Genomic DNA, 55,458 nt, shown 5'->3' on the forward strand with positions numbered 1-55,458 from the left:
CTGGAGACTCGCATTCTGGCGATACTCGGCCTATCTGACCCATACGAGGGTCAAGACCTTAAAATGGAACCATGAGCGACTTTACGACGAGACCGGCCACCGAGGCCAAGGACGCCGACCAATCTTCCTCCGACGAAGGTGGCAGTAGTAGCAGGCAGTCCGGACGATCCCAATCCTTCTGGTCGCGCGCAGCACGCATCCTGAGGCCGCAGCAAGGTTCGCGCCTCCGCGAGGATTTTGCCGATGCGCTGATGACCGACGCGGCCGAAGGCGACGTCTTTTCGCCCGATGAGCGGGCGATGCTGCACAACATCCTGCGCTTTCGCGAAGTTCGCGTCGCCGACGTGATGGTGCCGCGCGCCGATATCGAGGCCGTGGACCAGAACATCACCATCGGCGAACTGATGATCCTGTTCGAAGAATCCGGCCGCTCCCGCATGCCTGTCTATGCCGAGACGCTGGATGATCCGCGGGGTATGGTGCACATCCGCGACCTTCTGTCCTATGTCGCCAAGCAGGCGCGCAACAAGCGTCGAGGCAGCGCCAAGCTGACCAAGGCGACACAGCCGATCGTCGAGGTTTCACCGGAGCACCTTCAGAAGATGCCGCGTTCGGCCAAGCCGAACTTCGATCTTGCCCGTGTCGACCTGCGGAAGACGGTCGCCGAGGCCGGGATCATCCGCAAGATCCTGTTCGTACCGCCATCGATGCTCGCCTCCGACCTTTTGCGCCGCATGCAGGTGAACCGGACGCAGATGGCGCTCGTCATCGACGAATATGGCGGCACCGACGGCCTTGCCTCGCACGAGGACATCGTCGAGATGGTCGTCGGCGACATCGACGACGAGCACGATGACGAAGAAGTGATGTTCAAGCGGGTTTCCGAGGATATGTTCGTCGCCGATGCGCGCGTCGAACTCGAGGAGATCGCGGAAGCCATCGGACCGGATTTCGACATTGCCGAGCAGGTCGACGAAGTCGATACGCTGGGTGGGCTGATTTTCTCCGAACTCGGACGCATTCCGGTCCGCGGTGAGGTCGTACAGGCGCTCCCGGGTTTCGAATTCCACATTCTTGACGCCGACCCCCGCCGCATCAAGCGCGTCCGCATTACCCGCAAACGCCAGGCGATCCGCCGCCGCGTCAAGGCGGACGGCGACGGCGCCTCGGGTTCCGACCATGGCGACGACCGGCAAGCCGAAGTCCCCACGACAAACTGATCGCTGCAAACCACGACAAGCGGCGGCTTTTTTGAAAGACTGCGACCTCAGTTGATTCGCGGCTTGATGGAGTGGGCATGGAGCGGCTTGCGGACAGGATTATCCTGGCCTGGGGTTTCAAGAGAGTGCTGCTGGCAGTCCTTGCGGGGGCCTTCGGCGTTCTGGCTCTGCCGCCGATCGGCTTCTTCGCAGCGATGTTCGTGTCGTTCACGCTGCTGGTGTGGCTCGTCGACGGTGCCGCCGCTGCTCCAAACAGCAGCCTTGTCGGGCGCCTCTGGCCCTCCTTCGTCACCGGCTGGCTCTTCGGCTTCGGCTACTTCATTGCCGGACTCTGGTGGCTCGGCCATGCCCTGATGATCGATGCCGAGGAGTTTGCCTGGGCGCTGCCGCTGGCGATCTTCGGCCTGCCGGCCGTTCTGGCGATCTTCTACGGCGCGGCGACCGCGCTCGCGCGCATTCTCTGGTCGGACGGCGTCGGACGGATTGCGGCGCTGGGAGCGAGCTTCGGCCTTTTGGAATGGGCAAGGAGCGTCCTCTTCACCGGCTTCCCCTGGAACGCCATCGGCTACGGAATGACGCCGGTTCCGCTGATGATGCAGTCGGCACATGTCATCGGCATCATGGGGATCACAGCGCTCTCCGTCTTCATTTTTGCGGCGCCCGCGCTGCTCGGTACCAAGCAGGGGGCAAGAGTCGGCGTACCGCTCGCCATGCTGCTTTTCGCGGCCCATCTAGGCTATGGAGCCTACGTGCTTTATGGGAGCCCCGCGCCCCGCGTACCGGCCGCCGACAAGAGCGCGATCGTTCGCCTGGTGCAGCCGATGATCGACCAGACGGCCAAGATGGATACCGACGGCGACCGCGCGGCGATCTTCGAGAAGCACCTCAGACTATCCGCCGAAGCGCCGAAGGAGGGCGGCAGGAAGCCCGACATCATCGTCTGGCCTGAGACCGCCATCCCCTTCATCCTGACGGACAACCAGGATGCCCTCACCCGGATCGCCGATACGCTGGACGACAACCAGGTCCTGATAGCCGGCGCGGTGCGGGCGGAAGACATGGGCCCCGGCAATCCGCCCCGATACTACAATTCGATCTACGTCATCGACGGCCACGGGCAGATCGTGGCTGCGTCCGACAAGGTGCATCTCGTGCCGTTTGGCGAATACATGCCGTTCGAGAGCGTGCTGAACCAGTTCGGCATACAGAATGTGGTCGAGATGCCGGGCGGCTTCTCCGCCGCCGCGACGCGCCAACTGTTGACGCTTCCAAGCGGCCTCAAGCTCTACCCGCTCGTCTGTTACGAAATCATCTTCCCTGACGAGATGACGGGCGATATCGGCGCGGCTTCGGCGATACTGAATATCACAAACGATGCCTGGTTCGGTGCGACGCCCGGCCCTTACCAACATTTCCTGCAGGCGCGCGTTCGCGCCGTCGAAACCGGGATGCCGCTGATTCGCGACGGAAACAGCGGGATTTCAGCACTGGTAAACCCGCGCGGGGAAATTATTGCCGGTCTTGCGCTCAATGAAACCGGCTTTGTCGATGCAACCCTCGATGGATTCCGGCCTGCGGGCAATCCCCCGCGTTCGCGCCAGGCGTACTTCTGGTTGATCGAGATACTTCTGTTTGCAATTGCATCCGGCTCGCGCGCTGGTTTTATTTTCAAGCCGAATTGACCCAAAACCCCTAAAATTGCATAGTGGTTACGATCGGCGTTCTTAACGTAGGGTTCAAGGTGTATGATGGAAACTTTGCAACGTGGCGTTTTGAGGATGGGTTCGGGCATGCCGGTTTGAACCGGCTGAAATTATTGTTAGGGTAGCACCATGATTGAGAACAAGAAAAAGCCGAACCCGATCGACATCCATGTGGGCAGTCGCATTCGCCTTCGACGGACCATGCTTGGGATGAGTCAGGAAAAGCTTGGGGAAAGCCTGGGTATTACCTTCCAGCAGATCCAGAAATACGAAAAGGGCACCAACCGAGTGGGTGCCAGCCGACTTCAGAATATCTCCAGCATTCTGAACGTGCCTGTCTCCTTTTTCTTCGAAGATGCGCCGGGCGACCAGTCCGGCGGGGTCTCCGGCATGGCCGAGGCTTCGAGTTCCAACTACGTGGTGGATTTCCTCTCCTCCTCCGAAGGCCTTCAGCTGAACCGCGCCTTCGTCAAGATCACGGACCCGAAGGTTCGCCGCAAAGTGGTCGAACTCGTGAAGGCCCTGGCTGCCGAAGCCGACAGCGAATAAGCACCCCTCAAAAACTGGCTTTACGGGAAAGCGGTCGCATCGGCCGCTTTTTTGCGTTTTTTGGGCATAATTTGCCACCTTACGGCAGATATAAAGATATATTTATGTCCTTCTGCGCTTGTTTTTCGGACCCGAAATGGGTACCTACTACGCAGCTTTATTCTTTGAGGGGAATCCCGATATGCGCGCCAATTACCTCTTCACCAGCGAGTCAGTTGCCGAAGGTCACCCGGACAAGGTGTGTGACCGTATCTCCGACGAGATTGTGGATCTGGTCTATCGCGAAGCGGCAAAGACCGGGGTGAACCCTTGGGGCGTCCGCATCGCCTGCGAGACTCTCGCGACCACCAACCGCGTGGTGATCGCCGGCGAAGTTCGCCTGCCGCCCAGCCTGATGAAGAAGGACAAGGATGGCCATGACGTCATCAACCCTTCGAAGTTCAAGGCGGCCGCCCGCCGCGCCATCAAGGACATCGGCTACGAGCAGACCGGCTTCCACTGGCGGACCGCCAAGATCGACGTGCTGCTGCATTCGCAGTCCGCCGACATCGCGCAGGGCGTCGACAACGCTGCCGACCAGCAAGGTGACGAAGGCGCGGGCGACCAGGGCATCATGTTCGGCTATGCCTGCACGGAAACGCCGGACCTCATGCCGGCGCCGATTTACTACTCCCACAAGATTCTTCAGCTGCTGGCAACTGCCCGCAAGAAGGGCGACGGCGACGTCGCCAAGCTCGGCCCGGATGCAAAGAGCCAGGTGACCGTCCGCTACGTCGACGGCAAGCCGGCCGAGGTTACCTCTATCGTTCTCTCCACCCAGCATCTCGATGACAGCTGGGACAGCAACAAGGTTCGCGCCGTCGTCGAGCCATATATCCGCGAAGCCCTCGGCGAACTGCCGATCGCTGACGATTGCAACTGGTACATCAACCCGACCGGCAAGTTCGTCATCGGCGGTCCTGACGGCGACGCCGGCCTTACCGGCCGCAAGATCATCGTCGACACCTATGGCGGTGCCGCTCCGCATGGCGGCGGCGCCTTTTCCGGGAAGGACACGACGAAGGTGGACCGTTCGGCTGCCTATGCCGCCCGCTACCTCGCCAAGAACGTCGTGGCTGCCGGTCTCGCCGACCGCTGCACGATCCAGATCTCCTACGCGATCGGCGTCGCGCAGCCGCTGTCGATCTACGTCGATCTGCACGGCACCGGCAAGGTGACCGAGGACCAGGTCGAAACGGCTATCCGCAAGACGATGGATCTGTCGCCGACCGGCATCCGCCGCCATCTGGACCTGAACAAGCCGATCTACGCGAAAACGTCTGCCTATGGCCATTTCGGCCGCAAGGCGGGCCGCGACGGCTCGTTCTCGTGGGAGCGCACGGATCTCGTGAAGGCGCTCAAGGAAGCTGTAAAGGCTTAAGGGCAGAACGATGACGGATATGGAACGTCGCGGCCGCGCGACCGAAGCTTTCTTCGGTCGTCGCAAGGGTAAAGCGCTACGCGGACAACAGGCGGAAAAGCTTAATACCCTGCTGCCGGCGTTCCTCATCGATCTTTCGGCGGCTCCGCCGGAGCCGCTGAACGCGCTGTTTCCAATTCCGACCAACCGTCTGCGGCTGGAAATCGGCTTTGGCGGCGGCGAGCACCTGATCCACCGCGCTGTGGAAACGCCCAGCACCGGCTTCATCGGCGTCGAGCCCTTCGTCAACTCCATGCAGAAGCTGCTCTCGAGCGTCGACAACGCCGGGGCGAAGAATATTCGTGTCTACAACGACGATGCGACGCAATTGCTGGACTGGCTGCCGGATGGATCGATCGACCAGATCGACCTTCTCTATCCCGATCCCTGGCCCAAGCGGAAGCACTGGAAGCGTCGCTTCGTTTCAAAGACCAACCTCGATCGCTTCCATCGCGTCCTGAAGCCCGGCGGCCTGTTCTGCTTCGCGTCCGACATCGACACCTACGTCAACTGGACGCTTCTCAAGTGTCGGGATCATGGTGGCTTCGATTGGATGGCGACCAACGCGGCCGATTGGCTGACGCCTTACGAGGGCTGGCCGAGCACGCGCTACGAGGCGAAAGCCCGGCGCGAGGGACGATCCTCGGCCTATCTGACGTTCGAGCGCATCTAGGACATCTCGACAGCCTGGGATCAGGCGAGATCGGGGCGGAACCCTCCCTCCGCTCCACGACAGCATGCGGTCGCCCAAGCCAGGGCAACCGGTCATCATCCGGGATCAAGGGAGCTGTCGAGGCGTGCCTGCTCTAATGCAGGCTCACCGTCTTCAATTCGTCCTCGGCAGCCTTGAAGAAGGTGCTGGAACGATTGTCGGTCAAGAGGATCGGCGTACCGTCGGCGCCGAACAGCGCCCAGAGATCGACGCTCGGATCGATATCCGGTGCTTCAGGGAAGCACTTGGATACTTCTTCGGACCGTATTTTCCTGATGTACGCAACCTCGCCGTTGCCGATGCCGGCAAGTTCGGTTTTTGTCAGGTGAGAATTGGCTTCTTTCATCAACATTTCCTGTACCTCCGAGAGAAGGGACCAACGGCTCAACGTGAGCTGTTGTCCTACTGTGAGACCGAAATGTTAATTTTCTTCACCATACGAGCCGGCTCGGGCCGAATGAGATCGACGGACAGCAATCCGTTTTTCAATCCGGCGCCAAGGACCTGCATTCCGTCGGCCAGAACAAATGTTCGCTGGAACTGCCGTGCGGCGATCCCGCGATAGAGATATTCACGGTCGCCCGGGTCGACCTGCCGGCCACGGATGACCAACTGGTTCTCTTCGATCGAGACGTCGAGTTCGTCTTCGCCGAAGCCGGCGACCGCCAGCGTAATCCGCAGCCGTTCAGGATCTCCCGAAAGGCTGTCGGGAGCGACGCGCTCGATATTGTAGGGCGGATATCCGTCGCTCGCCTTGGAAATCCGCTCGAGGGTCTTTTCCATGGCGTCGAAGCCCAGAAGAAGCGGGCTGGCGAAAGGCGTAATGCGGCTCATCGTTTTCCAAGTCCTCGATACAAGCGACCTTGCCGGACCTGAATTGCAGCATCCGGTTGACGACAATATGGGAATTTAGAAAGCCCCGCGCAAGGCGCACGGCTTCGATCGCATCACACCGCCTGCCTTGACAAAAATGGCGCCGCCTCGCATCAAAACATGCCCGAGCCGGCTGTGCCGATTTGCGACGGGATTGTGAACAAAACGGTGCATGCCACGACGTCGCGCACCACGAGGATGGAACAGCGGAATGGCAGACCCGAGAAAGATCATTATCGACACCGACCCCGGCCAGGACGACGCTGCCGCAATCATGCTGGCATTCGGCAGCCCGGCGGAACTGGAGGTGCTCGGCATCACCACCGTCGCCGGCAACGTGCCTCTCTCCTACACCAGCCGCAACGCCCGCATCGTTTGCGAACTCTGCGACAAGGCCGAAACCAAGGTCTTCGCCGGCGCCGACAAGCCCATCGCCCGCAAGCTGGTGACTGCGGAGCATGTGCATGGCAAAACCGGCCTCGACGGCCCTGTCCTGCCCGAGCCTGTCATGCCCCTCCAACCGCAGCACTCCGTCGATTTCATCATCGAGACGCTGCGCAGCGAGCCGGCAGGCACCGTGACGCTCTGCACGCTCGGGCCGCTGACAAACATCGGCATCGCCTTCCAGAAGGCACCTGACATCATTGCCCGCATCCGTGAATTGGTGATGATGGGCGGCGGCTTCTTCGAAGGCGGCAACATCACCCCGGCGGCCGAATTCAACATCTACGTCGATCCCGAGGCGGCCGACATCGTCTTCCGCTCAGGCGTGCCGATCGTGATGATGCCGCTCGACGTGACTCACAAGCTCCTCACCCGCAAGGACCGCGTCAAACGCATGGCGGATCTGGGCACGCGCCCGGCCATTGCGATGGCGGAGATGCTGGAATTCTTCGAACGCTTCGATATCGAGAAGTACGGATCCGACGGCGGCCCGCTGCACGATCCGACGGTGGTCGCCTATCTGCTGAAACCCGAACTGTTCGAGGGACGGGACTGCAATGTCGAGATCGAAGTGACGTCGGAACTGACGGTCGGCATGACCGTCGTCGACTGGTGGCATGTGACCGATCGCAAGCGCAATGCGAAGGTCATGCGCGACGTCGATGCGGACGGCTTCTTCGATCTGCTGATCGAGCGCTTCGCCCGCATCTGACAACCGTCCCGGAAGACGCCTGAGAAATCAGGCGTCCTTCTGGTCGAAAATGGAATTGGTTTCGGTTTCGACGATCTTCGGGCCACCCTTGGCAACGCCGACCATGGCAGGGCGCAGAACCCGCTCGCCGATCGTGAAGCCCGCCTGCACGACCTGAACGACCGTGTTGTTCGGCACGTCGGGGTTCGGAACCTCGAACATGGCCTGGTGGAAGTTCGGATCGAACTTCTGGCCGACCGGCTCCAGCTTGCGAACACCGTGGCGCTCGAGAGCGGACAGCATCGAGCGTTCGGTCATCTCAACGCCCTCGATCAACGTGGCAAGCCCCGCATCCGCAGACGCCCGGACATCATCGGGAATGGCATCGATGGCGCGGCGGAGATTGTCCGAAACGGCGAGCATGTCGCGGGCAAAGCCGGCGACCGAATAGGACTTGGCGTCCTTGACTTCGCGCTCGGTGCGACGGCGCAGGTTGTCCATGTCGGCGGCAAGGCGCAGATAGCGATCGCGCAGCTCGGCGTTTTCTGCCTTCAGCAGCTCCAGCGGATCGGGCTGCTGCGCGGCCTCGGCTGCTGCTTCGTTCTCGACGTCTGCCGCAGTATCCGCTGCAGCTTCAGCCGCGGCTGCGTCAGGTCCGTTCTTCGTCGTCTCGTCGGTCATGACGTTCTCCGGTGATTGGTGTCTTTTGGATGAGCCCGATATCGAACTTTGACCGCCAAAAATCAAGTCTGCGTGACGAAGAAGCTATGAATTGCAGGTATCGGCCGGGCGTCGGGTGTGCCAGCACGACGACTGCGGCTTGACTTCGCCACGACAAAGTCCTCTACTTTCAAGACTCCTAATATATGGCGAATTCATCCCGAACAGTCAGGGAGATACCACGATGGCCGACCAGGCGAGCTATGCCGGCAAGTGCTTTTGCGGCGCCGTCGAAATCACCGCATCCGGCGAGCCCGTAGCTATGGGCTATTGTCATTGCTCGTCCTGCAGACAGTGGTCGGCCGGTCCTGTCAACGCCTTCACTCTGTGGCCTCCGCAAAGCGTGCGCGTCACAAAGGGCGGGGAACATGTCGAGGGCTATCAGAAAACGGATACGAGTGTCCGCAAGTTCTGTGAGCTCTGCGGCGGTCATCTCTATACCGAGCACCCCCTATGGGGCGTGACGGACGTCTATGCCGCGATTATCCCAAGTCTTCGCTATCAGCCGTCGCTGCATGTCAACTATGCGGAGACGGTGCTCCCTCTCAAGGATGGGCTGCCGAAATACAAGGACATGCCCGCGGAGATGGGCGGCTCCGGCGACCTGTTGCCCGAGTAGCGTTCGGCGGCTTCACTTCGCGGGGCGCGACAGCCTCGACATCAGCTGCGCGGTATAGTCGACCATCGGCACGATACGGGAATAATTCAGGCGCGTCGGCCCGATGACGCCGACGGCACCGACGATCCGGTCGTCTTCGTCGCGGTAAGGAGCGACGATCAAAGACGAGCCAGACAACGAGAAGAGCTTGTTTTCCGACCCTATGAAGATGCGGACGCCGGAGCCGCTTTCGGCCAGGTTCAACAGCTCGATCAGGCTGTCCTTCTTCTCCAGGTCATCGAACAGCATGCGCAGGCGATCCAGATCGTCCGCACCGGCAAGCCCCTCGAGCAGGTTGGCGCGACCGCGAATGATAAGCTGCGCGGGCTTGCCTTCGTCGGCACTCCCGGACCACACCGCAATGCCGCGCTCGACAAGATCCCGCGACAGCGCATCGAGTTCGTGGCGAACGTTTTCCTTCAGGCGGCCGAGCTGGTTGCGCAGCTCCGGCAGGGTCTGGCCGCTCATGTGCGCGTTGAGAAAATTCGCGGCCTCCGTCAGCTGCGAGGATGTGACGCCGGCCGGCAGCTCGATGATGCGGTTCTCCACCTGATCGTGATCGCCGACGAGGACGGCCAGCGCCTTGGTCGGCTCCAGGCGGATGAACTCGACGTGCTTCAGCACGGGATCGCTCTTGGCGGTAATGACGAGGCCGGCACCGCGCGAGATGCCCGACAGCATCCGGCTTGCCTCGTTCATCATCAGTTCCATCGGATTGTCGCGGTTTTCGGCGCGCACCTGGCGATCTATGTTTGCCCGGTCCTCGGCCGAAAGATCGCCGACCTGCATGAAGGCGTCCACGAAGAAGCGCAGACCGATCTGTGTCGGCAGCCGGCCGGCACTGACATGCGGCGAATAGATGAGACCGAGTTCTTCCAGATCGCTCATCACGTTGCGCACGGACGCCGGGGACAGCGACATGGGGAGAATGCGCGACAGATTGCGGGAGCCGAGCGGTTCGCCGGTCTCCAGATAGCCTTCGACGATGCGGCGAAAGATTTCCTTCGAGCGTTCATCCAGCGCAGCCACGGCATCCGAAATCGACGTCGACCTGAATTCCATTAAGTCTTGCGCACCTGTGCTAATGACGATCCGGCAAAATATAGCCAATCTCCCCGCCGTGGCAAAAGGGAAATTGCAAATGAACGCAGCCAATCGTAGAAGCGGTCAACAACATTGAGCACGCATGGTGTTGCCGGACGCGCTTCCCGTGTTCGGCGCCATGCCCCAGGAGAATAGAATGCGGCCTTCAGGCAGAAAAACCGACCAGATGCGCAAGGTTTCCTTCGAGCGCAATTTTTCCAAGCATGCGGAAGGCTCCTGTCTGGTGAAGTTCGGCGATACGCATGTGCTTTGCACGGCGAGCCTTGAAGAAAAGACGCCGCCGTGGCTGCGCAACACCGGCAAGGGCTGGGTCACCGCCGAGTACGGCATGCTGCCGCGCGCCACGGGCGAGCGCATGAAGCGCGAGGCCGCCGCCGGCAAGCAGGGCGGCCGCACGCAGGAGATTCAGCGGCTGATCGGCCGGTCGCTCCGCGCCGTCGTCGACCTCAAGGAACTCGGCGAGCGCCAGATCACGCTCGACTGCGATGTCATCCAGGCCGATGGCGGTACCCGCACCGCCTCGATCACCGGTGCCTGGATCGCGCTCTACGATTGCCTGAAGTGGATGGAGAGCCGCAACATGATCAAGGTCGAGCGCGTCCTGAAGGATCACATCGCAGCCATCTCGTGCGGCATCTTCGCCAGCCAGCCGGTGATCGACCTCGACTATATCGAGGACTCCTCGGCCGAAACGGACGCCAACTTCGTCATGACGGGTCGCGGCGGCATCGTGGAAATCCAGGGCACCGCGGAAGGCGCGCCCTTCACCGACGAGGAATTCGCCTCCCTGATGGGGCTTGCGAAGACCGGCATTGCCGAACTGGTGGAAATGCAGAAGCAGGCCGTCGCCTGATGGACGACATGCTGGAAGGCATGCTGGAAACGGCGCTCTATGCGGACGATCTCGACAAGGCCGAGGCTTTCTATGAAGGCGTTCTCGGGCTTGCAAAGATCACGCGGGCGGCAAACCGGCATGTCTTCTTCCGCTGCGGCCCAGGCGTCCTGCTGATCTTCAATCCGCATGAAACCACGAAGCCACCGCAACCGCAGGCGCTGCAGGTTCCTCCGCACGGCACGACGGGTGCAGGCCATGCCTGTTTTCGTGTGTCGCCCGAGAACCTCGACGTGGTTGCCCGAAAGCTCCAGGCGGCAAAGGTCGAGATCGAATCCGAGGTAAGCTGGCCGCAGGGCGGCCGGTCGATCTATTTTCGCGATCCGGCCGGCAACAGCCTGGAATGCGCCGAAGCCAGGATCTGGGGCATTGAATAGGACAGCCAATGCGCAAGCTTGAGACCAAGACCATCGTCGTCGCCAGCCACAATGCCGGCAAGATCAAGGAAATCCAGGATCTGATCGGTCCCTTCGGCTTTACCGCCAAGTCGGCCGCCGAGCTGAATTTCGTCGAGCCCGACGAGACGGGAACCACCTTCGAGGAAAACGCCACCATCAAGGCGCTCGCTTCGGCGGAGGCTTCCGGCCTGCCGGCGCTTTCGGACGACTCCGGGCTTGTCATCGATGCCCTGGGGGGCGATCCGGGCGTCTATACGGCCAACTGGGCCGAGACCCCCGACGGCACGCGCGATTTCGCCATGGCGATGGACAAGGTCGAGCGGGCGTTGGAGAAGGCCGGCGCAAGCGAGCCGCGACAGCGTACCTCGCGGTTCGTCAGCGTGCTCTGCCTCGCCTGGCCGGACGGACATACGGAACTCTTCCGAGGCGAAGTCGACGGTACCGTCGTCTGGCCGCCGCGCGGAAGCCAGGGCTTCGGTTACGATCCGGTCTTTCAACCCGAGGGCTATGAGACTACTTTCGGGGAGATGAGTGCAGAGCAGAAGCACGGCTGGAAGCCTGGCGACGCCCAGGCGCTATCGCACCGCGCGCGCGCCTTCAAGATTTTCGTCGAAACCTGCCTGGAAGCATAAGACCGATCGTGGACACTTTGGAACAGCCTAACCTGACGCGCGATGCCGTTCTACTGCCCGATACCGGAGAGCCCGGTTTCGGGGTCTACGTGCATTGGCCGTTCTGTGCGGCCAAGTGCCCCTATTGCGACTTCAACAGCCATGTCCGCCATCAGCCCGTCGACCAGGAGCGCTTCACTGCCGCCTTCCTGAAGGAAATGGCGAGCATGCGGCAACTGAGCGGACCGAAGACGGTAACCAGCGTCTTCCTCGGTGGCGGAACACCGTCCCTGATGAACCCGTCTACCGTCTCCGCCATCCTCGACGGCGTTGCCAAGCATTGGCACATGCCCGATGGCATCGAGATCACCATGGAGGCGAACCCTTCCAGCGTCGAGGCGGAGCGCTTCCGCGGCTATCGCGCCGCCGGCGTCAACCGGGTCTCGCTCGGCGTACAGGCGCTGAACGACCGCGACCTGAAATTTCTGGGGCGCCTGCACGATGTCGCCGATGCGCTGAAGGCAATCAGGCTTGCGCGGGACATCTTCCCGCGCATGTCCTTCGACCTGATCTACGCCCGCCCGAACCAGACTGTGGGGGAATGGGAGCGCGAGCTTAGGGAAGCGATCTCCTACGCCGTCGACCACCTGTCGCTCTACCAGCTGACGATCGAGGAGGGCACGCCCTTCTTCGGCCTGCACAAGGCGGGCAAGCTGATCGTGCCGGATGACGACCAATCGGCGCTGCTCTACGAGGCTACCCAGGAGATCACCGCCAGCGCGGGCATGCCGGCCTACGAAGTGTCCAACCACGCCCGCCCGGGCGCCGAGAGCCGTCACAATCTCACCTACTGGCGCTATGGCGACTATGCCGGCATCGGTCCCGGCGCACATGGACGGCTGACACGCGGATCCGCGAAGATCGCAACGGCGACTGAACGCAAGCCGGAGACCTGGCTGGATCTTGTGGAACGGGACGGCCACGGCGTTCTGGACCAGGAACAGCTCGGCTATGACGAACAGGCCGACGAACTGCTGCTGATGGGGCTTCGGCTGACGGAGGGAGTGGATCTTGCCCGCTGGCAGCAGCTTTCGGGCCGTGATCCCGACCCGAAGCGTGAGGAGTTCCTGCTGGAGCATGGCTTCATCGAGCGGATCGGCAATTCCCGGCTTCGCTGCACGCCTTCCGGCATGCTGGTCCTCGATTCCGTGGTTGCCGATCTCGCCTGCTAGATCAATTTCGCGTTTCTTTGTCCGCCGCGCACCTTCGGTGAAATTGCTCTAGATCAGGCGATTCGCTTTTTCCCTAGGGAGAACAGACGCCCATCGATGGCCGCAAGGCCGATCGCGATCATCGCCATGCCTATCAGATGCTTGACCTGCAACTGCTCGCCGAGAACGGCGGCGCCGAGCAGGATGGCACTGACGGGGATCAGGAAGGTGACGAGCATCAGGTTCGTCGCGCCAGCCGTCGCCAGGATGCGGAAGAACAGGACGTAGGCAATCGCCGTGGAGAGCAACGCGAGACCGAGCAGCGCCATCCAGGTTTCGGCAGAGGGTGCCGCCAGTGTCCATGGGCGATCGATCAGCAGGGCGACCGGCAGCATCAGGATTGTGGACGCAGTGACCTGCCCTGCTGCGGGAATGAGTGGCGCCATCCCCATCTGGCGGAAGCGGCGACCGAAGATGCCGGCAAAGGAGTAGGAAAGCGCAGCGCCCAGCACGGCGAGCTGTGCCAGAACGTTGGCCCCCAGATCCCGCAGGGCATCGAAACCGATCATGTAGGCCACGCCGGCAAAGCCCACGAGCACACCGAGCAGGCGGTTGCCGGTCATCTTCTCATCCGCCGTCAGGAGATGTGCAACGACGACGGCGAAGAGCGGCGTCGTGGCGTTGAGGATGGACGCCAGGCCGCTGGCAATATGCGTCTGGCCCCAAACGATCAGGCAGAAGGGGATCATGTTGTTGAGGATACCCATGCCGAAAAAGGCGGCCCAGGACTTGCCGTCGCGCGGCATGACGTGGCCCGTCGCGCGGACGATGACATTGAGGGCGATCGCCGCGATCAACACCCTTCCCGTCACGATCGTGAACGGCGGCAGGCTCTTCACCAGAATGCCGTTGAACAGGAACGAACCGCCCCACAGCAGGGAGAGCACCAGCAACATTCCCCACTCGGCAAGACCCATCTGTTTCTGCTGCATGACCTTCTCCCTGTTGAACCCGCGAACGGCTTACGTCACGGCAGCGGACGGCGCCACCCGATTGTTGCGCGCCGCGCTTAGCGCAAAATGCCGAATTATTCTCGCTGCATCGCCATTCACGAACCTCTTTTAGGATCGCTTTCATACTGATATTATTTCGATAAGCTGGTCTCGGCAAACGAGTCTTTCTCGACATATGCTTTAGTTGAGCTAAATCATGAGCGATTATCTTCCATCTCTCTCCGCGCTGCGCGCCTTCGAAGCGGCGGCCCGACATCTCAGCATGACGCTGGCGGCCAAGGAGCTCAGCGTGACGCCAGGAGCGGTCAGCCTTCAGATCCGCGATCTCGAGGCGGCGCTCGGGGTGAAGCTGTTCGAGCGCAAGACCCGTGCGCTGGCATTGACAGTCGAAGGCGCCGACTATTTTACGACACTGAGGGCCGCATTCCGTCTGGTCCGGGAAGCGACCGCCGCGATTGCCGCGCGCGCGCGCGGCGCGGTGTTGAATGTTACCTGCACCGCGGGCTTTGCAACATACTGGCTCGTGCCGCGCCTGAGCCGCTTCGAGGCGATCCACCCCGAGATCGATGTTCGCATCAGCGCCTCGCATCGTGTCCTGGACTTTCAGCGCGACGGTATCGACCTGGCCATCCGGCATGGGCTCGGTGGTTATGACGGACTGGTAAGCGAACGTCTCGTGGACGACGAACTCGTGCCCGTCTGCATACCGAAACTTGCCAGCGCACTTGGCGACACGCCGTTGCCGGACGCACTCGCAGACTTCCAGCTCATCCACGATGTCTACCGGCATGATTGGCAGCTCTGGCTGGAAGCTGCCGGTGCAACGAAGGTGGACGCTTCGCGCGGACCGATCTTCATGCACGGCAACGGCGCCTATGAGGCGATGAAAGCCGGCCTGGGCTTCGCCCTGATGCGCCGATCGTTCCTGGCGAATGAACTTCAGGAGGGTGCCGTCATCGCGCCCTTCCCGCTGGGCGTCGCAAGCCGTCTCGCCTTTCACCTCGTCTACCCCGGCCCTGCGCTGGAGCGGCCCGCGACTGCTGCGTTCCGCCGCTGGCTGCTGTCTCAGGCCAGGGACTGAACCCCGTCGTGGCCGATGGACCTCAATAAAAGTGGAGTGTGGTATTCAATATTTGTTTTCCTCGGGCATTTTGTTGATTATTAGACTCATCAAACTTCTGATGTAAGCATGCGGGGGACCCCCTAGTTTGATGAGCATCCGCACCCTCGAAACCAGGGCTCTCGGCGCATCCGCACCGACGAGTACCGCTGCGATCCTTCTCCAGACGGCTGCCGCGGCGGCGGGAGCGTCGACCGGCAAGGACGTCGGGTAACCGCATGGCAAGCACCCAGCGTCAGGAGATCGATCGGTGCGACCGGCTTCAAAACCGTCTGTCGCCTGCATTTGTCGGCGAGCACGCCTGGTGCCGGGAGAGGATGATGCTGGCGACGGACCTCGCGACCGGCGTTTCTTTGACCGACTTCTTCAGCAATGGCGGGTTTCACCGAGCAATCGATCGCTATGCGGAAGCCACAGGCGGCAGCGACCGGCGTGCCGTCGTCTCCATGTGGTCTCTCTACTACTTCTCGTGTCTGATCATTCCCTATCTTCTCGCCCGCCGGCTTGCCGCGCACGCGCTGCCTGTGGCGTTTTCCGAGATGACCATTGCCCTCTCGGAAAATGGCCTGCCGTGCGCCTTCGGCGTACCGCATGCGGGACGCATCGAGGACGATATCGGCTCGGACGGTTTCGAAGCGATCGGGCCAATGCTCGAAGCGCATCTCGACCACGCCGTCGCACGGCTGAAGGCTTGCGGTATTTCGGCCAAGCTCTGCTGGAACAATGCCGCCGTCTACATCGACTACGCGCTCCGGCTGGCCGATGGAGAAGCGGGGGCAGCGGCGGCCGACCTGCCGCTCTTCGTCCGCGGCTGCCTGCCGGATGGCGGCGTCAACCCATTCTGCGGCTGCCTGCAGCAGGTCGATGAAGACGGCGAACGCGTCGCCCGGCGCAAGATCTGCTGCCTTCGCTACATGCTTCCGGGAGTGCCAGGCTGCGGCAAGCGTTGCGCGCTGCCGAGCCAGCGAAACCAACACTGAGCATTTCGACCCCGCAGCGCGAGGGTCCATAACGGAAAACGGCCGGAATTGCTTCCGGCCGCTGAATTCTGCGAACGTTGCAGACTATTCGTTGATCAGGCGCTTCAGCAGCTCGATCTCATGCGAGAGCTTGGTGTCGCCCGAAATCAGCTCCTCTATCTTGCGCACGGCGTGCAGGACGGTCGTATGATCGCGTCCGCCGAAACGGCGGCCGATTTCCGGGAAGGAGCGCGGCGTCAGCGTCTTTGCGAGATACATGGCGATCTGGCGCGGCTTGACGATGACGCGCGTACGGCGGTTCGACACCAGCTCCTGGCGCGAGACGTTGTAGTGCCTCGCAACGATACGCTGGATGTCTTCGATGCGCACGCGGCGCGGCTCACCTGATCCCACGAGATGGGCGAGCAGTTCGTCCACTCGCTCGATCGACAGGTTCGGCTCGAAGGAGCGGCGGAAAAGCAGCTGGTTGAAAGCACCTTCCAGTTCGCGGCCACTTGCCGTGATGCTGCGAGCGACGTGGTTCAGGAGCTCGGTCGAGATTTCCAACGAGGGATCCTCGGTCCGAGCGACAGCAAGACGGCGCTTGAGGATTTCGAGACGCATCTCGTAGTCCGGGCCGTCGAGTTCAATCGCAACGCCACCCTGCAGACGCGAACGGACGCGGGGATCGAGCGATTCCAGCTCCCACGGCGCGCGGTCGGCCGCAACCACGACCTGCTTGGCGCTGTCGAGCAGCATGTTCAGGAGATGGCAGAACTCGTGCTGGATCATCTTGCCCTGCAGGAACTGCATGTCATCGATGATCAGGAGGTCGATGTTGCGAAGCGAGTCCTTCAACGTCAGGGCGTCGTTGTCGCGGATCGCAGTCGCGAAACGCCACATGAAATATTCCGCCGTCAAATAGACGACACGCAAAGCACGCGGGTTCTGCACAGCCGCATTGGCAATTGCCTGCAGCAGATGCGTCTTCCCGAGACCGACGGTCGAATGAACGAAGAGCGGATTGAAGCGTACTGCGCCCTGGCCTGCCTCGGCAATCGTCTTTGCCGCTGCAAGCGCAACGCGGTTGGAGCTTCCCTCGACGAATGTATCGAAGGTGAAGCGATTATCGAGTGGAGAGCCGAACAGAGGCTGTCCCCAGCCTGCCGTTGCCGGACGGGTTGCGGCAGCAGCCGAAACCGTCTGCTGTGCGATATGACCTGCCTGTTGGGCGACCGGACGGCGCACCTGCGACACCAGCGATGCCGGCTCTTGGGCGACTGTCTCTTCTGCTGGCTTGGCAGCGCGTGTTGCGGTGCGGACCAGGATCTCGACCTTGAGAATTTCAGCATCCTCGGCCTGAAAGATGCCGGTGATCATGTCGAGGTATCGATTGTTGATCCAGGATTTCAGAAACGTCGTCGGCACGGTGAGCCGCACGACACTCTTGGAGACCGAATGAAGCTTCAGCCGGGCAAACCAGCTTGCGTAGACGTCCGGACCGACTTGCGCCTTCAGGCGTGCGCTAACGCGCTCGAAAAGTATGCCATTCTTCATGTCTCCCTTTTCCCCCGCCGCTTCTGGGCAAATAGAGCCAAACGCCAGAGATGTCCTGTCACTGTTGTCCAAAACATCCACCGCCATTGAATTCATGTGCATATTGCCGCCTTCCAATTCCACCGGGCGGCTTTTGCCGTCGCCCGATTATTTCCCCGCTGTGGCCAGAAAATGGCGCCCTCATGCGCCACCCACCAGCCGGTTCACTCAAACGCCTGCCTCAAAACACGAGACGACTATCAGGAGGGCGGCAGCGCTCGCATCATACGGCGTCCGCCTTCACCTCCCTGCCGGTTCCCGTCCCTCATCCTTACGGTCGCCAGCAGCCTGCGTATGATTTCCCTTCTTCTTGGGCCTCACGCAAAACGCAAAGCCGTCTGAAAACGCACAAGACATCCCGTTCCGCGGCAGCCACAGCCGCGGTCCAAACTGCACCAGTGCGTGAGAATCCGGAGGCCAAAGCTCTCCGTAACAAAAGACACAAAGCAATCAGCCTGCCGACGTGGCAGTTTCAGACCAAGCCTTAAACAGGTGATGTCCGAGCCCCTTGTTGACCGGCATTTAGGCAGGATCAGGTGCGGAGATCAACGATGAATTTTACGCAAAATTAAGATGGCCCCGTTGACTCTGGGAGCACCTTTAGGGCGTCACACCCCTGTCAAAAAAGAATCGCTTTTGAATCAAGGAGATTCCCCGGACTGGCAATTTTGACACGCATAAAAAGAAAAAAAGAAAAAAGCTTCTTGACTCGTTTCAGACCCCGCAACGGAAGGTGCGAGTCGTGAAAGCTGAAAGCATCCTGACGCAAGCCGTTGTTTTTTCTGTCTTTTTTGTGTCATCCGTCCGACATGAAGGAGTCATGGAATTAACCATCGGGACAACCGTACGGTGGAATCGAAAAAGCCCGACAAAGTTGCCGGGCTAATCATAATGATGGGTTTATTAAGGAAGGATTATGCGGTCGCAGCGACCGAAAGAGCCTTCACACGAGCTGCCAGACGCGAAACCTTGCGGGAAGCTGTGTTGGAGTGAAGAACGCCCTTGCTTGCGGCGCGAGCCAGTTCCGGCTGCGCGGCGAGGAAAGCTTCCTTTGCCTTGGCAGCATCACCGGATGCGATTGCCTCTTCGACCTGGCGAACGAAAGTGCGAACGCGCGAGCGACGAGCCTTGTTGACGTCGGTACGGCGGGCGATCTTGCGGGTCGCTTTTTTCGCCGAAGTTGTATTGGCCATGGATGCCTCTCTCAAGAATTCGAACAAACTCCGCTATCGCCGCGGGCCCTGCGGCCACTTCATACAGCAATGCGGGAGCATAATCGGAAAACCGGAGTGGCTTCCCGAACCTTGGGCGGGCATATAACCCTAAAGCCGAGCGGCGTCAACGCGCATTTTCAAGGAAAAGCCACCGCTGCTGCAGGGATCAGCGGTTCTTGAAGGCGGGTTTACGCTTTTCAATGAAGGCTGTCATTCCCTCCTTCTGATCCTCGGTGGAGAAGAGGCTTTGGAAAAGCCGGCGCTCGAAACGCAGGCCCTCTTCCAGCGTCGTTTCCAGGGCCCTGTTGACGGCTTCCTTGGCCATCAGCACCGAAGGACGCGACAGCGATGCGATTTTGGCCGCAGCTTCCAAGGCTTCATCGAGAAGCCGATCAGGTGCGACCACACGCGAAACGAGTCCCGCGCGCTCGGCTTCCGCTGCATCCATCATCCGGCCGGTCAGGATCAGGTCCATCGCCTTCGACTTGCCGACGGCCCGTGTCAGCCTCTGCGATCCGCCCATACCGGGGATGACGCCGAGGGTAATCTCGGGCTGGCCGAACTTGGCCGTCTCCGAGGCAATGATGAAATCGCACATCATGGCAAGTTCGCAGCCGCCGCCGAGGGCAAAACCGCTGACAGCGGCAATCACCGGCTTGCGAACCTTGGCGACGTCGTCCCACCCGGCCAGGAGATCGCGGCCATAGACCTCGGCGAATAGCAGCGGCTGCATTTCCTTGATGTCGGCGCCGGCGGCAAAGGCGCGCTCGGAGCCGGTCAGCACGATCGCACCAATGGCGTCGTCCGCCTCAAAATCCGCATGCGCCTGCAGCAGTTCGTTCAGCACCGTTGAATTCAGGGCATTGAGCGCCTGCGGGCGGTTCAGCGTGATGAGCCCGACAGCGCCGCGGGTTTCGACGATCAGCGTTTCATAGGCCATGGATGTTTCCTCCCAGTCGGCTCGCTATTTCTGGCATGCGGGGCAGTAGAAGGTCGAGCGCCCCGCCTGGACGATACGGGCGACCGTACCGCCGCAGGCCGGCGTGCGGCAAGGTAGACTTTCGCGATCATAGACCGAGAAGGAATGCTGGAAATAGCCGAGCGAACCGTCCGTCTGGATGTGATCGCGCAACGACGATCCTCCTGCCCTGATGGCGTCTGCAATCACATCTCGGATCGAGGCGACCAGCAGTTCCATCTGCCGGTTCGGCCTGCCTGCCTTCGTCACGAGAGTGGCGGCGGCACGCATCGGGCGCAGGTGCGAGCGCCACAGTGCCTCGCAGACATATATGTTGCCGAGACCGGCGATATTCTTCTGGTCGAGCAGGGCGCTCTTCAGCGGCTGCGCCTTGCCGGCGAACCGCTCGGCGAGATAGGCGGCGCTCAGCGCATTGCCGGTCGGTTCCGGCCCGAGACCGAAGAGGAACGGATTGACGTCGAGCGCGGTCCGCTCGGCAATATCCATGAAGCCGAAACGCCGCGGGTCGTTGTAGATGACGCGGCTCGGACCGGCTGGCCCTTCCAGGTGGAAGATGGCGTGATCGTGTTTCGTGTCCTTCGATCGGGGATATTGGAACTCGCCCGGCGCGTCACCGGGCACATCGGTGGCCGGCCCTGCCTCGATGCGGAAGGAACCCGACATTCCGAGGTGGGAAATGATCGTGGTGCCGTCGTCCAGATCGATCAGCAGATATTTGGCCCGGCGGCCAAGCGCGACGATCGTGCGGCCGGATGCCTTCGCCTCGAACGCCTCGGGAAAGGGAAAACGCAGATCTTTCCGCCTGAGTTCGAGCCGGGCGATCCGGGCACCCTCCATGGTCGGGGCAAGCCCGCGTCTCACGGTTTCGACTTCTGGTAATTCCGGCATCTCAACCCATCTGTATCAAGAGCATTTCCGCTGCTCCTCGCAACGCGAAACCGCTCTATCTTTTTGTTTTTACGCATTCCGGACGCAAAACCGCTCCGCACTTTTGCTGGGATTGCTCTAACCGGTTTCAACCGCAGACGATGTGCGCTATAGCGCCAAGGTGCCGCGGATCGGACCGTCGCACACAGATAGCGCCGCCGGCCTCAATTCGCTATGGTCAAGGTGTTGATTTCAGAGAATGGAGTGTTCGATGTCAGAAAGCCGTACCTCCGCCGAAGGCGGCATGGAAACATCCTACGGCTTCCGCGAAGTGGCGGACGGTGAAAAGCAGGGCCTCGTCAACGACGTCTTCCACAAGGTCGCCAAGCGCTACGATGTCATGAACGACGTCATGTCCGTCGGCATGCACCGGGTCTGGAAGGACGCGATGATCTCGGCGCTCAACCCGCGCAAGGAGCCCGGCTACAAGGTTCTGGACGTAGCCGGCGGCACCGGCGACATCGCCTTCCGCATCATCGAGGCATCCGGCCGGCAGGCGCATGCGACCGTGCTCGACATCAACGGCTCTATGCTCGGCGTCGGCGCCGAGCGGGCCGCCAAGAAGAAGCTTTCCGACAACCTGACCTTTATCGAGGCAAATGCCGAAGAGCTGCCATTCGAACCGAACAGCTTCGACGCCTATACGATCGCCTTCGGTATCCGCAACGTCCCGCGCATCGACGTGGCCCTCAGTGAGGCCTATCGCGTCTTGAAGCGCGGCGGGCGGCTGCTGGTGCTCGAGTTCTCGGAAGTCGACATGCCGCTGCTCGACCGCGTCTACGAAAGCTGGTCGTTCAACGCCATTCCGAAATTCGGCAAGGCGATCACCGGCGACGCCGAGCCCTATCAATATCTGGTCGAATCCATCCGCAAGTTTCCCAACCAGGCGAACTTCGCGGATATGATCCGCAATGCCGGCTTCTCGCGCGTCAGCTACACGAATTACACCGGCGGCATTGCGGCGCTCCACTCCGGCTGGAAGCTCTGAGCAAGAATGGGCGACCTCATTGTTTCTCCCTCGTTCCTGTGCCTGTCGCAGGATTCCAGCGTGCTCCCGTCCGGGAATACGGAAGACCCATCTATGCTGCTTAGTTCATTGACGCAGCCGGTGGATGCCGCCGCATGAGTACGCTCGGCGCATATTTCCGGCTCGCACGGGTCGGCTGGATCCTTGTGCGCGAAGGCGTCGTCTCGGCGCTGCCGTCCGAAGACCTGCCGCCGGCCGTCAGTGCCGCCAAGTCGTTTGCGGGCCTGTTTGCCCGCAACCGCGCCAGGTCCAGGAAGCGCAGCGACAGGCTCGCCCAGGCTGTCGAACGGCTTGGGCCTTCCTACGTCAAGATCGGCCAGTTCCTGGCGACGCGCCCGGATGTCGTCGGCGTCGAGTTCGCGGACGATCTCTCGCAGCTGCAGGATCGGATGGCCTTCTTCCCACCGGAAGCAGCCAAGGCGAGCATCGCGGGCTCGCTCGGCCGACCGGTCGAGGAGCTTTATGCGAGCTTCGGCAATCCGATTGCCGCCGCATCCATCGCCCAGGTGCACCCCGCGGAGGTGGAAACGCCCGCCGGCCTGAAGAAAGTGGCCGTCAAGGTGGTGCGCCCCGGCGTGCGTCAGCGCTTCTCGCACGATATCGAGGCGATGTATCTGGTCGCCCATCTGCAGGAGCGTTTCATGCCGTCGAGCCGGCGGCTGCGGCCGGTCGAGGTGACGAAGACGCTGGAGCAGACGACCAAGGTCGAGATGGACCTCCGACTGGAGGCCGCTGCCCTTTCGGAGATTGCCGAAAACACCCAGCAGGATCCGGGTTTCCGCGTACCGACGGTCGACTGGGAACGCACCGGCCGCGACGTCATAACCATGGAGTGGATCGACGGCGTGAAGATGTCCGACGTGGACGGCCTGCGGGCTGCCGGCCACGACCTCAACACCCTTGCCGACACGCTGATCCAATCGTTCCTGCGCCATACGCTGCGCGATGGCTTCTTCCATGCCGACATGCACCCCGGCAATCTTTTCGTCGATCCGAAGGGCATGATCGTTGCCGTCGACATGGGCATCGTCGGCCGGCTCGGCAAGAAGGAACGCCGCTTCCTCGCCGAGATCCTCTACGGGTTCATCACGCGGGATTATATCCGCGTGGCGGAGGTGCATTTCGAGGCCGGTTACGTGCCCGGGCACCACAACGTCGAGAGCTTCGCGCAGGCCATCCGGGCGATCGGAGAGCCCATCCACGGGCAGCCGGCGGAGACCATCTCGATGGGCAAGCTGCTGACGCTGCTTTTCGAGGTGACCGAACTCTTCGACATGGAGACGCGGCCGGAACTGGTGATGCTGCAAAAAACGATGGTGGTGGTCGAAGGCGTTTCGCGCATCCTCAATCCGCGCTTCAACATGTGGAAGGCATCCGAGCCCGTCGTCGGCGACTGGATCCGTAACAATCTCGGCCCGAAGCGTATCGTCACCGATATCAAGGATGGCTTCAAGGCTGCGATCAAGCTTGCGGAAGCCGCACCCGAAATTGCGGCCAAGACGGAGAAATTCCATCACCAGCTTGTGCATATGAGCGAGCACGGCCTGCGCTTCGATGCGGAAACGGCAGAGGCGATCGGCAAGTCCGAAGCGCGCCACGGGCGTTCGGGCCGCCTCGCCCTGTGGGTGATCGCGCTGACGCTTCTCTATATCGCATGGGTCGTGACCTGATCGGGGCCGCCCTGCAAGCGGATTGGTTGATCGATCCGGATATGGCCGGCTAAGGTCTGGCCAGCCGCGCAACGGCGAGCGCCGCGATCATGCCCAGTGCCAGCATGGTCAGCGTGAAGACGACCACCGCGTTCCAGCCGCCCGTCCCCCAGACGTATCCTCCGGCCGAGCCTGCGACACTGGAGCCAATGTAGTAGGCGAGCAGGTAGAGCGACGAGGCGTGGCCTTTGGTGCCGCGCGCAAGCCGGCCGACCAGTGCGCTTGCGACCGAGTGGGCAATGAAGAAACCAGACGTCAGAAGCACGATGCCGAAGACGATCAGCGGCAGCGAGGAAGACAAGGTGACGGCGACGCCTGTCGCGGCAACCGCAATGCCTGCCGGCAGGACGATGAAGTGCCCGACGCGATCTCCCAGCATGCCGGCGGTCCACGAGGCAGCGATGCCGAAGAGATAGACGGTAAAGATCAGCCCGAGTTCGGTCTGGTTGAGATTGTAGGGCGCCTGGACGAGGCGGAAGCCGATGTAGTTATAGACGGTGACGAAAGTGCCCATCGCCAGGAAGCCGATGGCGAAGAGCAGCGGCAAGGCGGGATTGCCGACATGCCCGAGCCAGGCCTTCAGGTGGAAGCGGGCATCGACGCCCCGGCGCGGGGTGAAGTTGCGCGACGCGGGCAAAAGGACGAAAAAGCCGATGGCGGCGGCAAGACCCAGAAGCCCGATGGCGCCAAGCGCCGGACGCCACGAGAAATATTCTGCGAGCGTACCGGTCACGACGCGGCCTGCCATGCCGCCGAAGGCATTGCCGGCGATGTAAAGGCCCATGGAGGCGCCAAGGCCGCGCGGATCGATCTCTTCCGACAGATAGGCCATGGCGACGGCCGGCACGCCGCCGAGGAGCAGTCCCTCCAGTGCGCGGATGGCCATAAGCGCATGCCAGCTCGGAACGAGCGCACAGGCGACGGTGCAGAGTGCGGCGCCCAGCAGCGAGGCAAACATCAGGCTGCGGCGTCCGAAGCCCTCGGAAACCGCTGCGGCACAGAAGATCGCAAAGGCGAGGAAACCGGTCGACAACGACAGCGACAGCGAACTCGCCGCCGGGCTGACCCCGAAATCCTCGGCAAAGATCGGCATCAGCGGCTGCACGCAATAGAGCAGGGAGAAGGTCGCGAATCCCGACAGGAAGAGTGCGACGCTGGCGCGCCGGTAGGCCGCGGTGCCGCGCACCAGGAACCGCTCCTCCGCGGATTCGGCCCCGGGCGGCACGGTTGTACGGACAATCTGGAGACTGGGGCGGGACTGGCGTTCGAGGGCGTCTGGCTGCTTGTCTGCGGCGCGTGGCATGGGGCACCAACCTTTCACGCCTTTTGATCTAGCCAAGGCAGCGCTATTTGTCCAATATATGAAACTGCCGTTGTCGATATGTTTTGGAGATACCTATGGAACTTCGCCATATCCGCTATTTCCTCGCCGTGGCGGACGAGAAAAACTTCACGCGTGCGGCGGCAAAGCTCGGTATCGGCCAGCCGCCGCTCAGCCAACAGATCCGCGACCTTGAAAACGAGATCGGTGCGATGCTGTTTCACCGTGTGCCGCACGGTGCCGAACTGACGGAGGCGGGCACCGCGTTTCTGCCGGAAGCCAGCGCAGCGCTGGCATCTGCGGAGAAGGCGAAGCTCGCGGCCCAGCGCGCGACCCGGGGCGAGACCGGCCGTCTCGCGCTCGGCTTCACTGCCTCCTCGGCCTTCAATACGGCGGTCAGCGGGACGATCCGCCGTTTTCGCGGACAGTGGCCGGAGGTTGGCTTGTCGCTGACCGAAATGAACAGCAACTGGCTGATGGAAAAGCTGATGCGGGAGGAGATCGACGTCGCCTTCATCCGTCCCGGTCTGGAAGATCCAAAGGACGTCAGGCTGAAGCGGCTGGCGGACGAACCCATGCTGATCGCGCTTCCTGCCCACCATCCGCTTGCCAGACACAGCAAGGTGCCTCTCTCAGCCCTTGCCGGCGAACCCTTCATCCTGTTTCCGCGCACGGTGGGTCTCAGCCTCTACGACGACATCGTGCGCGGCTGCCGCGATGCCGGCTTCGAACTCGTGGTGACGCAGGAGGCGCCGCAGATTCCATCGGTCGTGAACCTTGTCGCGGCCGACCTCGGCGTGTCGATCGTGCCTGCCTCGATCGCGCATCTGGCGCTCGACGGCGTCGCCTATCGACCTATCGAGGGCCCGCCGCTCGTGGCGCGTCTCGGGCTCGCCGTGCTCAAGGGACAACGCTCGCGCGTCGCGGCCAACATGATGAGCCTGATCTGATCGCATGGCTCAGCCGGCAGGGTCCCAATAAGGCGGATCGCCGAATGCCTTGCGCAGGTGATCGGCCACGGCCCGCAGCTTGGCGGACGGATTGCGGCCCTCGGGATGGGCCATATAGATGAACTCGGCCTCAGGCCTGTAGCCGACATCGATCTCGACAAGCAGCCGTTCGCCGATGGCCGGGCCGGCGATGAAGGCGGGCAGCAGCGCCACGCCGAGGCCAGCCACGGCGGCGTCGCGGATCATGTCGCCATTGTTCATGCCGACGGCAAGCTTGGCGCGCACGACGATGGCGCCATCAGGCGTCTGGAATCGCCAGTCGGCAGCGCCGCGATTGGTGTAAAAGATGCCCTTGTGACGGTCGAGGTCGGCCAGCGTCTTCGGCACGCCATGGCGCTCGAGATAGCCGGGCGAGGCAACCAGCAGCCGGCGGCTTCGGCTGAGTTTCCAGGCGACCAATCGGGAATCGATAATCGGGCCATGCCTGATGACGGCATCGTAGCCCTCGGAGGAGACGTCGACGCGACGGTCATCGATGTCGAGGACCAGTTCGATATCCGGATGCGCCAGGAGAAACGGATAAAGCGCAGGGCCGAGATGCATGCGACCGAAGGTGACGGGGGCGGCGATCCGCAGCGGTCCGGACAGCGTGCCGCGACGCACGGCCATTTCGGCGGTGGCCTCCTCGATTTCCTGCACGATACGCGTCGCGCGTTCCAGAAAGGCAGTGCCATCCTCGGTCAGCGTGAGCTTTCGCGTCGTCCGGTGCAGGAGTATCCCGCCGAGCGATCGCTCCAGTTCGGCCAATCTCTCGCTGACCACGGATTTGGAAAGGCGCAGGCGCCGCGCGGCTTCGCTGACGGAGCCTGATTCCACGACGGCCACGAAGGCCGTTATTCCCTCTATCCTGATCATCGTTCGGTATTTCCGAATTCGAGTTCCGTGATTTGGAGACTAATCCGAACAAAAGGAAAATGCCATCTTCCACTCATCGAAAGGGACGGCAAACGCCACCCCGACCCGCCAACGGAGACGAAATCAATGAACCGCTTGAATGGAAAAGTCGCAATCGTCACCGGCGCAAGCTCCGGCATCGGCCGTGCTACGGCAAAGCTTTTTGCTGCCGAAGGCGCCAAGGTTGTCGTCGGCGCCCGCCGCCAGGCAGAGCTCGACAGCCTCGTCGACGAGATCAAGGCATCGGGCGGCGACGCCGTCGCCATTGCCGGCGACGTCCGCTCGGAATCCTATCACAAGGCATTGGTGGCAGCTGCGGTGGAACGCTACGGCAAGCTCGACGTCGCCTTCAACAATGCCGGAACGCTCGGTGAAGCGGGCCCGAGCACCGGCGTATCCGAAGCCGGCTTTGCCGAGGCGCTGACGATCAACCTCACGGCCTCGTTCCTGGCTGCCAAGCACCAGATCGGCCAGATGGAAAAGAATGGCGGCGGCTCGGTCATCTTCACGTCGACCTTCGTCGGCTACAGCTTCGCTTTCCCCGGTGTTGCTGCATACGCCGCCAGCAAATCAGGCATCATCGGCCTGACACAGGCGCTTGCCGCAGAATTCGGCCAGCAGAAAGTGCGCGTCAACGCCATCTTGCCTGGCGCGGTCGATACGGACATGTATCGCGAGATGAACGACACGTCCGACAAGCAGAGCTTCATCACCAACCTGCATGCGCTGAAGCGTGTTGCGGCTCCGGATGAACTCGCCCGCTCGGTTCTCTACCTCGCTTCGGACGATTCCAGCTTCGTCACCGGAACAGCATCGCTGGTCGACGGCGGCGCCTCGATCACCCGCACCTGACGCAATGCCCGACGAGCGGATGACCGCAATCGCCAACATCAGCTATATGGAACAGAGACAATGGCACGCCTGCAAAACAAGACAGCACTGATCACCGGCGGCACGAGCGGCATCGGCCTCGAAACCGCGCGCCAATTCATCGCCGAAGGCGCGCGGGTCGCGATCACCGGCAGCAGCGCCAAGAGCGTCGAGGCCGCCCGCGCCGAGCTTGGCGACAAGGCACTGGTGATCCAGGCGGACGCCGGCAACGCGGTTGGCCAGAAGGCCGTGGCCGAAGCGATCGGGAGTGCCTTCGGCAAGCTCGACATTCTCTTCGTCAATGCGGGCGTCGCCGAGTTCGGTCCGCTCGAACAGTGGAGCGAAGCCGCCTTCGATAAATCCATCGCGATCAATGTGAAGGGGCCGTACTTCCTCATTCAGTCGCTTCTACCGATCTTCTCGAAGCAGACCTCGATCGTGCTCAATACCTCGATCAACGCTCATATCGGCATGCCGAATTCCAGCGTCTACGCATTGACAAAGGGGGCGTTGCTGACACTGGCAAAAACGCTTTCCGGCGAACTCATCGGCCGCGGCATCCGCGTCAATGCGGTCAGCCCCGGCCCCATCGCAACGCCGCTCTACAGCAAGCTCGGCATGTCGGAAGCAGACTCCAAGGCAATGGCCGCCCAGATCCAGTCGCAGATCCCGGTCGGCCGCTTCGGCGATGCCAGCGAGGTCGCCAAGACCATCGTCTTCCTTGCCTCCGACGAGGCTGCATACATCGTCGGCAGCGAACTCGTCATCGATGGCGGGATGAGCAACCTCTGACACCATCAAAGAACGCATGGCAAGGCCGCGGCAGCTCTCCTCCGCGGCCTTGCCATTTTCGTTGTGAGCGTCGACCAGCCGACCGCAGTCAACGACTGTGCGCCCTCGTTCCTCAGATCGATCGCAGCCTTGCCATTCTGAGATACACCCAGTCCATTGCGAGCATGACGGCAAGGGACAGGCCGACCAGCGGGAAGACGATCCCGCCGATGACGAGGATGGCGAGCAGGCCCCTGAACACACGCCTGTCGGATGGCATTGGCGGCACGCCAAGCGATCCGGCCGGGCGTCGTTTCCACCACATGACACCTGCCGAGACGGCAAGCAGGACGATTGCGATGCAGGCCGCGAGCAGCACGAGCTGATTCGCCAGCCCGAATTGCTGGCCCATGTGGACGTTCACTCCCCATTCGAGCCATTTGCCGAGCGGGCCGTAATCCGCATAGCTCATGTCGATGAGCGGCTGTCCGGAATACTGATCCAGATGCACCACGCGTTGCTGCGAAAGATCGTCCGGATAGACCGACCCGGTGTAGACGCCGGCTGGCGTGTTGGGGATGTCCACGGCATAGCCGCGATGCAGGCCGAGGCGATCGAAGGTGGCGACGGCGGCGTCGAGCCCGATCGGCGCCACGCCGTGCGGATCGACGGCCGACTGCGGCAGCCGCGCCTGCTCGAGCGACCAGGACGTTTTCGCGATATGACCCAGATGTTCGTCGGACATCGGTACGGCGGTCCGGACGCCGGCGGGATAGCCGAAGTTGCTGCCGTTGGCCCACTCGTTGACCTTGTCTCCCCACACGCTGGACCACGGCATGCCGGTGATTGCGAGGAAGACGATGAAGAAGCCGACAAAAATGCCCGTGACAGCGTGGGTATCGCGCCAGAAGACACGGCGCTTCGGCGTTCCGCGGACGCTGAGGACGCCGCCCGTCTGTCTGCGCGGCCACCAGAGATAGACACCGGTGCCGACGAGAAGGATCGACCAGCCGGCGGCAATCTCGATCAGGACGCGGGCATACGAGCCGAAATACTTCAAGCTGTGCAGGTAGCGGATCGTCCACATGATCGTCCCTCGATCGGGAAGCGCACCAAGCACCTTGCCGGAATAGGGATCTACGTAGACGGCAAGCTTGCCTTCGCTCTCGGTATTGACCGTAATTTCGGCGGAGCCTGAGTCGGACGCCGGGTCGGTGAACTTGATCGCCATTCCCGGATGTGCGGCAAGCGCGGCCGCCACCATGGCGGACGGCGCAACGCTTGCCTCGCTTTGCCGAACCTCGACGCGCTTCAGTTCGGAATAGACGACCGAATCGATTTCGTCCCTGAAGAGATAAAGTGCGCCCGATACGGCGAGGGTGATCATGAAAGGCAGGACCATCAGGCCTGCATAGAAATGCCAGCGCCAGACGGCGCGATAGAGGTCGGACACGGATCGCACGGCAGCGCCGGTGCTCTCGCGACCGATGGTGAGATCGGACATGAGTATTTCCTAACGTGAAAGAATCGGGGTCGACACGCGGGTTTCGCGATGTCGGCTGCAACACAACGTCAGGCAGGAAGAGGCGGGCCGCGGGGTTGAGCGATCACCCCGCGCAGGACGGGCGCGGAGGCAAGCGCCTTTGGGAAAACGCTGTCGAACGCTGTTTCGACAGCAACGTGGAGGAAGCCGCTCTGCTCGACCAGGATTGCCGGAACAGCCGTCGCAGCCAGGCGGCAAAGCGTAGCGCAGGGGCACTCCGGCCCCTTCTTGAGCGGCGCAGTGTCACGGCCGGCATGGTCGAGCGGGTCGAACCCGGACATGGAGCAGATGACATGGAAGGGATCGGCAGCCGTTGCCGCCACCGCGCCCTGCGCCGTGCCTGCGAGGAGGCCCTGGATCAACAGCAGGCAGGCGACCAGCACCGCAATAGCGCTGCCAGACACTCTATCCTGCAATAAGCGCCGCATCATCCCCATATTGTCGTCCATGGCACAACACCATCGCGATGTCACGCCGGTTTGATGCCGCCCTGGAGCCATCATCGTCCGCAACGGGCCGTGATCGACAAGAGCGTCGATATCCCCCAGCCATGTCGCAGCCAGGCGGTTGCGCCGCCGGACCTTACGGCATAGTGGAATCCGGCGTCCCGTCGCCGCTGCGATTCCCGTCCGCCCCGAGCCCGCCTCCCCGGAGAACCCCATGCTGATCGGCATTCTTTGCGGCATAGCAACCTGCGCCCTGTGGGGGCTGACGTTTGTGGTGCCTCGCGCCATAGCGCCTTTTACCACCCTGGATCTGACGGTGGCGCGCTATGGCCTGTTTGCGCTGGCAAGCATCGTGCTGATGGTACATCCGCGTTTCCGGCCGCGCGGCATCCAGCCGCGACTTGTCATCACCGCTCTCCTTCTCGGCGGCATCGGCTATGTCGGATATTTCGTCAGCGTCGCCTACGCGGTGCGCTTTGCGGGCGCCGCCATTCCACCGCTGGTGATCGGCACGATGCCGGTGCTGTTGTCGCTGATCGCCAATTTGCGCGATCGTTCGGTCGCCTGGCAGCTGCTTGTGGCCCCCCTCGCGCTGATCGCCGCCGGCATCGCCTGGGTCAACGTCTCGGTTTTCGCCGCCGCTCCCGAGGGCGATCGGAGCATGCTCGTTCTCGGAATAGGTTCCGCGTGCATCGGGCTCGTTCTGTGGGTGATCTACGGCCTTGCGAGCACGGCGGCCATGCAATCGGCGGATGCTCCCGACATTCTGCAGTGGACAGGTCTCCAGGGCATCGGCGCCGGGCTCGGCAGCCTCGTCCTCATTCCCATGACCTCGATCAACACACCGCTCGTCTACACGGACGTCGACCTTCTCCGGTTCGTCTTGTGGTCATTGATCATGGGGCTGGCCGGCGCATGGCTGGCGACGCTTCTCTGGATGATCGCCTCCAGGCGCCTGCCGCTGGCGCTTGCCGCGCAGCTCATCGTCGCAGAAACGGTGTTCGGCTTGATCTTCGGCTTCGTCTTCGAGCAGCGGCTTCCGACCGTGGCGGAAGCGGGTGGCTCCCTGTTGCAGCTTGCCGGCGTCGGCATGGCGATTGCGATCTTCAGCAATGTCGGCAAACGGCAACCGGCCTGATCGACGCAGATTGCTTATTATCCGCCAAAGGCTTAGGGTCTGGCGCAGTCTTATGTGCGACGGACAAGAGCGATGTTTCTCAGCGGCAAACGCATCCTTCTCATCATCTCCGGCGGCATTGCGGCCTACAAGAGCCTGGACCTGATCCGACGGCTCCGGGAACGTGGTGCATCCGTTCGTCCGCTGATGACCAACGGCGCGCAAGAGTTCGTGACGCCGCTTGCGGTCGGGGCGCTTGCAGCCGACCATGTCTATACCGACCTGTTCTCACGCCAGGACGAGCAGGATGTCGGCCATATCAGGCTTGCCCGGGATTGCGACCTCGTGCTGATCGCGCCAGCGACCGCTGACCTGCTGGCGAAAATGGCAGCCGGGCTTGCGGACGATCTCGCCTCGACGGTGTTGCTGGCAACCGACAAGCCCGTTCTGGCGGCGCCGGCGATGAACCCGCACATGTGGGTGCATGCCGCAACCAAACGAAACCTGCAGACGCTGAAGCAGGACGGCATTCGCTTTGTCGGACCGATGGCCGGCGAGATGGCGGAAAGCCGGGAGGCCGGCGTCGGCCGGATGGCCGAACCGCTCGACATCGTTGCGGCCGCTGAGGCAATTCTCGATGTTCGCCCGAAGCTTCTGGCCGGCCGAAAGGCAATCGTAACCTCGGGACCGACCCATGAGCCCATCGATCCGGTGCGCTATATAGCGAACCGTTCCTCCGGCCGGCAGGGTCACGCCATCGCTGCTGCACTCGCAAGGCTTGGCGCCGAGGTCACGCTGGTCTCCGGTCCGGTGACGATAGCCGATCCTTCCGGCGTCAAGGTGGTGCATGTCGAGCGCGCCGACGAAATGCGCGATGCCGTGCTCGCGGCGCTGCCGGCCGATATCGCCGTGATGGTCGCGGCCGTTGCCGACTGGCGCGTCGCCTCCGCCTCAAACCAGAAGATCAAGAAGCATCCCGGCGAATCCATACCGACGCTGGCACTGACGGAAAATCCCGACATCCTGAAGACGGTCGGCCATCACACGATGCGGCCGAAGCTGGTGATCGGCTTTGCAGCCGAAACCCAGGATGTGGACAACAACGCCAAGGCGAAGCTGGAGCGAAAGGGGGCCGACCTCATCGTCGCGAACGACGTTTCGCCGGCTACGGGCATCATGGGCGGCGTGCGAAACAGGGTGAAGATCGTCAGCAGGGACGGCATCGAGCAATGGCCGGATCTGTCGAAAGAGGAGGTTGCCGCAAAGCTTGCGGCGCTGATCGCCGAACGGCTCAGGCAGGGATGACGAGGGGCAGCGGCCTTGCTATCGCGGGCTCTGGGCCGAAGGGCGCGATATCCAATCCGGTCTCACCGAGCGTCACGGCACTGCCATCCGGAATCTCCGCCCACGCGTCGATATCGTCATTGAGCGGCTCGGAGACGAGACAGTATCCCTTGCCGACCGGCGAGGCGTAGAGCGTCGGCGCCTTGCGGTCGGTGGCATAGCGGATCGCATAGAGCGATTTGCCGTCCGAGAAGGCGGCCGTATAGCGCACCAACGCCGATCCGATGATGTTTTCGGCGAGGCTTTCGACAAACCTTATCATCTCCGCCATGGCCGACATCGGCGTCTGGCGAAGCCCGAACTGCAAGGCGAGCAGGAACATCAGCTCGGAATCGGTGGTGCCGCCGCGGGCATTGAACAGCTCGTCATCGAGCATTGCCTCCATCGACCGCCGGAGGCGTTCGAAACCCGCGATCTGGCCGTTATGCATGAACGACCAGTTGCCGAAGGTGAAAGGGTGACAGTTGTCGCGCCGTGTACCGCCGCCGGTGGCGGCGCGCACATGCGCCAAAAAGAGCGGCGAGCGGATCTGCCGCGCCAGACTCTTCAGATTGCAGTCTGACCAGGCCGGCAGCGTATCGCGATATCGCCCCGGCTCGGGATGGTCGCCGTACCAGGCGATGCCGAAGCCGTCGCCGTTGGTCGCGGTCTTGGCGCGCGTGGCGCAATGCGATTGCTCGATCAGGGAATGCGCGGGCGACGACACCAGCTCTTCGAGATAGAGAGGGGTTCCGCGATAGGCTGCCCAGCGACACATGCTCTTTCACTCCGCAACCCGCCTCGGCCCGTGGCGGGAAAATGCTGAAACGCAACGACTATTGTCGAATCCGATGGTTAATAAGAACTAAACGCCGTTGCGACTTGCAAGCGGAAGATGACAAATTTCCGACGCCGCGGGCGATCAATTTTCGCAAGGCAGCATGCTCTTTTGTGAACAGTGCGTTCCGCCGGCGCCGGTCTTCGCGCGCTTGGCCGGGACAGCTATAGTCGCCGGCAAGTTAGAAACCTTGAGAGGATGCCATGTCGATCCGTCCCGTAAAGCATACAAGCACCGCAACTCCGACCATGGAAGGCGCCGGCGTGAAGCTGCATCGCGTCTTCGGTTTCGGCGACCCTTCGCTGACGGACCCCTTCCTGATGATGGACGACTTCCGCAACGATAACCCCGCGGAATACATTCGCGGCTTTCCCTGGCACCCGCATCGCGGCATCGAAACGATTACCTACGTTCTGGCCGGCACCGTCGAGCATGGCGACAGCCTCGGCAATCGCGGTCTGCTGGGCGCGGGCGACATCCAGTGGATGACCGCGGGCAGCGGCATCATGCATCAGGAGATGCCGAAGGGCGATTTTGCCGGGCGCATGCATGGTTTTCAGCTCTGGGCCAACCTGCCCTCCTCCCTGAAAATGACCGCACCGCGCTATCAGGATGTCAAATCCGCCGATATCCCTGTTGTCATCGATGACGACGGGACGGCTGTCCGTGTCATCTGTGGCGACTTCTGGGGCAAGGCTGGTCCCGTCGACGGCGTGTCCGCCGAGCCGATCTATCTCGACGTGTCCGTGCCGCCGGGCAAGAAGAAGCGCCTGCCCGTCGATACATACCGCAATGCCTTCGCCTACATCTTCGCCGGCTCCGGGACATTCCGCGATGCGTCCAAGCCGTTCGGCGTGCGCGTGGAGAAGGAAGTCGACGGCGAGGAACTGAACATCCGCGACATGTCGGGCAACCGGACGCTTGTCGTCTTCGACAGCGGCGATGAGGTCACTGTGCAGGCGGGCGATGAAGGCATTCGCTTCCTGCTGGTGTCCGGCAAGCCGATCGAGGAGCCGGTAGCCTGGCACGGGCCCATCGTCATGAACTCGCGCGAAGAGATCATGCAGGCGATGCAGGAGCTCCAGAACGGTACGTTCATCAAGGCCGCGCACTGATCCCACGACAAAACGTATATCACCTCAAAGTTGCAAATTCCACAAGATCGAGATTTCGCCTTGCATCCTGCGCGAATCGACATACCTTTTAGCCATCGACAACAGAACGAAAGGAAGGTGATCCAATGTCTAATGAGATTTCGGACCTCGTAACGGGCATGGAAGTGGTGACGAAGGCGAGGCAGCCCTCGCTCTGAACCCGCCTTCCTGGGATCGCCAAAGCGGTCCGGCCGAATTACAGGCCAAAACTCATGGAAAGGGTCGCTTCGAGCGGCCCTTTTCCGTTTTCTGCTGGGAGATTGACCAAGGGCGCTTGATTGATTATTCGTAAAGTCATCTGATGACTTTACGAGAACTCATGCAACCTCTCACAAAAACCAATCTTGCCGATACGGCAATCGAGGCGATACGCGGCGAGATATTCTCGAAGCGCTGGGCAGTCGGAGAAAAGCTGCCCAACGAAGCCACGCTTTGCGACATGTTGTCCGTCAGCCGGGGAACCATTCGCGAGGCGGTTCGCGTGCTCGCCTCGCAGGGCCTGCTTGAGACGCGGCAAGGCTCGGGGACATACGTGCTGTCGACCACCGATACCGCGCTGCCGTTGACAATGGCGCGGAGAGCCGGTCTGCGCGACCTGTTCGAGGCGCGCTGCGCACTGGACGTCGAAGCGGCGCGGCTGGCCGCTGTCCGACAAACGCCTGCGACGCTCGCGACGCTCCGCACGCTGCTTGAGCAGCGCGGCAATTTCGAGGGCGGCGACAAGGCCGCATTCATCAAGCGGGACCTTGCCTTCCACCAGGCGGTCATTGCCGCATCCGGCAACCGTGCGATGGTCGAAATCTACGACTTCTTCTCCGCCTCCATCACCGAGACGATCGAGGCGACACTTGGCGCGGATATTCCCGAACCCGATATGCAGGCACATGCCGACATCATCGAGGCGATCGCGACGGGCGATCCGGAACAAGCGGATGCGGCGGTGCGCCGTTTCATGGCCCCCGTCATCAACACCCTCGACCGGATGATCCTTTCATGACGTTACCTTTGCAAGATTCCGCCCGCGTCTACGACCTCGCAGACGAACAGCTGATCGATGCCGAAGTCGATAGTATTCCGCAGCCGCAGCCACCTTCCGGCAAAAGTCCGGCTGCGCGGCTCCTGCTTGGGGCGAGCCTGGTCCTGATCGCTTTCAACCTGCGTCCGGTTTTCTCCAGCGCATCGGCGCTGCTTCCCGAGATCCGCAGCGAACTCGGGTTGTCGGCTCTCGGAGCGAGCCTGCTCACGACTTTGCCGGTCGTCTGCCTCGGGGCTTTTTCGCCGATGGCGCCGCGGCTGGCACAGCGTATCGGTTCCGAGCGTACGCTGCTCGGCGTCCTCTTCCTTCTGGCGCTCGGCACGGCGCTGAGGGGAACCTCATCCATTCCGCTGCTTTTCCTGGGGACCGCCCTCGCCGGTGCCTGCATTGCGGTCGGCAATGTTCTGTTGCCCGGGTTGGTCAAGCGCGATTTTGCCGATCGCGCCGCGCTGATGACCGGTTTCTATACCATGGCGCTTTGCGCCGGCGCCGCGAGTGCCGCGGGCTTCACGCTTCCGATCGAAAACGCGCTCGGCGGCTCGATGGCCGGAGCGCTCGCGATATGGGCGCTACCCGCCCTGATTGTCGCGCTGATCTGGCTGCCTCAGGTGCTGTCGATGAAGACAGAGGTCAAGCGCAGCGGCTTTTCCGTCGTGGGTCTCTGGCGCGACCGTCTGGCATGGCAGGTGACGCTCTTCATGGGACTGCAATCCGCACTCGCCTACTGCGTCTTCGGCTGGCTTGTTCCGATCCTGCGCGAACGCGGAGTCGACGGCGTCACCGCTGGCGCGATCGTATCCGTATCCGTCATGGTTCAGGCCGCCGCCTGTCTTGTTGCCCCGCAGATTGCCGTCAGGAGCAAGGATCAGCGGCTCATCAACGCGTCGCTTTGCGGGGTCGCGGTCGTGGCGCTTCTCGGCTTGCTTTTTGCGCCTCTGTCAACCGTCTGGATATGGGCGGTCCTCCAGGGGATCGGCCAGGGGGGCCTGATTGCAGTGGCCATGACCACCATCGTGTTGCGATCCCGCGACCCGCATGTGGCGGCGCACCTCTCGGGCATGGTGCAGTGCGTCGGCTATCTGCTGGCAGCGGTGGGACCGCTGATCGTCGGCCTCATCCGCAGCTGGACCGGAAGTTTCGCCTGGTGTGCCGTCCTGTTCGTGGCCCTCGGCGCCGGGGCGGCCTTCAATGGATGGAACGCCGGCCGCGCGCTTTATGTCGGCGCGCGCACGGTCGAGAAGTCCGGCTAACTGCTGCCATCACCATCTGTTGATCCGGTCTTCCCGCCGGCGGATGCTAGGCTGGCGGCAACGATTGCATCTGCCGGAGGAATATTCGTGCGTTTTTTACCCGCTGTCCTGCTCGCGGCGCTGCTTGCAGCGTTGGCACCCACCCTATCAAATGCAGAGGGAAGCGGAGCTGTACCCGGCGACGCCCGCGAGGGCGTCCTGAGGCTGCTGCCGGCCGATTCCGTCACGCAGCACGAAATGACGATCGGTGGGCGGAAGCTGGCCTATACGGCAACGGCCGGGACCCTCAACCTCTTCGGCCAGGACGGCGCGCAGACAGCCGCCATCTTCTACACCGCCTACATCAAGAGAGACGGCGGCGCAGACCGGCCGCTGACCTTTGTCTTCAACGGCGGCCCGGGCGCTGCATCCGCGTTTCTGCACCTCGGCCTCGTCGGGCCGAAGATTATGGATTTCGGAGAAAAGGGCGACAACGGCGCGGGGGCTAAGCTCATCGACAACCCGCACAGCTGGCTCGACTTCACCGACCTCGTCCTGATCGACCCGATCGGAACCGGATGGAGCCGGACCGTGAAGGCGGACGACGCCTCCAAATACTACAATGTCAATTCCGACGCCGAAAGCATCGCCAAGGCGATCGCCCTCTTCGTGGCACACAACGATCGTGCCTCCTCTCCGAAGTACCTGCTCGGCGAAAGCTATGGTGGATTCCGCGCGGCAAAGGTTGCGAATGCCCTGAAAGAGAGCCAGGGCATCATCGTTTCGGGCACGGTCATGCTTTCGCCGTTGATCGAAGGCCAGCTTATGTTTGGCGCCGACCAGTTCGCGCTGGGTGCGGCACTGGAATTGCCGTCCCTGGCCGCCGCCGAAATGGATCGGCGCGGCGCTTTCGACGAGACGCGTCAGCGCGAGGCGGAGCGTTTCGCGCTCGGCGACTATCTGACGACGCTGGCGGGCGCACCCCCGACAGGCGACGCGGCCAAGGCATTCTATGCCAAAATCGCCGGCATGACGGGCATCGCCGAAGACGTGGTGGAAAGGAACAGGGGCTTTCTCGGAAGTGTCTTCACCAAGCAACTGGGCAAGCGCGACGGCCTGGTGGCGAGCCCCTACGACGCGGCATTTACCACGCCCGATCCATACCCCGAATCCAACGATTCCCGTGGCGACGACGCCATCCTGGACGGCTTTACCCGCGCCTATGGCGGCGCCTTTGCCAATTATGCCCGAAATGAACTGGGCTTCAAGACCGAGATGACCTACGCCCTGCTCGACAGCGACGTGAACCGCCAGTGGGAGTGGGGCGGGCGCGGCGGCTCGCGTCTGCAGGCGAGTGTTACCGACGACCTCAGGCAACAGCTTGCATCCAATCCTTCGTTCCGCCTGCTGATTGCCCATGGTTACAGCGACCTCGTCACTCCCTATGGCGTCAGCCGCTATGTCGTCGATCACCTTCCGACAACCCTTGCCGGCCAAAGGGTGGCGCTGAACGTCTATCGCGGCGGGCACATGTTCTATACGCGGCCCGATCAGCGCGCCGCATTCACCGCCGATGCCAAGGCATTCTACGCCGCATCCGGACCCTCACCGGCAGATTGAGCGAGGGCATCCTGCTTCAGGCACGGCACCCGCGATGCGCGACACTTTTGGGGTTGTTTCGCGCGATTGCCGCCATACTTAGTCCTCATGTCATACCAAAAACTGCCATTGAAAGCCCCGAACCCCCACCAGGCTTCCGGGCGGGAATTGCTGTTTCGAACGCTCTCATCGTCGTGCGACGACTACGCCCTGTTCCTGGATATCGACGGCACTCTGCTCGACCTGGCAGACACGCCAGACGGGATCGTTGTTCCTGACCGGCTCCCCTCGCAACTCGACGCACTGGCACAAAGGCTCGGGGGTGCGCTGGCGCTGGTCACCGGACGGGCACTTGCCTACGTGGACCAGCTCTTTGCGCCATACCGGTTTCCGATCGCCGGGCTTCATGGCGCCGAACTGCGCCGGCCCGACGGCGACATTGTCAGTGCCGCGACGACGCCCGCGTTCGAGCGACTGAAGGCGGAGCTGTACGCAGCGACCGCCGACCTCGACGGCGTCCTGATCGAAGACAAGGGTGCGGCCGTCGCAGCCCATTACCGCCTCGCGCCGGGTCGACAGGCCGAGCTTGAGCCGCTGATGGAGGCGTTTCTCGCGAAGGCCGGCGAGAATTGGACGCTGCAGCGTGGCAAGATGGTTCTGGAGATCCGCCCGGCCAGTGCCGACAAGGGACGCGCCATCGACACGTTGATGTCGGAGCCTCCTTTTGCAGGCAGGCGCCCGATTGCGATCGGCGACGACATTACCGATGAGGCGATGTTTCATGTCGCCAATCGCCGCAACGGGTATTCGATCCGCGTCGGCGCGCCGCTGGTCGGAACAGCAGCGCCGCTGACATTGCACTCCTCCGGAACGCTGCGGGAACTGATTGCGCAGATCGCCGTTTGATGAACGGCACCGCCTCCGCTGCCCTCGCCGTTGAAAGGAATCCCAAGTGAGCCGTCTCGTCGTCGTTTCCAACCGTGTCCCCGTTCCCGCGAAGGGGGGCGCAGCAGCATCTGCCGGCGGACTTGCCGTGGCTCTGCAAGCCGCCTTGCAAGCGCGTGGCGGCATCTGGATGGGCTGGTCGGGCAACTCCAGCGGCGACAACGAGCCGGGGCCTCTGTCCCTTCATGAAGACGGCAAGATCACTTTTGCGCTGACCGATCTCACCGACAGGGACGTCGAGGAGTATTACTCCGGCTTCGCCAACCGCGTGCTCTGGCCGATCTGCCACTACCGGCTGGATCTGGCGGAATACGGACGGCAGGAAATGGCAGGGTATTTCCGCGTCAACCGATTCTTCGCGCATCGGCTGGCGCCGCTGCTGAAACCAGACGATACGATCTGGATCCATGACTATCATCTGATCCCGCTGGCCGCCGAGCTTCGGCAGATGGGCGTCAAGAACCGCATCGGCTTCTTCCATCACATTCCCTGGCCACCGGCGGATGTGCTCGCCGCCATGCCTGTTCACGAGGAGATCATGCGTGGGCTTGCCGCATATGACCTCGTCGGCTTCCAGACGGACCGTGACCTCGAGAATTTTGCCGGCTGCCTGCGCCGCGAAGAAATGGGCGACGCGATCGGTGATGGCCGTTTCACCGCCGGTGACAAGGTTTTCAAAGGCGGCGCCTACGGCATCGGCATAGAGACAGCCGCCTTCGCGGAATTTGCCCGCAAGGCAGTCGGCCACAGCATGGTCCGCAAGGCACGCCAGAGCATCGAGGGACGACAGCTGATCATCGGCGTCGACCGCCTCGACTATTCCAAGGGCCTCACCCAGCGCATCGATGCGTTCGAACACTTCGTGCTGAGCAACCCCGCCCATCAGCGCCAGGTGACCTATCTGCAGGTGACGCCGAAGTCGCGTTCCGAGGTGCCCGAATACGAGAAGATGCAGCGCACGGTCGCCGAACAGGCCGGGCGCGTCAACGGTGCGCTGGGGACGGTGGACTGGGTGCCGATCCGCTATATCAATCGCTCGCTCAGCCGGCCGATCCTGGCGGGTCTCTACCGGCTCGCCAAGGTGGGTCTCGTCACGCCGCTCCGCGACGGCATGAATCTCGTGGCCAAGGAATACGTCGCCGCTCAGGACCCGGACGATCCGGGCGTACTGGTTCTGTCGCGCTTTGCGGGAGCTGCGCGCGAACTGAAAGGAGCACTGCTCGTCAACCCCTACGATATGGTCGGCACGTCCAACGCGCTGGCCCGCGCCCTCAATATGCCGCTGGAGGAGCGTCGCGAGCGCTGGCAGAGGATGATGGACTATCTGCTGGAGCACGACGTGTCACGCTGGTGCGACGATTTCCTGGGCGATCTGGCAGCCGAGCCTCAGGCGATGCCTGCCTCGCCCACCAGCCATGCGGCCAACTGATCGCTCTGCGGGGTGCGTGCCTTCGGCTGCACCAGCCAGTAACCCCGGTCGGGTGCCGCTATCGCCGGACCGGCAACCGCCAGGATTCCGGAGGCAAGGAGCGAGTCGACAAGGCCCATCCAGCCGAGCGCCAGACCCTGCTCGCCGAGTGCGGCCTGGACGACCAGCGAGTAGGTGTTGAAACTGAGGTCGCCCTGCCCGGCATAGGTCTCGCGGCCGACGCCGAGCTGGGCAAAATAACGTCGCCAGTCGAACCATGGAGACGGCGCCGCGGTATCGAGGTGGATAAGGCGGCCCCGCGCCAGATCGGCCGGCGTATCGAAGGGACCGTTGCGATCGAGAAACCGCTGGCTGCAGACAGGCGCAACCTTCTCCGGCAGCAGCAGCATGGCACCGTGTCCGAATTCCGCCCGCGTGCCGAACACGACGGCGACATCGCCTTCATCCGAGAGTTCGCGCTCCATTCGCTGCGTCGCCACGATCTGGATGTCCGTGTCGGGATAAATCAGCCGAAAGGCATGCATGCGCGGGATGAGCCAGAGCGAGGAGAAGGCATAGTCGGTGTGCAGCCTGATGGATGGTCGCTCGACTTCGCTTCTCAGCCTCCGTGCAAGCTGATCGATTTCACCGACGCTTCTTGCGGCGATATCGAACAGCCGCTGGCCCGCAGGCGTCAGCTCGACGCCGCGATGCTGCCGCTTTAACAGGCTGACGCCCAGCTGCTCCTCTATCCTGCGGATCTGGTAGCTGACGGCGGGCTGGGTCAGACCCAGCAGGCTGGCTGCCGAGGAGAGGCTCCCCGCTCTGCCTATTTCGGCGAAAATACGCAGCCACCCGAGATCGACGCGACGCTCTGCCATAAAAAATCCTTTTGGGGACTATCGAAAAATCCCGCCTTCACAGGGCGAGTGATAGTGTTGTTCAATAAAACCATCAAATGACAAAAAGGGGAAATGCGATGACAGGAATTTCAGCAGTCCGCCGTCTTGCCGCCGGCGTTGTGCTTTCTGCCCTTGCGATGGGAACGGCATCTGCTGCCGACAACGCATCTTGCAAGGTTATTCGCATGTCCGATCCAGGCTGGACCGACATCACCGCCACCAACGGCGTGACGAGTGTCATCCTGACGGCGCTCGGCTACGAGCCCGATATAAAAACGCTCTCCGTTCCGATCGGCTACCAGTCGATGAAGAACGGCGAGATCGACGTCTTCCTCGGCAACTGGATGCCGGCCCAAAAGGCCTTCATCGACGACCTGACTGCGGCCAAGGCGATCGAGGTGGTGAACAAGAACCTCACAGGCGCCAAATTCACGCTTGCGGTGCCGACCTATGTCGCGGAGAACGGCATCAAGGATTTTGCGGACCTGCAGAAACATGCCGACGAATTCGACCACAAGATCTACGGCATCGAGCCGGGCGCACCCGCCAATTCCAACATTCAGAAGATGATCGACGCCAATGACTTCGGCCTGAAGGACTGGGAGCTGGTCGAATCCGGCGAGCAGGCGATGCTGGCGCAGGTCGACCGCGCCGCGAAGGACAAGGCTGCCGTCGTCTTCCTCGCCTGGGCACCGCATCCGATGAATGAAAAGTTCTCGATCGCGTATCTCGCGGGCGGCGACGCCTATTTCGGTGCTGACTTCGGCGGTGCCGAGGTCTACACGCTGGCACGGACCGGCTGGCCGCAGATGTGCCCGAACGCAGCGACGCTGTTCAAGAACCTCACATTCGACATAGGCATGGAAAACGCGCTGATGGGATCGATCCTCGGCGGCGAGGATCCCAAGGCTGCGGCCACGGCCTGGCTGAAGGCCAATCCGAAGGCGATCGAGCCCTGGCTCTCCGGCGTAACGACGCTTGACGGCAAGCCCGGAGCGGACGCAGTTAAAGTCTCTCTCGGCTTGTGAAACCTCAAGGACAACTCCGCATGGCGCGCCCGAATATCCTCATCCTGATGGTCGACCAGTTCAACGGAACGCTATTTCCGGATGGCCCGGCCGACTTTCTTCACGCGCCGCATCTCAAGGCTTTGGCGAAGCGCTCCGTGCGTTTTGCCAACGCCTACACGGCCAGCCCGCTCTGCGCGCCGGCGCGGGCCTCCTTTATGTCGGGGCAGCTGCCCAGCCGGACGCGCGTCTACGACAATGCCGCGGAGTTCGCCTCCGACGTTCCGACATTCGCGCATCATCTGCGCGCTGCCGGCTACCACACCGCCCTCTCCGGCAAGATGCACTTCGTCGGACCGGATCAGCTTCACGGCTTCGAGGAGCGGCTGACCACCGACATCTATCCGGCCGACTTCGGTTGGACGCCCGACTACACCAAGCCCGGCGAGCGCATCGACTGGTGGTACCACAATCTCGGCTCGGTGACGGGAGCGGGCGTTGCCGAAATCACCAATCAGATGGAATACGACGATGAGGTCGCCTACAACGCGACCCGCAAACTCTACGATCTCTCGCGCCGGCAGGACGACCGCCCCTGGTGCCTGACGGTGAGCTTTACGCATCCGCACGACCCCTATGTTGCCCGCCGCAAGTTCTGGGATCTCTATGCGGACTGTCCGGCGCTCGATCCAGAGGTTGGCGCCATTGCGTTCGACGAGCAGGATCCGCATTCGCAGCGCCTGCTGAAGGCCTGCGACCACGATGCCGTGGAGATCACCCCGGAGCAGGTTCGCCGTGCGCGTCGCGGCTATTTTGCCAACATCTCCTACATCGATGAGAAGGTCGGTGAAATTCTCGACGTGCTCGAACGCGGCCGCATGGCCGAGGACACGATCGTCCTGTTCGTTTCCGACCACGGGGACATGCTCGGGGAGCGCGGGCTATGGTTCAAGATGTGCTTCTTCGATGGCTCGTCCCGCGTGCCGCTGATGATAGCGGCCCCCGGTTGGAACCCGGCGCTCGTCGACCAGCCGGTGTCGACGCTCGACGTGACGCCGACGCTGGCAGCGCTTGCCGGGATCGACATTACCAAGCTTGCGCCATGGACCGACGGTGAAGACCTTGCGCCACTGGCGAAGGGGAGGGGCAGTCGCGGGCCGGTGCCGATGGAATATGCGGCCGAGGGCTCGGAAGCGCCGCTCGTCTGCCTGCGCGACGGTCGCTTCAAGCTTACGCTCTGCGACAAAGATCCCCCGATGCTGTTCGATCTCGAGGCCGATCCCAGGGAACTCACCAACCTGGCCAGCGATCCGGCCCATGCCGAGACGCTGGCGCTGCTCTCGAAACAGGCCGGCCAGCGTTGGAATCTCGCAGGCTTCGATGGCGCGGTGCGCGAGAGCCAGGCCCGGCGCTGGGTGGTCTACGAAGCCCTGCGCAACGGTGCCTACTATCCCTGGGACTACCAGCCGCTGCAGAAAGCGTCCGAACGCTACATGCGCAACCACATGGATCTGAATGTCCTCGAGGAGAACAAGCGATATCCTCGCGGCGAGTGAGATTGCGGTTGGCAGCGTTGCGAGGCGAGCGATGAGCCGGTAGGGTCCTGCCGTCGCAACCAGGTGGATCTCTCATGAAAATCAGCGCGCGCAATCGTCTCAAGGGCAAAGTGGTCGACGTCACACTGGGTGCTACGACCGCCCATGTCCGCATCGATATCGGCGGCGGCTCGATCGTCACGGCTTCGATCACCAATGAAGCGGTGAAGGAACTCGGCCTGGCGGTCGGCTCCGATGCCTACGCGGTGGTGAAGGCGTCGGACGTGATGGTCGCCGTCGACTGATTACGCCTTCTGGCAATGGTGCTCTGCACCGTCGTCGCCGGTCTGGAAATCGCCCGGCTGCGGCGGCGCAATCGGTTTGAAGAGAGTGCGGTCCGGCTTCAGATCGAGCAGCAGGGTGCCGTCGAGGCAATCCAGCCCGCGAACAAGCAGGATTGGCCCCTCCATCGCCTCAAGCTTGACTATCGAGGTTCCAATCGGGTTCGGGCGCACCGGCGAGCGCAAGGAGAAAGTGCCATGGACCTTGCCGTTGCGGGCGGGACTTTGCAGCACCAGATCGCGCCGCGAGCGATCAAGCCAATAGAGGATCTCCAACCTCTCGAAAGCATCGACACCCTGAAGGGCCTGTACCCACGGCTGGAATATTTCAATCCGGCAAATCGGACCATCATGCCGCCCCTGGCGCGGCGTCTCCATCCGCGACGTCCAGGGCGTTGAAATCCGCCCTATGAAAACCAGACCGGCGTCGGTCGGCACTGGCGCATCGACGACGACTTCGTTTTCACGGATTTCATTTTCACGGACCATGATGTGTTCCCCCTGACGGCGGCACTATGGCATAGCGCTATATTCGATGGAATATCACGCCGCCTTGGCGACGTGATATTCCTTGATCGCAACCATCTTGATCGCCGGGTGGCGCTCGGACTCGTAGCGCAGCGAGAAGGTGTCCTGCGCCAGGAACACAGGATCGCCATCGAGATCGCGGGCAATATCGCCGCGCTTGACGGTCAGAAACTTTTCGAGATCCGCCGGCTGGTCGGCCGAAATCCAGCGGCAGACCGAGAAGCGCGACATTTCGAAGGAGACCGGCAGGCCGTATTCCGCCTGCAGGCGTTCCTTCAGAACATCGAGCTGCAGGGCGCCGACGACGCCGACGATAGCCGGCGAACCGTCTTCCGGCGAGAAAAGCTGTACGACGCCTTCCTCGGCCATCTGCTGCAGCGCTTCCTTGAGTTTCTTTGCCTTCATCGCATCTTCTAGACGGACGCGGCGGAGAATTTCCGGCGAAAAGTTCGGCACGCCCTGGAACACCAGCGCCTCGCCTTCGGTCAGCGTATCGCCGATGCGCAGCGTGCCATGGTTGGGAATGCCAACGACGTCGCCGGCATAGGCGGTGTCGGCAAGCTGGCGCTGCGAAGCGAAGAAGAACTGCGGCGCCGTCAGGCCGAGCTGCTTGCCGGTGCGTGCGAGACGCGCCTTCATGCCGCGCTCCAGCTTGCCGGAGCAGATGCGGGCGAACGCTATTCGGTCGCGGTGGTTCGGATCCATGTTGGCCTGGATCTTGAAGACGAAGGCCGTCATCTTGTCGTCGGTCGCGTGCACCGTTCTTGTATCGGCGACCTGGTCGCGCGGCGGCGGAGCAAATTCGCCGAGCGCGTTGATGAGATCGCGCACACCGAAATTGCGAAGCGCCGAGCCGAAGAAGACAGGGGTCAGGTGGCCCTCGAGGAAGGCCTGGCGGTCGAAGGGCCGGCAGGCTTCCATCGCCAGCTCGGTTTCCTCGACAAAAGCGGCACGCTCGTTTTCCGGAAGCCTGTCGGCAACGCTCTGCGGTCCGTTGACGGGCGTGCCCTCGACCTCTGTGTCGGAGCCGCGAACGGTATTATCGGCAAGCTTGTAGGAGCCGCAGAAGGTCTTGGAGCGGCCGATGGGCCACGTGATCGGGGCCGTGTCGAGCGCCAGCTTTTCCTCAACCTCGTCCAGGATCTCGAAGGGATCGCGGCTTTCGCGGTCCATCTTGTTGATGAAGGTGATGATCGGAATATCCCGCATGCGGCAGACTTCGAAGAGCTTCAGCGTCCGCGGCTCGATACCCTTGGCGGCGTCGATGACCATGACGGCGGCGTCGACCGCCGTCAGCGTGCGGTAGGTGTCGTCCGCGAAGTCTTCGTGGCCGGGCGTATCGAGAATATTGAAGACATTGCCTTCATATTCGAAGGTCATCACCGAGGTGACGACCGAGATGCCGCGCTCGCGCTCGATCTTCATCCAGTCCGAACGGGTCTGGATCCGGTCCTTCTTCGCCTTGACTTCACCGGCGAGCTGGATGGCGCCGCCGAACAGCAGCAGCTTTTCGGTGAGCGTGGTCTTACCGGCGTCCGGGTGCGCGATAATAGCGAATGTGCGGCGGCGGGAAACCGCCTCGGCGAGACTTTCAGCCATGATGTGAATCCTGTGGAATTGCCGCGTATCTAGCGATTTTAGCCCGGCATTGCAATTGACCTTGGCTCCCCGGGCGCAAAGTAATGGCGGATGACCATTCACACCGATACCCGTCCGACGCTCAATCTCATTCGCCTTCCGCACGGCGAGGGCCTTGAGCTTCCCGCCTATGAAACCAAAGGTGCCGCCGGCATCGACCTGCGCGCGGCTGTCGAAGACGGTGCGCCGATGGTTCTGGCACCCGGCCAGCGCGCTTTGGTGCCGACCGGCTTCATCTTCGAAATCCCCGAAGGGTTCGAGGGACAGATCCGTCCGCGCTCCGGCCTCGCCTTCAAACACGGGATCACCTGCCTGAATACGCCGGGGACGATCGACAGCGATTATCGCGGCGAGGTGAAGGTGCTGCTCGTCAATCTGGGCGAGGAGCCGTTCGAGTTCACCCGCGGGATGCGGATCGCCCAGATGGTGATCGCCCCTGCTATCCAGGCCCGCGTAAACGAAATCACCCAGGCGAGTGCCACGGCGCGCGGCGCCGGCGGCTTCGGCTCGACCGGGGTCTGATGACCACGACGGCCCGGTATCCGGCACTGACCTTCCGGCAGGACTATTTTGCCGACGGAGCCGCATGGACGGCGTTCGTTTCATTGCTTCAGGATACGTTCGGGATCGATATCGATCCGCTTCAACGGCTCGGCGGGCCGGATCCGTCATGCATGCCGTTCGGCTGGTTCGACGCAGACGGGACGCTGGTTGCCAGTCTCGCCGCCTTTGCCTTGCCGCTGACGATCAACGGGCGGAAGCTACGGGCCGCGGCGTTCCAATCCGGCGCCGTCCGGCCGGCCTGGCGCGGGCGCGGCCTGTATCGTGATGTTACCCTGAAGGCTCTCGAATGGTGCAAGGCCGAGGGCTTCGAAGCGATCGTGCTCTATACCGATAAGCCGGCACTGTATGAGCCCTACGGCTTCCACTCGCTGCCGCTCCATCTATACATCGGCGCGGCACCGGCACCGCGAGCGCCAACGGTGTCGCAGTCCCTCGATCCCTGGCAGCCCGGCGATCTCGCCCTGCTGCAACGGGCACTCAGGACTCGCACGCCTGTCTCGGACTGCCTTGCCGTATGCGAAAGCGCGGCGATGTTTCTGATCAATACGCAATTCGATCCCGACGTTCGGCTGAGCTGGATGGAGGGCGAACAGGCCGTCATCGCCTGGAAGATGGACGGCGAGCGGTTCATCCTGCTCGATGTCGTGGCGCCGGCGATTCCCGCGCTCGCCGCAATACTCGGCGGATTGGACGTCCAACCCGATGTCGCAGAGGTGCGGTTCCGTCCGGACAAAATCGCATGGTCGGGCGAGCCGCAGCCGCTGGACGGTGCGACGCGGTTCATGATCAAAGCCGATTTTCCCGTGACGCTCGATACCCCGGCGATGCTTTCGCCCATGGCCGATTTCTAGAGTATTTCGACGCAATTCCGGACGCAAAACCGCTCTGCACTTTTGCTGGAATTGCTCTAAGCGAGCGGCGGCAGGCGGCGCTTGACGGGCGACGCCTTGACCATCGACGTACTCGTTTCCGCCTTTTCCGCGACCTTGTCCAGGATAGCGTCGAGCTGCGCCATCGAGCGAACGACGAGGCGCGCGATGAAGCAGTCGTCGCCGGTAACCTTGTCGCATTCGACGAACTCGGGCGTCTCCTCGACGATCCGCTGGACGACGTGGAGCTGCCCGGGCAGCGGCCGAATCCGAACGATCGCTTGCAGGGGGTAGCCGAGGGCTGCGGGATCGATGTCGATCGTGAAGGCCTTGATCACGCCGCGTTCCTCGAGCCGGCGTAGCCGCTCTGCAGCGCTCGGTGACGACAGGCCGGCCGCTTGCGCCAGTTCTTTCAGAGACATGCGCGCGTCGGCGGCCAGCGCCTCGAGCATGCGCCGATCCACGTCATCGATATCGTTATTAGGAGCTGTCGGCATTTTTCCTCACAATATTAGGCAAACACACTGAACACTCTCCGCAACTCTATATAAATCCGACGATGCCGGCAATATTCTCCATGTGTTGGGAAATGGAGGCGAACGATGCAGAACGATATCCGTAGCGGCACGGCGCAAATGACGGCGGCGATGCTGATTTCCGGCACGATCGGCTGGTTCGTCGTGATGTCGGGCCAGCCTGTCAGCGGCGTCGTCTTCTGGCGCTGCCTGTTCGGCGCGATCACCCTTCTCGTCGTTTGTGCATCGATGGGCTTGCTGCGTCCTGGAGTGATCAGCCTCAAGACGCTCGTGGTCGCCATCCTGGGCGGCATTGCCATCGTGCTCAACTGGCTGCTGCTCTTCGCTTCCTACAGCCACGCCTCGATCTCGATTGCGACGACGGTCTACAACACGCAGCCATTCATGCTGCTGGCGCTCGGCGCACTGCTTCTGCGGGAACGGATCACGGCTGCGAAACTCTTTTGGCTGACGCTCGCCTTTGCCGGCATGGTGGCGATCGTCGAGGCCAAACCGCAAGCCGTGGGCCTGGAAGGCGGCTACGGCATCGGTATTGCGATGGCGCTCGGCGCTGCCTTCTTCTACGCGCTCGCGGCTCTTGCCGCGAAGCATCTGAAGGGAACGACGCCGCATCTGATTGCCCTGATCCAGGTTTCGACAGGCGTTGTCATGCTGCTGCCGATGACGGATTTTTCGAGCCTGCCGACGGACGGCAGCACATGGTCGCTTCTTGCCACCATGGGTATCGTCCACACGGGACTGATGTATGTGCTGCTTTACGGCGCCATCCAGAAATTGCCGATACACCTGACCGGTGCGCTGTCGTTCATCTACCCGATCGCGGCGATCCTCGTCGACCGGGTCGCATTCGGACATGCGCTGCAACCGCTGCAGATCGCCGGGGCGGCGGTCATTCTGCTCGCCGCGGCCGGTATGAACCTTGGATGGACGCCCACCCGTTTGCTGGGCGCCCGTGCAGGCTGAGCCCCTACTTGGGTTGCCGGGTCATCTCGAACAGGAACCACGTGCGACGCTCGGCCTCGTCGATCCAGTTCTCCAGGAGACTGGTGGTGGCGACGTCATTGTGCTCGGCGCACACCTCATGAGTCTCGCGCAGCAGCGAGACGAGCTGCTTGTTGTCGTCACGCAGTTCCGCCAGCATGTCTTCCGGCGTCACATAGTCGGCGTCGTTGTCGTTGATGCGCTGCAGGCGGCCGATATGGCCGATCGAGCGCAGCGTCGTGCCACCGATCTTGCGGGCGCGTTCGGCGAGTTCGTCCGTCATCGCGAAAATCTGGTCGGCGTGCTCATCGAGGAGCAGGTGATAATCGCGGAAGTGCGGCCCGGACATATGCCAATGGAAGTTCTTGGTCTTCATGTAGATTGCGAAGGTATCGGCAAGAAGCGCTGCCAGGGCACCGGAGATGTCCTGGATGGCATTGCCTTTGAGATCTGTGGGGGTGGCGAGTGGGGCCGTCCTGCGCTTTTCGATTGCGGTGGGGCTCATCAAATTCTCCTTCGCCAGACCTGGCGGTGGCTTGCGGGGTGCGGGAACGATATCGTCGTTTCCGGTGCAGCAGGCGACGGCGCCGGGCTTCCCGTCCCGCACCTGCCATCGCCTCCTGAATTAGAACCGCGATCGCCGGCGTCAATAGCACTTGCCGTCCGAACTCTCGCAGCCGCGTCTGATAAAACTCATATTGAAACTCAGGGTCTGGCGGCGTAGAAATCGGCCGCAACCCGGAGGCCACGATGTCGTTCACTGCTCTCTTCGCCTATGCAGCGGCGCTGTTCATCGCAGCCGCCATTCCTGGTCCGGGCATCACGGCGATCGTCGCCAGGGCGCTCGGCTCGAATTTCCACGAGACCTTCTTCATGGGTCTCGGCCTGGTGCTCGGCGACATGACCTACCTGACCGCCGTCATTCTCGGGCTTGCGTTCGTGGCCCAGACCTTCACCGAAGTCTTCATTGTCATCAAGATCGCCGGTGCACTCTATCTCGGCTACATCGCCTACAAGCTATGGACGGCGGGACTGCTGCCGCAGGACATCGCGGCGAAGAAATCCAGCAGCGTCGGCATAAGCTTCCTGTCCGGCCTGCTCGTGACGCTCGGCAATCCGAAGACCATGCTGTTCTACGTGGCGCTGGTGCCGACGCTGATCGATATCAACAGCATCGGGCTTCGCGAGTACGGGATCCTTCTCGCCACGACGTTCGTCGTCCTGCTGGTCGTGCTCGTGCCCTACATGATGCTCGCTTCCCGCGCCCGCACGCTGCTGAAGCAGCCGCGTGCGCTGCGGGCGCTCAACCGTGTGGCCGCCAGCATTCTGGCAGGCACGGCAGCCTTCATCGCAACACGTGCCGCCTGAAAAAATCGTCCGGCAAACTCCGGTATTCAAAGGCTTTTTTCTCTGAAGCCGCGGTTTCGCGGGTGAAGCAACTCTGGCCTCTGCAAGGCTTTGACCCTATTCTCTCCCAACATTCATAAAGGGAGAGAATAATGTCGAAGAAACCAGGCCGCGGCCGCATCTATTCCTCGATCACGGAGACGATCGGCGACACCCCGATCGTTCGGCTCGACAAGCTGGCCAGGGAAAAGGGAGTCAAGGCGAACCTGCTGGCCAAGCTCGAGTTCTTCAATCCCATTGCTTCCGTCAAGGACCGTATCGGCGTCGCGATGATCGAATCGCTGGAAGCGCAGGGCAAGATCTCGCCCGGCAAGACGACACTGATCGAGCCGACCTCCGGCAATACAGGCATCGCTCTCGCGTTCGCGGCGGCCGCCAAAGGCTACAAGCTGATCCTGACGATGCCCGAGACCATGTCGATCGAACGTCGCAAGATGCTTGCGCTGCTCGGCGCCGAACTGGTGCTGACAGAGGGTCCGAAGGGCATGAAGGGCGCGATCGCCAAGGCAGAAGAGCTGGCCGCCACCCTGCCCGACGCCGTCATCCCGCAGCAGTTCGAGAACCCTGCCAATCCCGAGATACATCGCAAGACGACGGCCGAGGAAATCTGGAACGACACCGAGGGCACCGTCGACATTCTCGTTGCCGGCATCGGCACCGGCGGCACGATCACGGGCGCCGGCCAGGTGCTGAAGTCGAAAAAGCCGGGCATCAAGGTCATTGCCGTCGAGCCGGAGGAATCGCCCATCCTTTCCGGTGGCCAGCCCGGTCCGCACAAGATCCAGGGCATCGGCGCCGGCTTCGCGCCCGCGATCCTCGACACGCATATCTACGACGAGATCGTCACCGTCAGCAGCGCCGAAGCGCTTGAGACGGCACGCCACGTGGCAAGGCTCGAAGGCGTGCCGGTCGGCATCTCCTCCGGTGCAGCGCTCGCCGCAGCCATCAAGATCGGCAGACGCGAGGAAAATGCCGGCAAGAACATCGTCGTCATCATCCCGTCCTTTGCCGAGCGCTATCTTTCGACAGCGCTGTTCGAAGGCCTCGGCAGCTGAGCCATCCCAGCCTTGGGTTTCCGGGGGCGCTTCGGCGCCCCTTTGCTCATCAGGCCGCGGCCGTCAGGCGTTCGCCGGCCATACGATAGGAAATGGCTTCGGCAAGATGGATGCGTCCGACTGTCTCCGTGCCGTCAAGGTCGGCCAGGGTGCGCGCCACCTTCAACACACGATGGTAGCCGCGCGCCGAGAATTTCAGTCTCTCCGCCGCATCGCGCAGTAACTGCAGACCGCCTGAATCGGGCGCTGCATAGGTCTCGATCATCGACGTCGAGCACCGCGCGTTCGTCCCGATGCTGCCAAGCCCTGCCGCTCGAAAACGGGCATGCTGGAGTTCGCGGGCGCGCGCCACGCGGCGGGCGATATCCGCGCTTTTTTCCGCGGGCATCGGGCGGATCAGATCCATCGCCGAAACGGCCGGCACGTCGATGCGGATGTCGATGCGATCCATCAGCGGGCCGGAAATCCGCGCCTGATATTCCGACATGCAGCGTGGGCCGCGAGCGCAGGTGTGACCCGGTTCGCCGGCCATGCCGCAACGGCAGGGGTTCATGGCGGCAACAAGCTGAATGTTCGCCGGATAGGAGACCCGATGATTGGCGCGGGCGATGATGCACTCTCCGGCTTCCAGCGGCTGTCGCAGGGCATCGAGCGCCTGCGGCGAGAACTCGGGAAACTCGTCGAGGAACAGGATGCCGTGGTGCGCGAGCGACGCCTCACCCGGCCTCGCCCGCAGGCCGCCGCCGACGAGTGCCGCCATGGTCGCGGAATGGTGCGGCGTTCGAAACGGGCGGCGATCGGAGAGCTTTCCGCCGGCGAGCTGGCCGGCGACCGAATGGATCATCGAGACTTCGAGAAGCTCGGCCGCAGTGAGCGGCGGCAGGATCGACGGCAGGCGGGCGGCAAGCATCGACTTGCCGGACCCCGGCGGGCCGACCATCAGCAGGTTGTGGCCGCCGGCCGCAGCGACTTCCAGGGCGCGCTTGGCACTTTCCTGGCCCTTGATGTCGGCAAGATCCGGAAGGCCGGTAGGGTGGGCACGGATCGAAGGTTCAGGCCGCGACAGCACCTGCGTGCCCCGAAAATGGTTGGCGAGCGCGATCAGGCTGCGGGGCGCGAGAATGTCGAGATCGGCGCCGGCCCAGGCGGCCTCGCCGCCACTGTCGGCCGGGCAGATCAGGCCCTTGCCCATGGCATTCGCACCGATCGCAGCCGGCAGCGCACCGGCAACAGGGGCGATCGTACCGTCGAGATTGAGTTCGCCGATGACGACATAGCCTGACAGCGCATCCGCCGGGATGGCACCCAGCGCCGCCATCAGGCCGAGCGCGATCGGCAGGTCGAAGTGAGAGCCTTCCTTCGGAAGGTCGGCGGGCGCCAGATTGACGGTGATCCTCTTGGCCGGCAGGGCCAGCCCCGACGCATGCAGCGCCGCATGCACGCGCTCGCGACTTTCTGCAACCGCCTTGTCTGGCAACCCGACGATCTGGGTGACGACCTTGCCCGGCGCAACCATGACCTGGACCTCGACCGGCAGACCTTCAATGCCCTGGAATGCAACCGTGCTTATACGTGCGACCATGCCGCAATCCCCTGTGCCGCAACCGTTCACGGCCCAAACCGGCGACCGAGTGGGGCCGTCGCGAATTGCAATCTTGCATAGAAAAAAGAATAAAACAAGAACGGCATAGGAACGACTGCGCGCACCCGCTGCAAACAGGTTGCAGCGAGTTGCAGAAGCGGAACAAAGGTTCGGAAGGGCCTAGGCGCGCTTGCGCTCGATCGCGTCCCAAAGCAGGCCGGCGATATCGGCACCGCCGAACTTGCGAACTTCGCGGATGCCGGTCGGCGAGGTAACGTTGATTTCCGTCATGAAATCGCCGATCACGTCGATCCCGACCAGCAGGAAACCACGCTCCCTCAGCGCCGGGCCGATGCGGGCGCAGATCTCTTTCTCGCGCGCCGTCAGCTCCGTCGCTTCGGCGCGGCCGCCGACATGCATGTTGGAGCGGCTGTCATGCTCGGCGGGCACGCGGTTGATCGCACCGACAGGCTCGCCGTCGACCAGCAGGATGCGCTTGTCGCCCTTGCGGACATCAGGCAGGTATTGCTGGGCGATAAAGGGTTCTCGGAAAAGCTGGCCGAACATCTCCAGCAGCGAGGAGAGATTGCGATCGTCCTTCGTCGAATGGAAGACGCCGGCGCCGCCATTGCCGTAGAGCGGCTTCAGGATGATGTCGCCCATCTCGTCGCGGAAACGGCGGATTTCCGCTGCGTCCCTGGTGATCAGCGTCTTCGGCATCAGATCGGCGAACTCGGTGACGAAGATTTTCTCCGGCGAGTTGCGCACCCAGGCGGGATCGTTCACCACCAGCGTTTTCGGGTGGATGCGCTCCAGCAGGTGCGTGGAGGTGATGTAAGCCATGTCGAAGGGCGGGTCCTGGCGCAACAGGATAACGTCCATCGTGGACAGGTCCACGCGCTCCGGCGCGCCGAGTTCGAAGTGGTCGCCCTTGACGTCGCGCAGGATCATCGGCTCGACGGTTGCATAGAGATTGCCGTCGCGAAAGCTCAGCCGGTCGGGCGTGTAGTGGTAAAGCTGGTAGCCCCGGCTTTGTGCCTCCAGGCTCATGGCGAAGGTGGAGTCGCCTGCAATGTTGATGCCGGCGACATGGTCCATCTGGACCGCTACGTTCTTGATCTTGGCCATTTCCGTCCCTTAGCTATTGCCGGACAGATGTAGGCCGCGTCAGGCGTGAACGCAACGGCCAATCAATGGCTTCCAGCCGTCAAAGGCGCGGA

The 55,458-nt window shown here is 62.4% G+C and carries 57 protein-coding genes (1 of these 57 cut by a window edge); 36 read left to right on the forward strand and 21 right to left on the reverse strand.

Annotation, left to right across the window (positions count from 1 at the left end; translation table 11 throughout):
- The 6 genes from ybeY to trmB all read left to right on the forward strand — a co-directional run.
- Positions 1-75 carry the final stretch of an rRNA maturation RNase YbeY gene (ybeY, locus tag ASC97_RS31795; protein ID WP_057472321.1) on the forward strand. It extends 441 nt beyond the left edge of the window, so only the last 75 of its 516 coding nucleotides appear in the window; its start codon lies off the left edge, out of view; its stop codon occupies positions 73-75.
- Positions 72-1,220 carry a hemolysin family protein gene (locus tag ASC97_RS31800; protein ID WP_057472322.1) on the forward strand — a complete coding sequence of 383 codons (1,149 nt, stop codon included), beginning with the start codon at positions 72-74 and terminating at the stop codon, positions 1,218-1,220. The genes ybeY and ASC97_RS31800 overlap by 4 nt, the downstream gene beginning before the upstream one ends.
- 77 nt (positions 1,221-1,297) lie before the next feature.
- A complete protein-coding gene (gene lnt / locus ASC97_RS31805; protein WP_057472323.1) occupies positions 1,298-2,902 on the forward strand; it encodes an apolipoprotein N-acyltransferase in 1,605 nt (534 codons plus the stop codon).
- A 150-nt stretch (positions 2,903-3,052) separates the two neighbouring features.
- Positions 3,053-3,472 carry a helix-turn-helix domain-containing protein gene (locus ASC97_RS31810; RefSeq protein WP_037065654.1) on the forward strand — a complete coding sequence of 140 codons (420 nt, stop codon included), beginning with the start codon at positions 3,053-3,055 and terminating at the stop codon, positions 3,470-3,472.
- A 181-nt stretch (positions 3,473-3,653) separates the two neighbouring features.
- Positions 3,654-4,892, forward strand: coding sequence for a methionine adenosyltransferase (gene metK / locus ASC97_RS31815; RefSeq protein WP_057472324.1), 1,239 nt, complete (start codon positions 3,654-3,656; stop codon positions 4,890-4,892).
- A gap of 10 nt (positions 4,893-4,902) precedes the next feature.
- Entirely contained in the window at positions 4,903-5,604 is a 702-nt protein-coding gene (trmB, locus tag ASC97_RS31820) for a tRNA (guanine(46)-N(7))-methyltransferase TrmB (protein ID WP_057472325.1), read from the forward strand.
- Between the two features lie 133 nt (positions 5,605-5,737).
- Here trmB and ASC97_RS31825 read toward each other — a convergent pair whose 3' ends face one another.
- A complete protein-coding gene (locus ASC97_RS31825; RefSeq protein WP_037065650.1) occupies positions 5,738-5,995 on the reverse strand; it encodes a DUF1150 family protein in 258 nt (85 codons plus the stop codon).
- A gap of 50 nt (positions 5,996-6,045) precedes the next feature.
- On the reverse strand, positions 6,046-6,477 hold the full coding sequence (locus tag ASC97_RS31830; protein ID WP_057472326.1) for an Hsp20 family protein: 432 nt from the start codon (positions 6,475-6,477) through the stop codon (positions 6,046-6,048).
- Between the two features lie 250 nt (positions 6,478-6,727).
- On the opposite strand from ASC97_RS31830, the gene ASC97_RS31835 reads away from it, so the two are divergent.
- Positions 6,728-7,672, forward strand: coding sequence for a nucleoside hydrolase (locus ASC97_RS31835; protein WP_057472327.1), 945 nt, complete (start codon positions 6,728-6,730; stop codon positions 7,670-7,672).
- Positions 7,673-7,699: 27 nt separating this feature from the next.
- On the opposite strand, the gene grpE is transcribed toward ASC97_RS31835, so the two are convergent.
- Positions 7,700-8,332, reverse strand: a complete 633-nt coding sequence (gene grpE, locus ASC97_RS31840) for a nucleotide exchange factor GrpE (protein WP_057472328.1) — start codon at positions 8,330-8,332, stop codon at positions 7,700-7,702.
- 223 nt (positions 8,333-8,555) lie between these two features.
- On the opposite strand from grpE, the gene ASC97_RS31845 reads away from it, so the two are divergent.
- Positions 8,556-8,990 carry a GFA family protein gene (locus ASC97_RS31845; RefSeq protein WP_057472329.1) on the forward strand — a complete coding sequence of 145 codons (435 nt, stop codon included), beginning with the start codon at positions 8,556-8,558 and terminating at the stop codon, positions 8,988-8,990.
- Positions 8,991-9,002: 12 nt separating this feature from the next.
- Here ASC97_RS31845 and hrcA read toward each other — a convergent pair whose 3' ends face one another.
- The gene (gene hrcA, locus ASC97_RS31850) at positions 9,003-10,091 is read right to left on the reverse strand and encodes a heat-inducible transcriptional repressor HrcA (RefSeq protein WP_037065640.1); all 1,089 of its coding nucleotides are present in this window, start codon (positions 10,089-10,091) and stop codon (positions 9,003-9,005) included.
- Positions 10,092-10,269: 178 nt separating this feature from the next.
- On the opposite strand from hrcA, the gene rph reads away from it, so the two are divergent.
- From rph to hemW, 4 genes are read left to right on the forward strand one after another with little or no spacing between them, the layout of a single operon-like run.
- Positions 10,270-10,986, forward strand: coding sequence for a ribonuclease PH (gene rph, locus ASC97_RS31855; RefSeq protein ID WP_057472439.1), 717 nt, complete (start codon positions 10,270-10,272; stop codon positions 10,984-10,986).
- Positions 10,986-11,402 carry a VOC family protein gene (locus ASC97_RS31860; RefSeq protein ID WP_057472330.1) on the forward strand — a complete coding sequence of 139 codons (417 nt, stop codon included), beginning with the start codon at positions 10,986-10,988 and terminating at the stop codon, positions 11,400-11,402. Before rph ends, ASC97_RS31860 begins: the two co-directional genes overlap by 1 nt.
- 8 nt (positions 11,403-11,410) lie before the next feature.
- Positions 11,411-12,055, forward strand: coding sequence for an RdgB/HAM1 family non-canonical purine NTP pyrophosphatase (gene rdgB / locus ASC97_RS31865; RefSeq protein ID WP_057472331.1), 645 nt, complete (start codon positions 11,411-11,413; stop codon positions 12,053-12,055).
- Between the two features lie 8 nt (positions 12,056-12,063).
- Positions 12,064-13,266, forward strand: a complete 1,203-nt coding sequence (hemW, locus tag ASC97_RS31870) for a radical SAM family heme chaperone HemW (protein ID WP_057472332.1) — start codon at positions 12,064-12,066, stop codon at positions 13,264-13,266.
- Between the two features lie 53 nt (positions 13,267-13,319).
- On the opposite strand, the gene ASC97_RS31875 is transcribed toward hemW, so the two are convergent.
- Positions 13,320-14,237 carry a DMT family transporter gene (locus ASC97_RS31875; RefSeq protein ID WP_057472333.1) on the reverse strand — a complete coding sequence of 306 codons (918 nt, stop codon included), beginning with the start codon at positions 14,235-14,237 and terminating at the stop codon, positions 13,320-13,322.
- A 217-nt stretch (positions 14,238-14,454) separates the two neighbouring features.
- Here ASC97_RS31875 and gcvA point away from each other — a divergent pair, with 217 nt between their 5' ends.
- The 3 genes from gcvA (at position 14,455) to fhuF (ending at position 16,358) form a co-directional block, all read left to right on the forward strand.
- The gene (gene gcvA, locus ASC97_RS31880; protein WP_057472334.1) at positions 14,455-15,339 is read left to right on the forward strand and encodes a transcriptional regulator GcvA; all 885 of its coding nucleotides are present in this window, start codon (positions 14,455-14,457) and stop codon (positions 15,337-15,339) included.
- Positions 15,340-15,469: 130 nt separating this feature from the next.
- Positions 15,470-15,592 carry a hypothetical protein gene (locus tag ASC97_RS36005; protein WP_274534191.1) on the forward strand — a complete coding sequence of 41 codons (123 nt, stop codon included), beginning with the start codon at positions 15,470-15,472 and terminating at the stop codon, positions 15,590-15,592.
- A gap of 4 nt (positions 15,593-15,596) precedes the next feature.
- Complete coding sequence (gene fhuF, locus ASC97_RS31885) at positions 15,597-16,358, forward strand: siderophore-iron reductase FhuF (RefSeq protein ID WP_057472335.1); 762 nt, start codon at positions 15,597-15,599, stop codon at positions 16,356-16,358.
- Between the two features lie 84 nt (positions 16,359-16,442).
- Here the strand turns inward: fhuF and dnaA are convergent, their stop codons facing one another.
- The 4 genes from dnaA to mutM form a co-directional block, all read right to left on the reverse strand.
- Positions 16,443-17,996, reverse strand: a complete 1,554-nt coding sequence (gene dnaA, locus ASC97_RS31890) for a chromosomal replication initiator protein DnaA (RefSeq protein ID WP_057472440.1) — start codon at positions 17,994-17,996, stop codon at positions 16,443-16,445.
- 851 nt (positions 17,997-18,847) lie between these two features.
- Positions 18,848-19,126: a 30S ribosomal protein S20 gene (gene rpsT / locus ASC97_RS31895; RefSeq protein WP_037065626.1), complete on the reverse strand. Its 279-nt coding sequence runs from the start codon at positions 19,124-19,126 to the stop codon at positions 18,848-18,850.
- Positions 19,127-19,313: 187 nt separating this feature from the next.
- A complete protein-coding gene (locus ASC97_RS31900; RefSeq protein WP_057472336.1) occupies positions 19,314-20,087 on the reverse strand; it encodes an enoyl-CoA hydratase in 774 nt (257 codons plus the stop codon).
- 24 nt (positions 20,088-20,111) lie between these two features.
- The gene (gene mutM / locus ASC97_RS31905) at positions 20,112-21,014 is read right to left on the reverse strand and encodes a bifunctional DNA-formamidopyrimidine glycosylase/DNA-(apurinic or apyrimidinic site) lyase (RefSeq protein WP_057472337.1); all 903 of its coding nucleotides are present in this window, start codon (positions 21,012-21,014) and stop codon (positions 20,112-20,114) included.
- Positions 21,015-21,264: 250 nt separating this feature from the next.
- On the opposite strand from mutM, the gene ubiE reads away from it, so the two are divergent.
- A complete protein-coding gene (gene ubiE, locus ASC97_RS31910) occupies positions 21,265-22,041 on the forward strand; it encodes a bifunctional demethylmenaquinone methyltransferase/2-methoxy-6-polyprenyl-1,4-benzoquinol methylase UbiE (protein ID WP_057472338.1) in 777 nt (258 codons plus the stop codon).
- A 134-nt stretch (positions 22,042-22,175) separates the two neighbouring features.
- Positions 22,176-23,750: a 2-polyprenylphenol 6-hydroxylase gene (gene ubiB / locus ASC97_RS31915; protein WP_057472339.1), complete on the forward strand. Its 1,575-nt coding sequence runs from the start codon at positions 22,176-22,178 to the stop codon at positions 23,748-23,750.
- A 49-nt stretch (positions 23,751-23,799) separates the two neighbouring features.
- On the opposite strand, the gene ASC97_RS31920 is transcribed toward ubiB, so the two are convergent.
- Positions 23,800-25,092, reverse strand: a complete 1,293-nt coding sequence (locus tag ASC97_RS31920) for an MFS transporter (protein ID WP_057472340.1) — start codon at positions 25,090-25,092, stop codon at positions 23,800-23,802.
- 95 nt (positions 25,093-25,187) lie between these two features.
- Between ASC97_RS31920 and ASC97_RS31925 the strand changes: the two genes are divergently transcribed.
- Positions 25,188-26,060 (forward strand): LysR family transcriptional regulator, encoded by an 873-nt coding sequence (locus ASC97_RS31925; RefSeq protein WP_057472341.1) that lies wholly within the window; start codon positions 25,188-25,190, stop codon positions 26,058-26,060.
- Positions 26,061-26,069: 9 nt separating this feature from the next.
- On the opposite strand, the gene ASC97_RS31930 is transcribed toward ASC97_RS31925, so the two are convergent.
- Positions 26,070-26,975, reverse strand: a complete 906-nt coding sequence (locus ASC97_RS31930) for a LysR family transcriptional regulator (RefSeq protein ID WP_057472342.1) — start codon at positions 26,973-26,975, stop codon at positions 26,070-26,072.
- 126 nt (positions 26,976-27,101) lie between these two features.
- On the opposite strand from ASC97_RS31930, the gene ASC97_RS31935 reads away from it, so the two are divergent.
- Together ASC97_RS31935 and ASC97_RS31940 are read left to right on the forward strand one after the other, a co-directional pair.
- Complete coding sequence (locus tag ASC97_RS31935; RefSeq protein WP_057472343.1) at positions 27,102-27,866, forward strand: SDR family oxidoreductase; 765 nt, start codon at positions 27,102-27,104, stop codon at positions 27,864-27,866.
- A gap of 60 nt (positions 27,867-27,926) precedes the next feature.
- The gene (locus ASC97_RS31940) at positions 27,927-28,676 is read left to right on the forward strand and encodes an SDR family oxidoreductase (protein WP_057472344.1); all 750 of its coding nucleotides are present in this window, start codon (positions 27,927-27,929) and stop codon (positions 28,674-28,676) included.
- A 112-nt stretch (positions 28,677-28,788) separates the two neighbouring features.
- Here the strand turns inward: ASC97_RS31940 and ASC97_RS31945 are convergent, their stop codons facing one another.
- On the reverse strand, positions 28,789-30,159 hold the full coding sequence (locus ASC97_RS31945) for a PepSY-associated TM helix domain-containing protein (RefSeq protein ID WP_057472345.1): 1,371 nt from the start codon (positions 30,157-30,159) through the stop codon (positions 28,789-28,791).
- Between the two features lie 68 nt (positions 30,160-30,227).
- Positions 30,228-30,647 carry a hypothetical protein gene (locus ASC97_RS31950; RefSeq protein ID WP_244481629.1) on the reverse strand — a complete coding sequence of 140 codons (420 nt, stop codon included), beginning with the start codon at positions 30,645-30,647 and terminating at the stop codon, positions 30,228-30,230.
- Positions 30,648-30,858: 211 nt separating this feature from the next.
- Here ASC97_RS31950 and ASC97_RS31955 point away from each other — a divergent pair, with 211 nt between their 5' ends.
- Together ASC97_RS31955 and coaBC are read left to right on the forward strand one after the other, a co-directional pair.
- The gene (locus tag ASC97_RS31955) at positions 30,859-31,782 is read left to right on the forward strand and encodes a DMT family transporter (protein WP_057472347.1); all 924 of its coding nucleotides are present in this window, start codon (positions 30,859-30,861) and stop codon (positions 31,780-31,782) included.
- 72 nt (positions 31,783-31,854) lie between these two features.
- Positions 31,855-33,066 (forward strand): bifunctional phosphopantothenoylcysteine decarboxylase/phosphopantothenate--cysteine ligase CoaBC, encoded by a 1,212-nt coding sequence (gene coaBC, locus ASC97_RS31960; RefSeq protein ID WP_057472348.1) that lies wholly within the window; start codon positions 31,855-31,857, stop codon positions 33,064-33,066.
- Here the strand turns inward: coaBC and ASC97_RS31965 are convergent.
- Positions 33,053-33,862, reverse strand: a complete 810-nt coding sequence (locus tag ASC97_RS31965) for a class II glutamine amidotransferase (RefSeq protein ID WP_057472349.1) — start codon at positions 33,860-33,862, stop codon at positions 33,053-33,055. The genes coaBC and ASC97_RS31965 overlap by 14 nt on opposite strands.
- 263 nt (positions 33,863-34,125) lie before the next feature.
- Here ASC97_RS31965 and ASC97_RS31970 point away from each other — a divergent pair, with 263 nt between their 5' ends.
- From ASC97_RS31970 to otsA, 6 genes are all read left to right on the forward strand, one after another.
- Positions 34,126-35,037: a pirin family protein gene (locus ASC97_RS31970; protein ID WP_057472350.1), complete on the forward strand. Its 912-nt coding sequence runs from the start codon at positions 34,126-34,128 to the stop codon at positions 35,035-35,037.
- A 358-nt stretch (positions 35,038-35,395) separates the two neighbouring features.
- Positions 35,396-36,073, forward strand: a complete 678-nt coding sequence (locus ASC97_RS31975; protein WP_057472351.1) for a FadR/GntR family transcriptional regulator — start codon at positions 35,396-35,398, stop codon at positions 36,071-36,073.
- A complete protein-coding gene (locus ASC97_RS31980; RefSeq protein ID WP_057472352.1) occupies positions 36,070-37,362 on the forward strand; it encodes a CynX/NimT family MFS transporter in 1,293 nt (430 codons plus the stop codon). The genes ASC97_RS31975 and ASC97_RS31980 overlap by 4 nt, the downstream gene beginning before the upstream one ends.
- Before the next feature lie 87 nt (positions 37,363-37,449).
- Entirely contained in the window at positions 37,450-38,961 is a 1,512-nt protein-coding gene (locus ASC97_RS31985; RefSeq protein ID WP_057472353.1) for a S10 family peptidase, read from the forward strand.
- Positions 38,962-39,048: 87 nt separating this feature from the next.
- Positions 39,049-39,846, forward strand: a complete 798-nt coding sequence (gene otsB, locus ASC97_RS31990) for a trehalose-phosphatase (RefSeq protein WP_057472354.1) — start codon at positions 39,049-39,051, stop codon at positions 39,844-39,846.
- Positions 39,847-39,892: 46 nt separating this feature from the next.
- A complete protein-coding gene (gene otsA, locus ASC97_RS31995) occupies positions 39,893-41,314 on the forward strand; it encodes an alpha,alpha-trehalose-phosphate synthase (UDP-forming) (RefSeq protein ID WP_057472355.1) in 1,422 nt (473 codons plus the stop codon).
- On the opposite strand, the gene ASC97_RS32000 is transcribed toward otsA, so the two are convergent.
- A complete protein-coding gene (locus tag ASC97_RS32000; protein WP_057472356.1) occupies positions 41,272-42,174 on the reverse strand; it encodes a choline sulfate utilization transcriptional regulator in 903 nt (300 codons plus the stop codon). The genes otsA and ASC97_RS32000 overlap by 43 nt on opposite strands.
- A gap of 98 nt (positions 42,175-42,272) precedes the next feature.
- Between ASC97_RS32000 and ASC97_RS32005 the strand changes: the two genes are divergently transcribed.
- The 3 genes from ASC97_RS32005 to ASC97_RS32015 all read left to right on the forward strand — a co-directional run bounded on the left by ASC97_RS32005 (position 42,273) and on the right by ASC97_RS32015 (position 45,042).
- The gene (locus ASC97_RS32005) at positions 42,273-43,223 is read left to right on the forward strand and encodes a choline ABC transporter substrate-binding protein (RefSeq protein ID WP_057472357.1); all 951 of its coding nucleotides are present in this window, start codon (positions 42,273-42,275) and stop codon (positions 43,221-43,223) included.
- A 20-nt stretch (positions 43,224-43,243) separates the two neighbouring features.
- Complete coding sequence (gene betC, locus ASC97_RS32010; protein ID WP_057472358.1) at positions 43,244-44,758, forward strand: choline-sulfatase; 1,515 nt, start codon at positions 43,244-43,246, stop codon at positions 44,756-44,758.
- A gap of 74 nt (positions 44,759-44,832) precedes the next feature.
- Complete coding sequence (locus tag ASC97_RS32015) at positions 44,833-45,042, forward strand: TOBE domain-containing protein (protein WP_057472359.1); 210 nt, start codon at positions 44,833-44,835, stop codon at positions 45,040-45,042.
- Here the strand turns inward: ASC97_RS32015 and tsaA are convergent, their stop codons facing one another.
- Positions 45,043-45,567, reverse strand: coding sequence for a tRNA (N6-threonylcarbamoyladenosine(37)-N6)-methyltransferase TrmO (gene tsaA, locus ASC97_RS32020; RefSeq protein WP_057472360.1), 525 nt, complete (start codon positions 45,565-45,567; stop codon positions 45,043-45,045).
- Between the two features lie 54 nt (positions 45,568-45,621).
- The gene (locus ASC97_RS32025) at positions 45,622-47,205 is read right to left on the reverse strand and encodes a peptide chain release factor 3 (RefSeq protein WP_057472361.1); all 1,584 of its coding nucleotides are present in this window, start codon (positions 47,203-47,205) and stop codon (positions 45,622-45,624) included.
- Positions 47,206-47,295: 90 nt separating this feature from the next.
- Between ASC97_RS32025 and dut the strand changes: the two genes are divergently transcribed.
- A complete protein-coding gene (dut, locus tag ASC97_RS32030) occupies positions 47,296-47,766 on the forward strand; it encodes a dUTP diphosphatase (RefSeq protein ID WP_057472362.1) in 471 nt (156 codons plus the stop codon).
- Positions 47,766-48,659: a GNAT family N-acetyltransferase gene (locus ASC97_RS32035; protein WP_057472363.1), complete on the forward strand. Its 894-nt coding sequence runs from the start codon at positions 47,766-47,768 to the stop codon at positions 48,657-48,659. The genes dut and ASC97_RS32035 overlap by 1 nt, the downstream gene beginning before the upstream one ends.
- 56 nt (positions 48,660-48,715) lie before the next feature.
- On the opposite strand, the gene ASC97_RS32040 is transcribed toward ASC97_RS32035, so the two are convergent.
- On the reverse strand, positions 48,716-49,174 hold the full coding sequence (locus tag ASC97_RS32040) for an Lrp/AsnC family transcriptional regulator (protein ID WP_057472364.1): 459 nt from the start codon (positions 49,172-49,174) through the stop codon (positions 48,716-48,718).
- Between the two features lie 105 nt (positions 49,175-49,279).
- Here ASC97_RS32040 and ASC97_RS32045 point away from each other — a divergent pair, with 105 nt between their 5' ends.
- A complete protein-coding gene (locus tag ASC97_RS32045) occupies positions 49,280-50,176 on the forward strand; it encodes a DMT family transporter (RefSeq protein WP_057472365.1) in 897 nt (298 codons plus the stop codon).
- 4 nt (positions 50,177-50,180) lie between these two features.
- Here the strand turns inward: ASC97_RS32045 and ASC97_RS32050 are convergent, their stop codons facing one another.
- On the reverse strand, positions 50,181-50,699 hold the full coding sequence (locus tag ASC97_RS32050) for a Dps family protein (RefSeq protein ID WP_057472366.1): 519 nt from the start codon (positions 50,697-50,699) through the stop codon (positions 50,181-50,183).
- Between the two features lie 245 nt (positions 50,700-50,944).
- Between ASC97_RS32050 and ASC97_RS32055 the strand changes: the two genes are divergently transcribed.
- Both ASC97_RS32055 and cysK read left to right on the forward strand, forming a co-directional pair.
- Positions 50,945-51,562, forward strand: coding sequence for a LysE family translocator (locus ASC97_RS32055; protein WP_057472367.1), 618 nt, complete (start codon positions 50,945-50,947; stop codon positions 51,560-51,562).
- Between the two features lie 131 nt (positions 51,563-51,693).
- Entirely contained in the window at positions 51,694-52,656 is a 963-nt protein-coding gene (cysK, locus tag ASC97_RS32060; protein ID WP_057472368.1) for a cysteine synthase A, read from the forward strand.
- A 49-nt stretch (positions 52,657-52,705) separates the two neighbouring features.
- On the opposite strand, the gene ASC97_RS32065 is transcribed toward cysK, so the two are convergent.
- Entirely contained in the window at positions 52,706-54,238 is a 1,533-nt protein-coding gene (locus ASC97_RS32065) for a YifB family Mg chelatase-like AAA ATPase (protein WP_057472369.1), read from the reverse strand.
- Positions 54,239-54,418: 180 nt separating this feature from the next.
- Positions 54,419-55,366 (reverse strand): glutathione synthase, encoded by a 948-nt coding sequence (gshB, locus tag ASC97_RS32070; RefSeq protein WP_057472370.1) that lies wholly within the window; start codon positions 55,364-55,366, stop codon positions 54,419-54,421.
- Between the last annotated feature and the right edge of the window lie 92 nt (positions 55,367-55,458).

Source organism: Rhizobium sp. Root1203, from assembly GCF_001424945.1.
Taxonomy (GTDB): domain Bacteria; phylum Pseudomonadota; class Alphaproteobacteria; order Rhizobiales; family Rhizobiaceae; genus Rhizobium.

Coding starts and splice junctions, on each gene's coding strand:
- ASC97_RS31800 (WP_057472322.1), top strand. CDS start 72: ATGAGCGACTTTACGACGAGACCGGCCACCGAGGCCAAGGACGCCGAC.
- lnt (WP_057472323.1), top strand. CDS start 1,298: ATGGAGCGGCTTGCGGACAGGATTATCCTGGCCTGGGGTTTCAAGAGA.
- ASC97_RS31810 (WP_037065654.1), top strand. CDS start 3,053: ATGATTGAGAACAAGAAAAAGCCGAACCCGATCGACATCCATGTGGGC.
- metK (WP_057472324.1), top strand. CDS start 3,654: ATGCGCGCCAATTACCTCTTCACCAGCGAGTCAGTTGCCGAAGGTCAC.
- trmB (WP_057472325.1), top strand. CDS start 4,903: ATGACGGATATGGAACGTCGCGGCCGCGCGACCGAAGCTTTCTTCGGT.
- ASC97_RS31825 (WP_037065650.1), bottom strand. CDS start 5,995: ATGTTGATGAAAGAAGCCAATTCTCACCTGACAAAAACCGAACTTGCC.
- ASC97_RS31830 (WP_057472326.1), bottom strand. CDS start 6,477: ATGAGCCGCATTACGCCTTTCGCCAGCCCGCTTCTTCTGGGCTTCGAC.
- ASC97_RS31835 (WP_057472327.1), top strand. CDS start 6,728: ATGGCAGACCCGAGAAAGATCATTATCGACACCGACCCCGGCCAGGAC.
- grpE (WP_057472328.1), bottom strand. CDS start 8,332: ATGACCGACGAGACGACGAAGAACGGACCTGACGCAGCCGCGGCTGAA.
- ASC97_RS31845 (WP_057472329.1), top strand. CDS start 8,556: ATGGCCGACCAGGCGAGCTATGCCGGCAAGTGCTTTTGCGGCGCCGTC.
- hrcA (WP_037065640.1), bottom strand. CDS start 10,091: ATGGAATTCAGGTCGACGTCGATTTCGGATGCCGTGGCTGCGCTGGAT.
- rph (WP_057472439.1), top strand. CDS start 10,270: ATGCGGCCTTCAGGCAGAAAAACCGACCAGATGCGCAAGGTTTCCTTC.
- ASC97_RS31860 (WP_057472330.1), top strand. CDS start 10,986: ATGGACGACATGCTGGAAGGCATGCTGGAAACGGCGCTCTATGCGGAC.
- rdgB (WP_057472331.1), top strand. CDS start 11,411: ATGCGCAAGCTTGAGACCAAGACCATCGTCGTCGCCAGCCACAATGCC.
- ASC97_RS31875 (WP_057472333.1), bottom strand. CDS start 14,237: ATGCAGCAGAAACAGATGGGTCTTGCCGAGTGGGGAATGTTGCTGGTG.
- gcvA (WP_057472334.1), top strand. CDS start 14,455: ATGAGCGATTATCTTCCATCTCTCTCCGCGCTGCGCGCCTTCGAAGCG.
- ASC97_RS36005 (WP_274534191.1), top strand. CDS start 15,470: ATGAGCATCCGCACCCTCGAAACCAGGGCTCTCGGCGCATCCGCACCG.
- fhuF (WP_057472335.1), top strand. CDS start 15,597: ATGGCAAGCACCCAGCGTCAGGAGATCGATCGGTGCGACCGGCTTCAA.
- dnaA (WP_057472440.1), bottom strand. CDS start 17,996: ATGCACATGAATTCAATGGCGGTGGATGTTTTGGACAACAGTGACAGG.
- rpsT (WP_037065626.1), bottom strand. CDS start 19,126: ATGGCCAATACAACTTCGGCGAAAAAAGCGACCCGCAAGATCGCCCGC.
- ASC97_RS31900 (WP_057472336.1), bottom strand. CDS start 20,087: ATGGCCTATGAAACGCTGATCGTCGAAACCCGCGGCGCTGTCGGGCTC.
- mutM (WP_057472337.1), bottom strand. CDS start 21,014: ATGCCGGAATTACCAGAAGTCGAAACCGTGAGACGCGGGCTTGCCCCG.
- ubiE (WP_057472338.1), top strand. CDS start 21,265: ATGTCAGAAAGCCGTACCTCCGCCGAAGGCGGCATGGAAACATCCTAC.
- ubiB (WP_057472339.1), top strand. CDS start 22,176: ATGAGTACGCTCGGCGCATATTTCCGGCTCGCACGGGTCGGCTGGATC.
- ASC97_RS31920 (WP_057472340.1), bottom strand. CDS start 25,092: ATGCCACGCGCCGCAGACAAGCAGCCAGACGCCCTCGAACGCCAGTCC.
- ASC97_RS31925 (WP_057472341.1), top strand. CDS start 25,188: ATGGAACTTCGCCATATCCGCTATTTCCTCGCCGTGGCGGACGAGAAA.
- ASC97_RS31930 (WP_057472342.1), bottom strand. CDS start 26,975: ATGATCAGGATAGAGGGAATAACGGCCTTCGTGGCCGTCGTGGAATCA.
- ASC97_RS31935 (WP_057472343.1), top strand. CDS start 27,102: ATGAACCGCTTGAATGGAAAAGTCGCAATCGTCACCGGCGCAAGCTCC.
- ASC97_RS31940 (WP_057472344.1), top strand. CDS start 27,927: ATGGCACGCCTGCAAAACAAGACAGCACTGATCACCGGCGGCACGAGC.
- ASC97_RS31945 (WP_057472345.1), bottom strand. CDS start 30,159: ATGTCCGATCTCACCATCGGTCGCGAGAGCACCGGCGCTGCCGTGCGA.
- ASC97_RS31950 (WP_244481629.1), bottom strand. CDS start 30,647: ATGGACGACAATATGGGGATGATGCGGCGCTTATTGCAGGATAGAGTG.
- ASC97_RS31955 (WP_057472347.1), top strand. CDS start 30,859: ATGCTGATCGGCATTCTTTGCGGCATAGCAACCTGCGCCCTGTGGGGG.
- coaBC (WP_057472348.1), top strand. CDS start 31,855: ATGTTTCTCAGCGGCAAACGCATCCTTCTCATCATCTCCGGCGGCATT.
- ASC97_RS31965 (WP_057472349.1), bottom strand. CDS start 33,862: ATGTGTCGCTGGGCAGCCTATCGCGGAACCCCTCTCTATCTCGAAGAG.
- ASC97_RS31970 (WP_057472350.1), top strand. CDS start 34,126: ATGTCGATCCGTCCCGTAAAGCATACAAGCACCGCAACTCCGACCATG.
- ASC97_RS31975 (WP_057472351.1), top strand. CDS start 35,396: ATGCAACCTCTCACAAAAACCAATCTTGCCGATACGGCAATCGAGGCG.
- ASC97_RS31980 (WP_057472352.1), top strand. CDS start 36,070: ATGACGTTACCTTTGCAAGATTCCGCCCGCGTCTACGACCTCGCAGAC.
- otsB (WP_057472354.1), top strand. CDS start 39,049: ATGTCATACCAAAAACTGCCATTGAAAGCCCCGAACCCCCACCAGGCT.
- ASC97_RS32000 (WP_057472356.1), bottom strand. CDS start 42,174: ATGGCAGAGCGTCGCGTCGATCTCGGGTGGCTGCGTATTTTCGCCGAA.
- ASC97_RS32005 (WP_057472357.1), top strand. CDS start 42,273: ATGACAGGAATTTCAGCAGTCCGCCGTCTTGCCGCCGGCGTTGTGCTT.
- betC (WP_057472358.1), top strand. CDS start 43,244: ATGGCGCGCCCGAATATCCTCATCCTGATGGTCGACCAGTTCAACGGA.
- ASC97_RS32015 (WP_057472359.1), top strand. CDS start 44,833: ATGAAAATCAGCGCGCGCAATCGTCTCAAGGGCAAAGTGGTCGACGTC.
- tsaA (WP_057472360.1), bottom strand. CDS start 45,567: ATGGTCCGTGAAAATGAAATCCGTGAAAACGAAGTCGTCGTCGATGCG.
- ASC97_RS32025 (WP_057472361.1), bottom strand. CDS start 47,205: ATGGCTGAAAGTCTCGCCGAGGCGGTTTCCCGCCGCCGCACATTCGCT.
- dut (WP_057472362.1), top strand. CDS start 47,296: ATGACCATTCACACCGATACCCGTCCGACGCTCAATCTCATTCGCCTT.
- ASC97_RS32035 (WP_057472363.1), top strand. CDS start 47,766: ATGACCACGACGGCCCGGTATCCGGCACTGACCTTCCGGCAGGACTAT.
- ASC97_RS32040 (WP_057472364.1), bottom strand. CDS start 49,174: ATGCCGACAGCTCCTAATAACGATATCGATGACGTGGATCGGCGCATG.
- ASC97_RS32045 (WP_057472365.1), top strand. CDS start 49,280: ATGCAGAACGATATCCGTAGCGGCACGGCGCAAATGACGGCGGCGATG.
- ASC97_RS32050 (WP_057472366.1), bottom strand. CDS start 50,699: ATGAGCCCCACCGCAATCGAAAAGCGCAGGACGGCCCCACTCGCCACC.
- ASC97_RS32055 (WP_057472367.1), top strand. CDS start 50,945: ATGTCGTTCACTGCTCTCTTCGCCTATGCAGCGGCGCTGTTCATCGCA.
- cysK (WP_057472368.1), top strand. CDS start 51,694: ATGTCGAAGAAACCAGGCCGCGGCCGCATCTATTCCTCGATCACGGAG.
- ASC97_RS32065 (WP_057472369.1), bottom strand. CDS start 54,238: ATGGTCGCACGTATAAGCACGGTTGCATTCCAGGGCATTGAAGGTCTG.
- gshB (WP_057472370.1), bottom strand. CDS start 55,366: ATGGCCAAGATCAAGAACGTAGCGGTCCAGATGGACCATGTCGCCGGC.